The sequence below is a fragment of the Shewanella sp. 4t3-1-2LB genome, assembly GCF_017368415.1.
Taxonomy (GTDB): domain Bacteria; phylum Pseudomonadota; class Gammaproteobacteria; order Enterobacterales; family Shewanellaceae; genus Shewanella; species Shewanella fodinae.
Genome location: NZ_JAFNJD010000018.1, coordinates 1 through 57,671, shown reverse-complemented (window position 1 = coordinate 57,671; position 57,671 = coordinate 1). Strand labels below are relative to the sequence as shown.

The window sequence follows — 57,671 nt, the reverse complement described above, 5'->3', positions numbered from 1 at the left end:
GTCACCGAGATGGCAGTATCCGCTGGATCCACGAGAAAGCTAAAGCGGCTTATGATGAGCAAGGCGAAGTTAAATGGTTCGATGGCAGTGTCAACGACATCACTGACAGCAAATTGGCGCAGGAGCGACTGCGCCAATCACAGGAGCAGTTGGAGACCATTGCTGAATCGGTGCCCAGCACGGTATATCAGTTACTGTGGCGTGAAGGTCAACCCAGCCGCTTTACCTTCTTATCATCTGCAGCGGTAGTAACGCTTGGATTGCCTCGGCAGGAAGTGATGGACAACTTTAATATCGCTGCCGAGCGCATTCCAGACGAGGAACGCCGAGAGTTACTGGAATTGCTAAGTGGCAGTCGCGGTTTGCAATGGAGCGCCACCTTCCGTTATCAGTATCCGTCAGGTGATGTGCGCTGGTTAGAAGCCGGGGCCAGAGGCCTGGCGCAACCTGAGGGTATTCTGTGGAATGGTTATCTGATGGATATCAGTGATCGTAAACAGATGGAACGCGAGATGGCGCAGCGCGAAGCGCACTTCCGGGCACTGTTTGATAATGCGGCTATCGGCATCGTGAATCTCGATGAACATGGCATGATTGTCGATTGCAATGACTGCTTCTGCCACTACATGACTAGCACCCCAGAAGTGCTCAAACGTAAACTTATCGGAGATTTGCTGCTACCGGAACAGCGGCAGGAGGCGATTGCGGCCTTTGAGTCGTTGGTCAATGGGCAGCAGCAGAGCATTGCGGGTGAATGGCGATTGTTGGATGCCAACGGCGACACAATGTGGGCAGCAGTCAATGCCACACTGCTGCAAAAACAACTGGATAGTGGCAATTCGGTGGTGTTGGCAGTGGCTAATATCACTGACTTGAAGCAACTGTCAGAAGAGCTACTCACTGCCAAAGACGCCGCAGATGCTGCCAGCCGGGCCAAGAGCGATTTTCTGGCAAATATGTCGCATGAGATCCGCACCCCAATGAACGCCATTATTGGCATGTCGCAACTGTGCCTACAGACCACGCTGGACAGTAAGCAGCGTGACTATGTTGAGAAAATTGAGCGGGCGTCGCGGTCGCTCCTGGGGATCATTAACGACATTCTCGATTTCTCCAAGATAGAAGCCGGGAAACTGCAAATGGAATCGCTGCCGTTCCAGTTGGATACCATTCTCGAAGATCTGGCCGATATGTTTGCGGTGCGGGCGTTAGATAAACAGTTGGAACTGTTGTTCTCGGTAGCGCCTAATGTGCCCACACAGTTAGAAGGGGACCCGTTACGGCTGAACCAGATCCTGATTAATCTCATCGGCAACGCCATCAAATTCACCGAGCAGGGTGAAGTGGAGCTGTCAATCAATCAGTTGCAGCAACAAGATGATGAAGTGGTGCTGCGTTTTGCCGTGCGGGATACCGGGATAGGCTTGACCCGCGAACAGCAGCAGAAACTGTTCCACTCCTTCAGTCAGGCCGACAGTTCCACTACCCGTAAATATGGCGGAACTGGCCTCGGACTGGCGATAAGTCGGCAGTTGGTGGAATTGATGGGCGGCGAAATTGGGGTAGAAAGCCTGCATGGCAACGGTAGCACCTTCTTTTTTACCGTAAGACTGAAAGTCTCTGACAGCAGCGGTATTAAGGTGGCGCAGGAGCTGGAAGGGATGCAACTGCTGGTGGTGGATGATAACGCTACCGCCCGCGATATTATGCGTACCACGCTGGAAAGCATGGGGTTTCATGTCGATACCGCACGTAGCGGGGCGGAAGCTTTAAAGAAATTTTCCGAGAAACGCTATGGCCTAGCGCTGGTGGATTGGAAAATGCCGGGAATGGATGGCATTGAAACCTCGCAGCAGCTGAGCAAGCTGGATAACAGTACGTTGATCATTATGATTTCGGCTCATGCTAGCAGTGATTTCATCGGCCAATTGTCTAGTTATGGCATCAGTGGTTATGTGGCGAAACCAGTGAGCGCCTCGAGATTGCTGGACAGCATCATGCTGGCATTGGGCAAGGGCGGCAGCTTGCCGGTGAAGCGTCGCCCCAGCACCCTCGACAGCAAGCTGTTACAGCAGTTGCGCGGCAAACGGGTACTGCTGGTTGAAGATAATGAAATGAATCAGGAAGTTGCCAGCGAATTTCTGGCTCAGGTTGGGATAGTCGTGACCTTGGCAGAAAACGGTCAGCAAGCGTTGCAGCAGTTGCAGCAACAACCCTTTGATTTGGTACTGATGGATTGTCAAATGCCCGTTATGGATGGCTATCAGGCAACCCGTGAACTGCGAAAAATTGATGGGTTACAGCAGCTTCCTGTGGTAGCTATGACCGCCAACGCCATGGCTGGCGACCGGGAAAAATGCTTGGCCGCAGGCATGAATGACCATATCTCCAAACCCATCGAAGTGAATTTGCTGTACAACGTACTGTTGCAGTATCTCGGCGATGGTTCGCCGTCAGGTGTTTCCGTGTCGGCTGGCGAAACCATAGTGATTGCTTGGCCGGAACATCCCTTATTGGATGTTGATCGTGGTCTACAGTTGGTCCAGAACTCGGAACGACTCTATCGTCGAATCTTTGAGCGTTTCAGTCAGGGGCAGGCACAGGTCGTTGATAAAATTCGTAAAGCGCTAGCGCATGATGACCAAGAAACGGCCGTGCGTTTGGCTCATACTCTTAAAGGCGTTGCCGGTAATCTGGTCTGCGAACCGCTGGTTTCGCTGGCTCGTACCCTAGAAGCGCAACTGCAGCAGCAACAGGATTGTGAGGAAACACTACAGCAGACAGAGGTGCTGGTGGATGAACTAGTCGAGGCCGTAGAGCGTTGGCAGCAGCTTGTTACCATTCCCGACTCCGATGTCGCAGAGCTACTCGCACCTGAGGTGTTGAAACAGGAATTGCAACAACTGCTATTGCTGCTGGAAGATGCCGATGCCGCCGCCGTTCCACAGCTGCAAAAACTTCGGGGGCGAGTGGATACACAACTTTGGCAGCAGTTACAGCAGGTCAACACCATGGTGGCCAATTATCGCTTTGACGAGGCGCAGACGCTGGTGCAGTCGTTGTTACAGCAGATGTAAGTCTATATTTTGAATCTGAGTTTTGCTGTTGAGCCCGACAAGCGCATAAGGGAGATATTGAAATGGAACAGGCAAGCATTTTAGTGGTGGACGACACGCCGGAAAACATCGATATTCTGGTGGGAATACTCGGCAGCGAATACAAGCTCAGAGTTGCCATCGATGGCCCTAAAGCGCTGACTGTGGCCAAACGTAATCCTCCAGATCTTATTTTGCTGGATGTGATGATGCCAGGTATGAACGGCTATGAAGTGTGCAGCGAGTTGAAAAAAGATCCACTCACGGCCCATATCCCGGTGATTTTTGTGACGGCATTGTCGGAAGCTGCCGATGAGACCCAGGGGTTTAAGCTTGGTGCCGTGGATTACATCACTAAGCCAGTCAGTGCGCCGATTGTGCAGGCGCGAGTGAAAAATCATCTGGCACTCTATGATCAAAAACGTTTACTGGAACAACAAGTGCGGGAACGTACCCATGAATTGCGTGAAACCCGGCTGGAGATTATTCGCCGTTTAGGACGTGCCGCAGAGTATAAAGATAACGAAACTGGCTTGCATGTTATCCGCATGAGCAATTATGCCCGGTTATTGGCCGTGCAGTTGGGGTTGCCGGAACGTTTTTGTGAACTGGTTTACAATGCTGCGCCCATGCATGACATTGGTAAAATCGGCATCCCTGATGCGGTGCTACGTAAACCGGGAAAGTTGGATGCAGAGGAGTGGGCGCTGATGCAGAGGCACGCTGAATTTGGCGCGGAAATTATTGGTGAACACCCAGATCCCTTACTGCAACTGTCGCGCAGTATTGCGCTGACGCATCACGAAAAATGGGACGGCAGTGGTTATCCTAAGGGACTGGCGGGCGAGGCTATCCCTATCGAAGGCCGGATTGTGGCCGTGGCGGATGTATTTGATGCACTGACATCGGTTCGACCTTACAAACAAGCGTGGAGCACTGCCGACGCGATGGCCTATATTGAAGAGCAGGCAGGTAAACATTTCGATCCTGAGCTGGTGCGCCAGTTTCTGCAGATTTTGCCGCAGGTCAATGACGTCCGTGAGCAATATCCAGAAACGGCTTTGCATAGCGAAGGTTGAGGCAGAGTGGTTCTTGCAAAGTGTGCATCTTGCAAACAACAAGGGCGTCATGTGACGCCCTTTACGTTGGTTACTCTTCCAGCGAGTAAGGTCTTGCTACCAGTGTTAGCTGGCTTTGCGGATCTTCGGCAATTCTGAACACGGCGTCATCGGCAGTATCATTTGGCAGCACGGCTGTCAGTAACAACTGGTCGTCAATCTGTACCGCTTCCAAAATAGTGCCCTGTGGCCGGAAACCCTCTTCTAGCGCTAGCTCCAGTGTGGATTCTGGAGTGACAGAAACGATTGCTTGTCCTTTCAGAATATACAGCGCCCGTTTGTTACCGCCACGGTATTTCATGCGCGCCACTGTTTCCTGTCCCATGTAGCAGCCTTTGGTAAAACTGATACCATTGAGCGCCTGCAAGTTGCACATTTGTGGTACAAATTGCGCCCGATGCACGGCTGATAATCCCGGATAGCCGGCCAGTATCTCCAACGCTTGCCAGGCACTGTGATGATACAGTGCCTGCGCTTGCACCAGCTCGGCTGCAATGGCTGTCGGTAACACTAACAGAAAACGCCCGTTATCATTCAGCACCACTCCCTGTTGCAATGGACATAATGGGTGGTCAGTGCTAAAGGCTGGGAAATGGCCTTTAATCCAAGATTCGGCGCCGTTTCCGGTAACACCGAGTACCGTCCACGCATCCGATACATCATCAAGTTCGGCTTTGCTAAATACCGCATATTTACGGAATTCTGGCAGGTCGCTGACAACGGTATCTTTAGGCATCAGCAGCATTAAGCTATCGGCTACTGCGAATAGACGGAAGGCAGCAAGCATCTTACCTTTAGGGTCGCAATGCGCGCCCCAGCACCAGTCGTTGGCTGTGAGGGCATTAACATCGGCGGTAATTTGTCCGTGAATAAAACTACGATTCTGTTCACCGGTCACCTGGATCAGGCCGAGATGAGACAGGGGAGAGATCAGCAGTTCCGGTAACTGGGTATCGGGTGCCCAGAAAAGTTGAGGAGCGGTGAGACTCATAGGATCATCCTGATATTAACAACAGCAAAAGTGCTTCGATTGTAACGGATCTGGCGTAAATAAACAGGGCGCCGAATGGTCGCCCCGTCAAAACATTCACTGATACCAAAACTCAGTACAGCAAGCGAGTGCGGATAGTCCCTTCGATGTTTTTCAGTTCTTCCAAGGCTTCTGCGGCCTGATCCGTGTGGACTTCCATCACCACATAACCGATGTCTGCCGTGGTTTGCAGGTATTGACCGCCGATGTTGATGCCTTTTTCGGAAAACGCCTGGTTGATCTTCAGCAATATGCCGGGACGGTTACGGTGGATATGCAACAGGCGTGAAGTGCCGTGTTGTTGTGGCAGCGATACTTCGGGGAAGTTTACGGCGGTTACTGTCGAACCGTTGTCGGAATATTTGGCGAGTTTCCCGGCCACTTCGATGCCAATATTTTCCTGGGCTTCTTCGGTGCTACCGCCAACGTGTGGTGTTAGGATGACATTGTCAAATCCACGCAGCGGACTCTGGAATTCGTCATCGTTAGACTTGGGCTCAATTGGGAACACATCAATTGCTGCCCCCGCTAAATGTTTGGATTCGAGCGCAGCCGCTAATGCGTCAATATCCACCACCGTGCCGCGGGAGGCGTTGATCAGGAAGCTGCCAGGCCGCATGGCTTCAATCTGTGCTGCACCAAACATCAGCTTGGTTTGTGGGGTTTCCGGTACGTGCAGACTGACCACATCCGCCTGCGCCAGCAGTTCGTTCATAAAGCGCAACTGGTGGGCATTGCCCAGCGGCAGTTTGTCTTCAATATCGTAGAACACCACGCGCATCCCTAAGGTTTCTGCCAGAATGCCAAGCTGAGTGCCGATATGACCATAGCCGATGACGCCGAGGGTTTTGCCGCGAACTTCATAGCTGCCTTTCGCACTCTTGATCCAACCGCCTTTGTGCGCAGAGGCGTTCCGTTGTGGAATGCCGCGCATCAGCATGATAATTTCGCCAATCACCAATTCGGCAACACTGCGGGTATTGGAAAACGGAGCGTTGAACACCGGGATACCCAGCAACTCAGCGGCTTTAAGATCCACCTGGTTAGTGCCGATGCAGAAGCAACCGATACCCACCAGTTTTTCAGCCTGCTCCAGCACTTCCTTGGTGAGGTGGGTGCGAGAGCGGATACCGACAAAATGTGCATCCTTGATGGCTTCAGCCAATTCATCACCAGACAACGAGCCTTTGTGGTACTCAATATTGTTATAACCGGAATTTTTCAGCACATCTAGGGCTGACTGATGAACGCCTTCCAACAACAGGATCTTGATTTTATCCTTGTCCAGCGAGTGTTTCGCCATGATATCGGTACCCCTCAATTTATGAATCTGCTAGTGAACAAAGTGTAGTGTGTTAAGCTTCCCCAAGCTGTCAGCTCACGTTAGCACCTTTTTTTGCTGCTGTGGAGGTCTGGATGGCTAAAGTGTTTATTTTAGATCATGAACAATCTGCAAATTGGGGCCGATATTGAAGAATCCGCTGATTTGGCTGGCATTTTATGCTGTGGTACTGCTGTGGTCAGTATGGCAGCCGCATGATGGTTTTACCTGGTGGATGGAAGCGACACCCGCATTAATCGCGGTGCCGCTATTGTTATGGTGTCGGCGGGTATTTCCATTAACGCCTTTGCTGTCGCTGTTAATTCTGTTGCACTGTTGCGTGTTGTTTGTCGGCGCCCATTACACCTATGCCCAGGTACCGCTGTTTGACTGGTTGTCAGACTGGTTTGGTTGGGGCCGCAATAACTATGACAAATTAGGGCATTTTGCTCAGGGATTTATCCCGGCCATGATTGCGCGAGAAGTGTTGCTGCGCAAACAGGTGCTGCAACGCGGCGCTTGGTGCAGTTTTCTCTGTTGCTGTTTTGCCCTGGCACTTTCGGCATTTTATGAACTGGTGGAATGGTGGGTTGCGGTGCTGACCAACGATGGTGCTGAAGCATTTCTTGGGACCCAAGGTTATGTCTGGGATACCCAATCTGACATGTTATTCGCCTTGATTGGGGCTATCTGTGCGGTATTGACGTTGTCGGCGACGCATGACCGTCAATTAGCGAAATTGCTGATACCGCAGCGCTGAGGCGGCGATAAACTGGCGTGGGATATTATTATAAGGAAACGACACACTATGAGTATCTGGTTCAGAGAAGTCACGCTTGAGGATTGCGCCCGCCTAGATCTGGGGCAGGGCGGCAAAGGCAGCTTGATGCAGACCTTAGGCATCAAAGTTACTGAGATAGGTGACGATTATCTGGTGGCGACCATGCCCGCCACACCAGCGATTCACAACCCCATCGGTATGGTACACGGTGGTGCTAATGTGGTCCTAGCTGAAACTGTTGCCAGCTACGCGGCTAATTTTGCGGTGGATTTTGAACAGTATTACTGTGTCGGGCAGGAGATCAACGCTAACCATATCCGCGCGGCTCGCAATGGAGAACTCAAAGCGGTGGCTCGCCCCATTCATCTGGGAAAGCGCACTTCGGTATGGGATATCCAAATTTACAATAGTGCGGGTGAACTGACTTGTGTGTCACGTATGACTGCCGCCGTTGTGCGCCGTCCTGACAGTAAACACGCGGGCTGACAGCCTCTATTTGTGTCCAATAAAAGCAGCTACGGCTGCTTTTATTGTTGTTGCGGGCATGTTCACTGAGCGTACTGCTAACCCCGCTTGCTATCCACTGTCTAGTGCAGAAGCAGTTTTATTATCAATTTAATTATTGGATTGTGATAATCACTTTTAATCGTTTTATTGATTTTCTTGCATCACCTACCATGCTCTTAACGTCTGATGCCTTAGCTCGCTGTTGCAGGAGGCCATATGGCCACAATCGTTGATTTGATCGAACTTTGGTTAAACCAGAAAAAATCGTAAGGAGCACAACATGACCCAGCATTATATTACCAGCCAGAACGGTGCCCCCGTTGCAGATGATCAGAATTCCCTGTCTGTCGGTGAGCGTGGCCCATTGTTATTACAAGATTTTCATCTGATTGAAAAATTAGCGCACTTTAACCGTGAGCGGATCCCAGAGCGGGTCGTGCATGCCAAAGGCACCGGTGTTTACGGCACTTTTACTCTGACCAACGATATCAGCCGTTACACCATTGCCGACCATTTCAACGGCGTGGGTAAGCAAACGGAAGTGTTTGTACGTTTTTCTACTGTGGGTGGTGAGATGGGCTCTGCTGATGCCGAGCGTGATCCCCGCGGTTTTGCCGTGCGCTTTTACACCAGCCGCGGTAATCACGATATCGTCGGCAATAACACCCCTACGTTTTTTCTACGGGATGGCATTAAATTCCCCGATTTTATTCATACGCAAAAGCGTAATCCGCACACCAATCTGAAAGATCCGCAGGCAATGTGGGATTTCTGGGCGCTGAATCCAGAAGCGATGCATCAAGTGACGGTGCTGATGTCTGATCGTGGGATTCCGGCAAATTATCGGCAGATGCATGGCTACGGTTCACATACCTATTCTTTCTGGAATGCCCAAGGTGAGCGTTTCTGGGTGAAATTTCACTTTAAGAGTGAGCAGGGCATTGCCAATTTGACCGAAGAACAAGCCGCTAAAATGAAAGGTATCGATCCTGATCATGCTCAGCGCGACATGGTGGCCGCCATTAGCGATGGTCATTTCCCTCGCTGGAAATTGCAGGTGCAGATCATGCCCGAAGCCGATGCCAACCATTACCACATCAATCCCTTTGACCTGACCAAAGTGTGGTCGCATCAGGATTATCCATTGATTGAAGTCGGGGTGATGGAGCTTAACCGCTTGCCGCAGAACTATTTTGCCGAAGTGGAGCAGGCCGCCTTCGCGCCGAGCAATATGGTACCCGGGGTGGGCGCGTCACCGGATAAAATGCTGCAGGCACGCCTGTTTGCTTATGCCGATGCCCAGCGTTATCGCGTTGGCGCCAATTACAACCAACTGCCGGTGAACTGCCCACATGCGACGACGGCTAATCATCATCAGCGCGCAGGAGCGATGGCCGGAACGCAGTGCCCATACCATCACATTCAGACTGGCGCAGATAGCAGTGCTAACTACGGCCCGAACTCCAGTGCCAACAGTTTGCAGGATGCTACTGAGTTCCGTGAACCGCCATTACGCCTAGAGGGGGAAGCGGCGCGTTATAGCCGTTACGATCAGGATGATTACACTCAGGCGGGTAATCTGTATCGCTTGTTCAGTGAAGCGGAAAAAGCGCGGCTGGTCAGCAATATCTGTGGCACCTTGAGCCAAGCAAGCCGCGCTGTGCAATTGCAGATGGTGGCGCATTTCACTAAAGCCGATGCCGACTATGGCGCGCGTGTAATGGCGGCATTAGCTAAGTAACTTAGCTCTGCCTAAGGTGGATTAGAAAGCCCAATGGTAATGTTGGGCTTTTTTGCCTCTGCCGATGCGGGGAAGTCACTGGCTTGTTTTTGGCTGGCGTCAAAGGGACTTATCGCTGCGCGATTGCAACCTACGGTTGCGAAAGCTTGATGGCTTCGCCATACCAAGCTGCGCTTGGCAAAGTCGTGAGCTTTCGCGCTCACACTACGAGACAAGGGGGCTGATCAGCCTCGAATAACATCCATGTTAAACGGCCAGCTCGCCATCCATGGCTCGCGCTCATGAGCACACTCATCATTGATGAGCATTTGCCCTTATAAATCCCCTTGCTGCCCCGATGTCGCGAAACGCTACGGGCTTATGGTTTGCCATTTTCGCAAATCGCGCTGATTCGTCATCCATGACTCACCATCGCTTCTCGTCATCCTTGACTCGATTGCTCAATAGCTGCCCAACGCACCTTCGCCGCGCCAAGGGGAATTGGTGTTGCCTGATGAGCTTGGTGCAAATCGTTGATGACTTTCTAAACCTAATCGTTGTTAACCTCCTCCATGGATAAATGTTTTAGTTTATTTTTCATGCAGCCATTGAAAGATTTCTTTTAGTCCTTATGTGAATTATGAGGAAATAACCTCAGTAAAAATAAGGATAAAATCATGGCACTAAAACCAGGCCCAAAACCGATTGCCCAATCTACTGGTAAACCAGATCAAAGAAGACGCGATAATAAAAAAACTCCAGGAAATACCCCGGATTTAAAACCTAGTAAATCATCTAAGTGATTAAAAGGCATGAGAAAGGCTACCCAATGGTAGCCTTCTCTTCACATTCAGGAATTCAAGTACGACTAATATTCCCTTGCTCTGCACCACCTTGAGACATCCGTGACTCGAGCGCTCAATTACCGTCATACACATACCCCCCCAAGGGTGTTACTACAGAGTAGTTCAGTTGTTGATTTTTATTTCTAATTTCTTGTCTAAATCAATTTCGAGAATGTTATTCATAACGTTCCTTGTTGTTACCTTTCCAGTTATTCCTCAATTGATAGTTAATATGTGACGATAAAAAAATTTGGTCAACTAACATACACATTATTGTGTAATGGCAATTTCAATTTGTGTGAATGGAGTAACTTAACGTTCAAGTGCAGTTGCTCTGGGCGAAGTACTCTGATAATTCCCAGCACATGCGGACTTGTGGCCGTCGCCAGCATGGATGCTGGCGTCGAGCTTACATGGATGTACTTGCAGCGTGCCACATGGATGCGTGTGCATAAGCCTGCGGCAGGCAATTAACCGCTGCAGGGCAGCAAAGCAATGTTGAAGCATTCATAAAAAAGTAGGCAGCATCAGGATCAATAAAAAAGAGGCTCGAAAGCCTCTTTTTTGCAAACCTAATCAGGCCGTAAGGCTCACTTACGCCCACACCAGTGTTGCTATACCCAACAAGAAAAACAGTACGGCACAGATCCGATGAATAAGGGTTACTGGTAACTTACCTGCACCCATGCTGCCAGCTATCACCACTGGCACATTGGCCAGCAATATGCCTAAGGTTGTTCCGGCAATCACCCAAGCTAAGGATTGATACTTAGCTGCCAACACCACGGTGGCAACTTGGGTTTTGTCGCCCATTTCGGCCAGAAAGAACAATACAAAGGTCGCCAGAAACGGGCCATAACGGTAGAAGCGGTTATCTTCATCATCCGCTTTGTCTGGTACGAGTATCCACAGTGCTATGGCAAAAAAGCTGAAGGCTATTAGATAACGGGCAAGTTCTGGTGTCAGCCAGGTAATAGCCCAATGACCAAACCAAGCCGCCAACAAATGGTTGGCCAAGGTCGATAGCAAGATCCCGCTAATAATTGCCGTTTTATTTTTGAATCTGGCCGCCAATAACAGTGCCAGCAGTTGGGTCTTATCGCCGATTTCAGCAATCGCAACAGAGAGAGCAGAAGTGAACAGCGCTTCCAAAATGCAATCCTCAGGGGTGACCTTCAACCGGGCACAACACGCCATTCACCCCGGTAAAATGGTGCGCTGCGCTCAGGTCTTGCCAGGCAAGTCAGACTTGCTGCATTCACCATGGCATGTGGCCAAGTTTGTTGATGAATGCACCCACAAGTTGCGGGTCGGCTACTCCCCCAAGAACTAGAGAGGCGCTCATTATATCCAGATATTTTTCTGCGGCAATCGTCAATTGCAGATTGTTCGTATAATCAACGATATTTTTTCCGATTTTAAAGATAAATCTATTCTTGCCCGCAGCAAATGGCTCTGATAATGTCAAATCTGTGTCGATTTTTCGGAACTGCATCAGCGCAATTTGCTGCCTAATCGCGTATTGTCACTGCTTTCCACTGTGGAAAATCCGGCCACCCCAAAAAATAACAATGACAAACAGGATCTAGTCCGTGAACCTTAAAATAGTTGGATCGATTGCGATCGTGGCTGGTACTGCCATTGGTGCCGGCATGTTGGCCTTGCCATTAGCTACCGCCGCCATGGGCTTGGTGCCCGCGTTGATGCTGATGATCGTCGTCTGGGCGATTTCCGCTTATACCTCGTTGCTGATGCTGGAAGTGAATTTGCGCTCGGGTATCGGTGACAATCTGCACGTCATCACCGGTAAGTCGTTAGGGCGTAAAGGGCAAATCGTTCAGAGTCTGTCGTTTCTGAGTTTGTTGTTTGCGCTAACCGCAGCTTATCTCACCGGCGGTGCGGATTTATTGATGCTAAAAGCCAAAACTTGGTTTGATATAGTATTGGACAATCAAACAGCAGTGTTGTTGTTTACCTTTATTCTGGGTGGCTTCGCGGCGCTGGGCGTGCACTGGATTGATAAGCTGTCGCGAGCACTGTTTTCTACCATGGTGGTCTTGTTAGCGCTGGTATTGGTGTTTTTGTTGCCAGAGGTGAGCTACAGCGCACTGGCGCAGCGGGCGGCAACCAATTCGCTAACAGCGGTTTGGCTCAGTGCTATCCCGGTGGTGGTGACATCTTTTGGCTTCCATGTCTGCATTGCCACCCTCGTGCGCTATCTGGATGGTGATGTACCTTCGCTGCGCAAAGTACTGCTCATTGGTTCTACTATCCCATTGTTTTGTTATGTATTGTGGCTGTTGGTGACGCTTGGTACTGTCGGTGGCGAGGCTATCGCCGGGTTTAATGGTTCGCTGTCTAAACTTATTAGCACGTTACAGGAAATCTCCGCTCAACCGTTGATCAGTAAGTTTATTGGCTTGTTTGCCGATCTGGCGCTGATCACCTCGTTCCTCGGTGTCACCATGAGTCTGTTTGACTTTAACGCCGAACTAATCCGTGCTCAGAATTCCTGGGGTGGGCGTACACAAACCTGGTTGCTGACGTTTTTGCCACCACTGGCTTGTGCGCTGTTTGTACCGGAAGGTTTTATCGCCTTGCTGGGTTTTGCTGCGATCCCCTTGGTGGTGATAACTGTATTTTTGCCAGCCATTATCGCCATGAAACAGCGTTCTAAGGCGTCTGCGGGTTATCAGGTTAGTGGTGGCAATGCTGCCCTATGGCTGCTGATGCTGATGGGGAGCGTGATCATTGTGGCGCAGTTGTATGCCGCAACTTAAAGCGCTTTGTAAGCGAGTTTGTCCATAGCCACTGTCTTGTAAGCGAGTTTTTCAGACAGCTTCTGCGCTGTTATATCTGTGTTAAAGTCGGGTCTAGCCCGACTTTTTTATTGTCTGCTAATTGTCAGGGCAGCGATTAAATCTATCCAAAGGAACTGAAACTAATGCGAAAACTAATTCTCGCTGGCACCATGATAGCCAGTTTTGCTGCGCTTGCTGATGAGGGAATGTGGCAGCCCGATCAGTTGCCAGCTATGGCGCAGCAATTGAAAGCGAAAGGGCTGGAGATTGACCCAAAATCCATCTCCAAGTTGACTGAATTTCCCATGAATGCGGTGATTAGCCTCGGTGGTTGCACGGCATCTTTTGTATCACCCAAGGGACTGGTTGTGACTAACCATCACTGTGCCTACGGCTCGGTGCAATATAATTCCACGCCAGAAAACAACTTGTTGCAGAACGGTTTTCTGGCTCATTCGCTGAAAGAGGAACTGCCAGCAGCACCAGGTTCCCGTGTGTATGTTACGGAAGCCGTTACCAATGTGACGGATAAAGTAAATCAGCATACTGCCAAGTTAACTGGTGCTGACTTTTACACTGCGGTTGAGATGGCCGAAAAGAGTCTGGTGGCCGATTGTGAGCAAGCGGCAGGTTATCGCTGCCAAGTGTACAGTTTTCATGGTGGGCTGGAATACTATCTAGTGAAACAGCTGGAAATTCGCGATGTGCGTCTGGTGTACAACCCGGCGCTTAGCGTCGGTAAATACGGTGGGGATGTCGATAACTGGATGTGGCCACGTCACACCGGCGATTTTTCTTTCTACCGCGCCTACGTTGGCAAAGATGGCAAGCCGGCAGATTACAGCCAAGATAATGTGCCGTATCAGCCAAAAAGCTTCTTGAAAGTTTCGGCCAAAGGTGTGGCTGAAGGTGACTTTGTGATGGTGGCAGGTTACCCAGGACGTACCAACCGTTATCGCACTGCTGAAGAAGTGCAAAACCAGTTCGAGCACTACTACCCAGCAGCTAAAGAACTGCGAGAAACGCTGATCAACATCATCCGTGATACCGCGCCTGAAGACAGTGAGGCGCGGATCAAATACGAAAGCATGCTGGCAGGATTGGCAAATTACGCTAAAAACTTTACCTCCATGATAGAGTTTTATGGCAAGTCGTCGATGCTGAGTGACAAAAAGGCGCAGGAGCAGCAACTGAACCAATGGTTAGCGGCAGATAAGCAGCGTGAACAACAGTATGGCAAGGTACTTCATCAGCTCGATACACTGGTGCAGCAAGGGCAGCAACACCAGCAGCGAGATCTGATCCTCGGTTATCTTGGTTACACCACCATGATGCCAACTGCCGAACGTCTGTTGCGTTTAGCCCATGAGAAACAACTGCCCGATATGCAACGGGAACCGGGATTTCAGCAGCGTGATATGAATCGTTTCACCTCTGGGTTGGAGCGCATTGATCGGCGCTATGCTGCTTCAGTGGACAAGGCGATGACACTGGAGTTGTTGAAACGCTATGCCGCCTTACCTAAGACCGAACGTTTACCGGCGCTGGACCAATTCTTTGGTATTAAAGACAAACTCAATCTGCAACAATTGCAGCAGCAACTGGATAAAATGTACGCGGCAACAACATTGGCAGATAAAAGTGTCAGACTGGGCTGGATGGATAAGTCCGTCGCGGAGTTTGAACAGTCTAAAGATCCGATGATCCGTTTTGCGGTTGCCATGTATGACACCAATAAACAACTGCGCGATGCTGAGAAACAACTGGATGGTGAGCTGATGAAAGTACGGCCGCAATATATGGCCGCTATCATCGCCTATTACCACAGTTTAGGTAAACCTGTGTATGCCGATGCTAACTCCAGCTTGCGTGTCACTTATGGTAATGTCAAAGGCTACTCCCCCAAAGATGGCCTGTACGCTGTGCCATTTACGCGTTTGCAGGGGATCGCCCAGAAAGATACCGGCGTTGAACCGTTCGATGCCCCTAAGGCTGAGTTGAAGCTCATCAAAGATAAAGCCTACGGCGACTATTACGTGAAAGCGCTAGATTCGGTGCCAGTTAACTTCCTGTCGACTGTAGATACCACTGGCGGAAACTCTGGTTCACCAACGCTGAATGGCCGTGCGGAACTGGTGGGACTACTGTTTGACGGGGTATATGAGAGCATTATCGGTGACTGGAACTATGACGATGACATCAATCGTTCAATCCATGTCGACAGTCGTTATATGTTGTGGGTGATGAAGTATCTTGACCATGCCGACAATCTGTTGGATGAAATGGTGATTACTCACTGATCTCAAGTTAATACTGAAGTTTAGCTCTGATGAGATGAAGCCCCGACAGCAATATGCCTCGGGGCTTCATTTTTGGTTAATGAGTTGCCGCTTGTAGTGGCTCTACCAACACTTTGCCTTGCCAGCGGCGACTGCGCCAGCGCCAATACATTGCTAGACCGCGAACCCATTCATCACACGCCAGTGCCAACCAAATGCCTACCAAGCCATAGCCAAAGTAGATCCCTAATAACCAGGCCAGCGGCACCGCAATACCCCACATGGAAAATAGTGCCATCATCAACGGAAAACGGGCATCTCCGGTTGCTCGAAGCGCGTTGATCACAATCAAGTTAAACGTTCGACCGGGCTCCATGAAGACACTGATAAAAAACAGCGGTGCGATCAGTGACAGTACTCCTTCATCACCTGTAAATAACCCGACGATACTGCGGCCGCTCAATGCAAAGCCTGTAGCAATAATAATGGTGGCCAACAGTCCTATCTTGAGGGTTTTCAGTAGCCGGGTATAAGCCAGTTCAAACAGCCTGCCACCGGCCAGATGGCCGATGATGATTTCATTGCCCATGCCGATGGACAGGCCAAATAGCATAATAAAGGTACAGATCTGAAAATAGTAAGCGTGAGTCGCCAGTGCCTGATCACCCATCAGCCCAACAAATGAAGTTACCACCATGAATTGCAGCAACCAGGAAAGATTCTCTCCGGCGGCGGGCAAACCGATTTTCAATACCTTCGCAAGCATCTCGCGCTGTGGGCGCAGCAGCTCTGTGGGCAATAAACGAATACCGGTATTGCGTTGCAGTAACCAGACTAATAACACCAGACCAAACAGGCGTCCGGCAACGGTACTGATAGCAACCCCGGCAACCCCCATCTGCGGCAGTCCAAACCAGCCGTAAAGCAGCAACAGATTGCTGCCAAAGGTTATCAGGTTCACTACTGCAGTGGCATACATCGCTTCGCGGGTATATCCGTGGGCGCGCAAGGTGGCCGCCAGACAGAGTGCGGCGGCCTCCGGTAACAGACACAGACCAACAATCATCAGATATAGCTGACCATCCGCCAGTAGGTCCTGCGGTAGATTCATCAACGTCAGAATCGGTGTGGCACTGCTGATAACTCCCACTGCGGCCAACAGTCCCACTACTAGATTGAAGCTGATTGCTGTGTGGATGACCGTGCGGGCTTTGGCGTTGTCACCAGCCCCAAGATACTGAGTGATCACCACACTGGTACCAATACTGACAAAGCTGAATAGGGTAATTGCCAGACTGAACACTTGGTTGCCTACAGCCAGTGCCGCCACTTCCCGGTAAGAGATGTGGCTGACCATGAAGGTGTTGATGGCACCAGTGAGAAAGTGCAATGACAGATCAATAAACAATGGCCAGCTCAGCATAAACAGTGAGCCAGGCCCTTGACGATGTGGGTTGCGCATTAAAAATTCCAACACAGAATAACCGGGAACCCGGCAGTAAAATTGGCTCATACCGCTCCTGACAGCCTGTGGGCACAGGTGTCGATGGCGTGCGGTACGACGCGACTATTGTAACGCTTCGGCGAAGAAATCCACCTGGCTGCGCTAAAAAAGACTAGAGCGTTAGCGGTAAGTTACGTTTTTGTATGGCTTGCTGTGGATAAATGCGGTTTATTTCACAATTTTTGCCGTTGAATGTTAAGATCCAGCAGATTTTTAGTGGGATAAACATCTGTTTTACAATTGGAGAATGATATGAAATCACTGCTCGGGATGGCCGCGTTGTTAGCCATTGCCCCCTGTACCCACGCGGCGTCCGACTTTGTGAAAGGCGATGCAACCTTTGCCGGCGAAGCTGAGTTAGGTGCCACAGTGACCACAGGTAACACTGAAACTACCTCAGTTAAGGGACGACTGGCCATGAAGCAGGAACTTGGCAAATGGGAAAATCAGTATCTTATTGAAGGGTTGTACAAGGAAGACACCGATGAAGTGACTGCCAAACGCTATCTTGGCAGTATTCAGGGCAACTATCGCTTTGATGGCCGCAGTTATATGTTTGCCACCGGCGGATATGAAGTTGACCCGTTCACAGGCTATGACTACAAATTCAATACTGCGGCCGGTTATGGTTACCGCCTCTATCAGGGGAACAGCAGTTTCCTAGATGGCGAAATTGGTCCTGGTTATCAGTATCAGCGCCTAGACAGCGAACAGCAGCAGGAGCTGGGCTATACCTCTGAAGCCAACTGGGTCGCACATGGTGTGTTGAACTATGAATTGGAAATCAGTGAAACTTCCAAGTTCAAGCAGATGTTTGTTGCTGACTATGGTGATAAACTGGACGCCCGTTCCGAAACTTCCGTCACGGCGAATATCATCGGTGCACTGGCGATGAAGTTTGCAGTGATTGTTCGTTATAACAGTGATCCACTGGATGACAAGAAAAGCACTGACACAGAAACCAACATGACGTTGCTGTACTCTTTCTGAGTTCTGGGCGCTGATTCTGTGATCAACCAAAAAGGCACCTTAGGGTGCCTTTGTGATCTCTGTCCCAGCATGGAATTATGACGTAAAAAAACAGTTGATCGCGTCGCTGGATGACTGATTATCTGCTTTGCCGAGTCACCAGAAGTTTACTGATCATCCATCACGATTGCTCCGGGGCTATGGTAGTTTCTAATAAAAAATCCCTTCCCATAATGAGAGATAAAAATGAAGTTGAAGCATATGTACCGAGGACCTGCAGTCGTTCTGGCGTGCTTGCTGGCCATGGTTTCTCCCGCCGTAATGGCAGGTACTGAAGCTGAGGCACAGTTGTCACTGACCCACTCCGGCGTAGGCTATTTCGCAATCGCGATGTTTGTCCTGGCCTATCTGATGGTCATGATGGAGGAAAAATTACACATCAGAAAATCCAAGCCAGTGATTGTGGCAGCCGGATTAATCTGGGGTGTTATTGGCTTTATTTATACTCAGCACGGTATGCCGCATATCGCGGAAACTGCATTCAAAGACGATTTGCTGGAGTATGCCGAGTTATTCCTGTTCCTGCTGGCGGCTATGACCTATATCAACGCAATGGAAGAGCGAAGATTGTTTGATGCCTTGCGTGCTTGGATGGTAGGCAAAGGCTTTACACTGCGACAGGTGTTTTGGATTACCGGTTTTCTGGCATTCTTTATTTCACCTATCGCCGATAACCTGACCACAGCGTTGCTGATGTGTGCTGTCGTTATGAAAATGGCGGGCGATGATAAACGCTTTATTACGGTTGCCTGTATCAATATCGTGGTCGGTGCCAACGCTGGTGGTGCCTTCAGCCCCTTTGGTGACATCACCACGCTGATGGTGTGGCAAAAAGGTGTGGTTCAGTTCGCACAGTTCTTTGATCTGTTTATTCCGGCGCTGGTGAATTTCGTGGTGCCTGCGGCTATCATGAGTTTCTTTATCTCCAACCACGGCAGCTCTGCCATGGTTGAGAAAGTCCATATGAAACCCGGTGCACGCCGCATTGTGGCGCTGTTCCTGTTCACCATCTGTTTAGCGGTGTGCGCTCACTCATTTATGGGAATGCCTCCTGTGCTGGGGATGATGACCGGGCTGGGGCTGCTGCAGTGCTTTGGTTTCTATCTGCGTCGTAACTTTAACAAAGCGGTAGCGCGTATTCGCCAAGAAGCTGAAAATGAGCACGACGAGAAGCGTCTGGCGAATGTCGGCGAACTGGTGCCATTTGATGTGTTCTCCCGTATTGCCCGTGCTGAATGGGACACGCTGCTGTTTTTCTATGGCGTGATCATGTGTGTCGGTGGCCTAGGTTTTATCGGTTATCTGGCCAGCGTTTCAGAGGCCATGTATGGTCATTGGAACCCAACCTATGCCAACGTTGCTATTGGGGTGTTGTCTTCTGTGGTAGACAACATTCCGGTGATGTTCGCGGTATTGACGATGAACCCTGATATGTCTACAGGCCAGTGGTTGCTGGTGACCATGACCGCCGGTGTTGGTGGTAGCTTGTTGTCTATTGGTAGTGCCGCCGGAGTAGCGTTGATGGGGCAAGCGCGGGGTATTTACACCTTTGGTTCCCATTTGCGTTGGACTCCAGTGATTGCACTTGGTTACATCGCCAGTATCTTGGTGCACCTGTTGCTGAATCATAGTTTGTTTTAGTTAAGTAGTTGTTTCAATAAGTTGTCGGCATTTTATCTGTTGCCGACAGCCTGAGAAGAGGATCACGCTTCTCGGATAAAAATCACGGCGCCGTGCTGAATCGCTCAGTTTCGGCGCCGTTTGTTTTTATAATCACATCATTGACGATGACAGGTGAACTATGCAACTCGGGAACTATTGGTATACCGCACAGCAAGGAGAACTGCGCGCTCTGGACGGAGATGAATGCCAGCGTTTGCGGGTGGTTGAACGACGCTTATTGAATGTATTGCTGCAACATCGAGAACAAGTGGTATCTCGCTATCAGCTGTTGCAGAGCCTGGGGTCAACCAATGAGCGGTTACTGGCGCGGGGGATCACTCGGTTGCAGCAAAAACTAGACGATCCTCATGGACAGTTGCTAGAGCGAGTAGCCACTGAGGGATATATGCTGCATGAGCGTGTGCAGCGCCGCCTGAGTGTGGGGCGATTTGGTGGCCTGCGGATCTCATGGCGGCATTATTGTGCCATTATCGCGACAACGCTGCTGGTGATGATGCTACTGTGGCACCATTTACCGGTGGAACTCCCCGATTTGTGGCCTTATCAACCTACTGCGTTGAGCTTAGACCCGGTGAATTACAAGACGACATATTGCCATTGTTTGATGGTAGTGATGCGCATTGTGTGCCGTTGCTAATGTTATTCTGAGACCCGCCGGTGTATGCCATAGGGCTCACAACTTCAGTTAAATCCAGAACTCACAAACATAAATTGCCAAGCTTTGGTGTGGATCACTATTTCGTAAGTTGCTCTAAGAAAGACATGATTTCCGGTTACCAGGATCACAGTACCAGTAGTTTTCGCTGCCTATACTGAGCGCTAATGGCAGAAAGCGGTATTGACGGCTGCTGCCAGAACCTTGTGTTGATAACGGAAATGATTCAGAAATTTATGCTTAACTCATTATCTCAGCCTCAACCACCCAAGTATTTGCTGGGTGAGCAAATCAATCCCGCACCTCGGATGGTGGCGGTGATTATGCTATTGCTGCTGATGCTCGGCGTTAGTGTTTATTTCATCAAAAAATTTCCGGTCAGCGATGCGATATTGCCACTGGCACAGCAGACCGTTACTTTGCAATCTGGGCAATCGGTACAGTTGCTGCTGTTTGCTAACTCTCGGGTTAATAATCACTTGTTGCAAGCGACTGCCGACACGGTATCTGCTGCCTTGATGCAATGCAGTAAATCCCCGTGGCAACAGGTATATCTGTCAATTTCCCATGAAAAACAGATATTGAATATCAGCCTTAAAGGCGAGCGTAATGGCCATTTGGCATTGCGTAATATCAAAGCTGACGATAGCGATCGGCAGATGGGTTTCATCAATCAACAATGGCTCCAGGGGGTTCATCTCTGTGACTAAGGCCTGGCCTTGGCTGCTGCTGGCGTTGTTGGCATTAGTGGCAGTAGTCAATATCTATTATGGCGGTCAGCGTCAACCGCGTCAGCTATTGCTTAATTGCAGTTCTGAACTATACGACCACCATGATCAACAGCAGTCTCAGTATTTTCTGTTGTTAGATTTGCAAGCCTCAGGTCATGATGCGCTGGTGAATTACCGTTATTTTCATACCGATGGTGCTCCTGCTGGCAGCGTCATGATGCACGGTCAGATCACCCGCGGTGCAGCAGGTGTCAACTATCAGATCGCCATCAGCGATAAGCAGGAGCAACTGGGCGATGGTCAGATACCGGAGCATATGCAGTACCTGTCATATATCAGCGATCTAAACCTCAATAACCATGCTGTCCATCCCATGACGTTGGAAGTGCTGGATGCTGACGACAAGCAACAGTACGCGGTGGTGCGGGTGCAGCCTGGCAATGGTGTATACGGTTGTCGCTTACAGCAATAGGCCTTTAACTACTCTGGTAAACCCGTTATTCTCTCCCATCATTATTAAACTATTTTGATGATTCATAAGTATTTTGTGGGAGACGTCAGCCAGCGTGTCAAAACTTCGTATCAAGCAGGAAGAACAGCTTTCCATTAAATTCAGTCATCTTTTGGGGGTTGGCGAGCGGCGTAAGCTTGATCTGTACTTTTCGTTACCCAAAGAGATGGGGATCGGCCCGCAAAGTCTGAATGAAGAAGAGTATTACTTCAGTGCTGTCATGGGACGCCGTTCTTATTATTCTGAAGGGTTGCATCTGCCGCTGGTGCAGTCGCGGTTCATCAGCCAGAAGAAACGTACTCTGGAAGAATATCGCCTGTATATGAATCTGTTTGCCTACCAGTTTGTGGTAGCAATGGAAAATGACGCCAAGGAGCTGGCACGGCAGAGTGACCCGCAACAGTTTTATCAGGATCTCAATGAGCTGACAGTACACTGTGCCACGTTATTACGTCGTTTTCGCCGCAATGCGCCTGCCGATGCTAAGTGGAAGCATTACTTTGAGAACGCCGATAACTACCTTTCTTGGTTTTGTGAGCAACAACTGCTGAAACTGCTAGCAGGGGCATCACAGGTTGAGCAATACCAGCATGTGTATGACAAAGTCTTGTCGCTGTGTCATATGGAGCATCATCATCGGGAACATCACCAATACAACTCTTCCCAAACAATGACTGAGCCTAACCGCATTGCCAACAAGATGTTGCTGCTCCGGCGGTTAATCCAACAAGGGGTTGTGCTTAAAGAAGAACTGAAACCCCTTGGCGTGGGCCTTAAAAAACTGACCACCGGGCTGGCAACGGCATTGGTGATGCTGGTGGTGTCGTCACTGATCATCAAAGCGCAGGGGGTTTTTAATGGCGTCACCATGGCGATGGTGCTGGTATTGGCGCTGATTTACGGTGCCCGCGAAATCTTTAAGGACGATGTGCGCAACGCCATGTGGCGTTATGTGCAACGCGGGCGTCCGCGCTGGAGTCGAATGCTGCGCGATACTACTACGCAGAATCTTATCGCTAAACAACTGGTGTGGCTCGAGTTTATGCGGCAAAAGGATCTGCCTGAAGCGGTACAAGAGATCCTGCGGCGGCGTCACAGTCAGAACAAGGTTGAAGCCGAAATCCTGCATTATGGTATCAGCACTAAGGTAGAAGATACTGACTTTCTCTCGGGATATAACACTATCCAAGAACAGGTGGTATTCAGTCTAGTGCCGTTTGCGCGCTATCTGGAGCGGGGAAAGGATAAAATTTATTCGGAAGAAAACGGGGTTATTAGCTCTGAGGCGGTAGAGCGACGTTACCAAGTGAATTTGGTGGTTGTCTGCCATAAAGAGAAACAGCCGCCACAATATGCCCGTTTCAAAATTACCATGAACTGGTCGCAGATTGTTGATTTAAGCCTCAGTGATATCCCGGACACATTGCCACTGATTGATGAGTTGGTGGATGAGACTACTTTGCCAGCAGCGACCACCCGTTTGGATCGCAATACAACGCCGGTATTGGATGATACCCGCGCCAGCCCAGAGGCAACGCCGAAAACACTATAGCTGGTTCATTATGGGCTATCGCCGCGGGTTGGCGTCCATGTGTAATGTTAATGTCATGGGATTGGCGGGTGACTGTCGCCCTGTTGTCAGGGATCCGGTTGTGTGATGTTTTATGATGACCAGCGTCGTTTTTCAGCGAAGAGGTCACAACATGAGTACAGTCATGAAATTAAACAAGCGCAAACTACAACAATTGCGAACGATGAGGTGCTGGAGTCAGGAGCAACTGGCAGCCGCCTGTGGCATCAGTGTCAGAACTATTCAACGGATTGAAAAAACCGGTCAGGCATCATTGGAAACCACGCGAGCCTTGGCGGCCGTTTATCAGATCAGCCCTGATGACTTGCAAGTCGCCCAGCCAATCGAAGTGCTGACTTTCAGCCTTATCTGCAAGTATGCTTGGTTGGTGGCGTTTGTTGCGGCCAGCATATTTTTCGGACTCTGGGTTGTCGATATTCTGATCCCGACCTTGAAAGGGGCGGATTTTAACCAACAATATGAACTGCACCATAACTTCCGTTATCTGGATTTCGGAGGTGTTTGTTTTGCTGGTGGTTTCCTGTTGTTGGGACTGCAGGTGTATTTGGACAACTTATCAAGAAAACAGCTGACACGGCGTCACCATCACCTTGAAGAGTAAACATTGCTGAAGGCGTTCCTGCTTCAAGGTTAGGACGCCGGGTTAAGAGGATTGTTGGCGGGTAAATGCCTGGCAGATATTACGTTCACCACTTTGTTTGGCCCGTTTTAGCGCCACTTCGGCATTGTTGAGGAACTGCTGGATTGTCTGCCCGGTAGCATAGGCCGCAATACCAATACAGATGCCATCAGCCAACCCGTGCTGTCCAAGATTTTCCAAGGTTTTCGCGGCAAAGTCATGGCAGTTGATAGCATCGCTATCCGTCACCAGTATTGCAATTTTGCCTAGCTGCCAATTTGCCATCTGATAGCCTCGAGGTAAATCGTTGAGCACCTGAGTTTCTACCTGCTGCTGGCGACTCTCTAGCGATTCTATTTCACTCATATGGCTCAGCAGCGCTTCAGGACTGATATCCAGCAACATCAGACAGCTATGTTGCTGCTCTTCGGGTGACATGGCATTGAAGAAATTTTCCAGATCTTCCAGTTCCGTCATCACCTTGGTGCGGTGTGGAATCCTTGGCCCAGGTAATTCCCGTACATTCGCGGCGCGCTCCAGAGTACACACCAGATAACTGAGCTCACCTTCACTGTCCTGGTAACTCTTCAGCGTAGCCTGGATACAACCGGGACGTTTGTCCTGGCACAGGATCTGCCCTTGCCACACGCCATGAGTTGACACCAGTTGCATGATGCGTGGCCATTGATTATCAAGATCATTCTGCAGTAATTCACTGAGGGTGTGATCCAGGCTGCCATCCAGTCGCAGCAACTGATCAAAGGTTTCGTTAACACGCACCAGTTTACCATTGGGGGTCAGTAGGGCGGTGGCGACGGCCGAATCACTGAGCAGTTGATTAAGAAAAGCGTCTTGACGTACTTGTTTGAGCTCACTGATATCTTCAAAAGAGATCAGCGCATAGCCATCACGACCTTCACCTACCACCCGAATATTAAAACGCAGCACTATGTTATCCAGTGCCTGTAGTTGTACTTCGCCATGCCAGACTTTGTTTTGCTGCAGCTGTTGCCGCACTGATTCGTACCACTGCTGATCCTGCTCCAGCAATTTCTGCAAACTGCGGTTTTCGACCTCATGCTGACGTTGTTTGAGAATGTCCGCCGCCCGATCATTCGCGCAGATAATCCGGCCACTTTCATTGACTAACAGGCAGCCGAAATCAGCACGGAACAGCCCATCGGCCAGTAAAATGCTGCTAAGACGTGCCCGTTGTTCCAGCCGGAACAAGTGTGCAAAGATCATTGCCAGCGCAGCCAATAGTGTCACTATCACTGCCGTCACCAGCAAAATATTACGCCACTGGGCAAAACGGACACTGATGTCTTCGTTGCGAATATAAGACAGCAGCATATACTCACTGTCTTTTTGACTGGCCGAGGCTAGTGGAATTTTCAGATAGACAAAGGTCGCTTGCTCACCGTGGAACTCACCAAAATTGTTGGTGGCCAAATCGCGCCATAACTGGGGATAGCTTTGACGCAGACTGCTGCCTAAGGTATCAGGGATCCCAGCCAACGGATCGAGATTGGTTGCGCCAGCATAAAGTTGCCCTTGCTCATCCAGCAGCAACAGTGGTGAGTCGTTGCTGGAGAATGCGGGTTTGATAGATTGCAGCATCTGGCTGACAGAGTTGTAGGTCACCAAGTAACCGCGGATGCTCTGGTCGGCGTTTTCCAGCGCTGTCATCTGTAGCTGATAGGGTTCCAGTCGGTCTTCAACCGGGGCAAATTCAACATTTGAGGTGTAAATGTCGGTGCCACCTATATTGCGGATGCTGTCTAGAAGCGTTTTTGATAGCGGCGTGTTACCGAAATTACCACTGCTGGCCAGCCGAAATTTTCCGCTGGCATCGTAAACGGCAATGTCCATCAATTCTGGAATATTGTTTTTGAGACTTTGCCAGCTTTGCTGCAGTCGTTGTTCTTCCTGATGACCGGGGGTGTCAAGATAGTGCCTGAGCGGTTCCGCCCGGGAGAACATCTGGGTGCGAAACTGTTGGAAGGAGATTTTGTCAGCCAGCAGTGTGCCAATGGTCTGCAGTTCACTATAACGCTGGACCGCCCATTCTTCCTGCAGTCGCCGCTCACCCAGCGTAATAAGCACGTTAGTGATCAGAAAAATCGTGATTACTAGCATGCTCAGTTGGCTGGCGATTGCCAGTAACCGTTGACGGGACCAGTGAACACCGCGAAGGTGGTGCAATAACCGCGTGTCCGCTGAAGCGGGATTCTTTTTCAACATCAAACTGCTTGGACGGCGACCAGTGATGACAGTTATGTTAACACGAAAAAGGCGAACAGCCAGCGCTGCTTATATTCTCAACCGAGCGCACCTAACTTGCGGTATTTAAATTGGCAACCCGCCGCTTGCACCAATGCCTGACAAGCGTGAATATCCACCCCGTCCAATCCATCAATCGCTGACACCTGAACCTCAGCAATATAATGTGGCGCGTCTTGTATGAAAGCATTCACTGCTTGCCAGCTGCCTTTCAGTTTTGGTCGGCAATGCTGTTGATACAAGGTCTCATTCTGGGCATTGAGCGATACCGATAGCGCATCCACACATTCGCTCAGTTCCGGCAGAATATTGCGACGATGGAACAGATTACCCAAACCATCGGTATTAACCCGTACTCTGCCGCCACGCTGCTTAATCTCTTTGGCTACCGCCAAAAAGGTTGGCAAATTAAGTGTCGGTTCACCGTAACCACAGAAAACATATTCACTGAATTGGCTGACATCACCCAGCAGCGGGATAATTTCGGTTGCTTGTGGCTGGTGATCTAACGCTAATTGGTACTGATGTAACTGCTTGCTGCCGTTGTTTTTCGGGCAGAAGCTGCAAGCTAGGGTGCAGCGGCCAGTGATATTCAGATAGCGGCTTTGGCGAATGTCGTAAACCAAGGTACTGGGTGCGGCAGTGTTCATAGTTTTAGGCAACAAAAATGCATGAAAGCAGCATAGCGTTTTTGCTCCTGAGTAAATGTCACCCGGATCAGAAAATCAGTACTCTGAATTCTCTCCAGCATTTGCCGACCATACGGCAAACTCATTGCCGCTGGGCTCCAGAAAATGAAAGCGACAGCCGCCAGGAAAACTGAATAGCGGTTTGATGATGCGACCACCATGTTGTTCAATTTTCGCCTGGGTGGCCAGAATATCCCGGCTATAGAACACCAACAGCATACTGCCATTACTGGTGGTAGCCGCTATCGGCGCGCGATAGATACCGCCATCAATACCCGCACCATCAAAGGCGCTATAGTCTGGCCCATAATCGACGAAACGCCAGCCAAAGACTGCGGCAAAGAATGCTTTGGTAGCCTCTGGCGCAACTGCAGGAAATTCCAGATAGTTAAGTTTTTCTTGCGCAGGCATCAGTTACCTCCAGATAGGAATAAAAATGCCGGTCAAAGGACCGGCATTATCACTAGGATTTGTCTTCAGTCACTGTGGGACTGACATTGGCCGCAGGTTTCCACCACCACATAAAAAAGCGCCGGAACACGCGTTTAAAGTCCTCTAAGATAATATAGAGCATGGGCACCAGGATCAGTGTCACCACAGTGGAAAACAGAATACCAAAGGCTAAGGATACCGCCATAGGGATGACAATTTTGGCCTGTAGACTCTTTTCCATAATAATGGGAACTAGTCCGACAAAGGTGGTCAGTGAGGTCAGGATAATTGCCCGGAAACGCTCACAACCTGAATTAATCGCGGCTTTAAGCGTTGAGTGGCCTTCTTCTCTGGCGCGGTTAACAAAGTCCACCAGAATAAGTGAATCGTTCACCACCACCCCAGCCAGCGCCACGATACCACATAGACTCAAGACGCTCATTGACAGCCCCAGTAGCAGGTGACCAAACAGCGCACCAATCATACCAAATGGGATCACTGACATGATGATCAATGGCTGACTGTAAGAGCGCAGTGGTACTGCCATCAGTGCATAAATGGTAAAGATGGCGAAGATAAAGCCTTTAACTAGGCCAACCACGGCATCTTGTTCATCCTGACTGGCACCATCGAGAGTCGTGGCGATATCTGGGTACTTTTTCTGTAATTCAGGAATAAATTTTTCCTGGATCTCACTGACCACCTTGGCAGGTTCGGCTTTCTGCTTATTGGCATTGGCTGTAATCGTAATGGCACGACGCCCATTAACACGGGTAATAGAGTTATAGGAGTCGCCGATTTCAATGGCCGCAACGCTACTGAAAGGCACTGATTTACCATCGGCTGTGCGGATCAGCATATTTTCCAGATAACCTATGGTGCGGCGCTGATCCTGTGGATAGCGCACCATCACTTTCACTTCTTCCTTGTTGCGCAAAATACGTTGCGCCTCATAACCGTAGAAACCATAACGCACCTGGCGGGCTAAGTCTGACAAGGTCAGCCCCAGAGCTTCTGCCTCAGGGCGGATTTTCAGGCGGATTTCATGACTACCAGAAGAGAAGTTGTCAGTAATATCATAAACACCATCGTAGGTTGCCAGTTTCTGTTTCAGATCAGCTGCCGCTGCTGACAGTTCTTCTAGGTTGGCTGAAATCAGCCGGAAGGAGATATCGCCGCCGGCACCGTTAGTGCTGGCATTGATATTGAGGTTCTTCACCGCCACCATTTCCGGTAACTGGGCGCGCCAAGCATCTGCAATTGCCACACCGTCTACCGCCCGGTCTTCAGCCTTAGTGAGCTCAGCAAAGATAAAGGCAGATGTGCGGCTATCCATGTTGATAAAACTGTGCTTGACCACAGGATAGCCGAGCTCTTTTTCCATTTTGTCATTCATGGCATACAGCGCATCTTCCACCTGCTGAGTGACTTTCAGGGTGTTGGTTTCCGAGCTGCCTTCATCCATCTCTAGCTGCACCTGGATAAAGTCCGATGGAATATCTGGGAAAAATACCCAACGCACATGTCCGGTTTTCACCAATGCAATGGAAATCAGCAAAACGCCAATAAATACTGCGACGACACTGTAGCGATGCGGGATCATTCGCTCCATGAAGTTACGGTAGCTATGATTGATAAAGTACTGCACCCGGGCGTTGAAGGCTTGACGGAAGCGTCCTATCCAGCCCGGTTTGCTGTGGCTTTGTTTCATGTGCGCCAGATGCGCTGGCAGAATAAACTTGGATTCAATCAGCGAGAAGCTAAGACACAAGGTGACAATCAACCCGATAGAGATCCAGATAATGCCCATCGGCCCTGGCACCATCAACATTGGGATAAATGCCGCGATGGTGGTCAGTACCCCGAAAGTTGCCGGCATGGCGACTTTTTTGGCACCACGGATAACATTGTCAACGGAGAAACCTTTCTCTTCCACTTCTGTATGGGCGCTTTCACCAATAACAATGGCATCGTCGACCACTATCCCTAGCACTAGAATAAAGGCGAACAGCGTCAACATATTAATTGACAGATTAAACGGTTCCAATGGCATCAGCGCCAGCGAACCGAGGAAACAGACCGGCAGCCCCATCATCACCCAGAAGGCCAGTTTGATATCCAAGAACAACGCCAAAATGATAAATACCAACAGCGCACCATAGGCCATGTTGGATAACATCATACTGAGACGGCCTTTGAGGTAATGGGTCAGATCGCCCCAGTAATCCAACTGCGCGCCTGGCGGTAGTGTTGCCTTGCGTTTGGCAATATAGGCTTTGACTTGATCGGCAATGTCCAACGCGTTTTGGTCGTCAATGCTGGTCACTTCAATAATGGCTGCGGGTTTTTGATCAAAACGGGTATAGTCCATCCGTTCTTCAAAACCATCTTTAATATCTGCCACCATCGGCAGCATGATACGGCTACCATCAGGTTGGGTTTTTACCACGATTTTAGCAAAATCATCGGCGGTATAAGCTTGGCCCTTGGTACGCAGCAGAATATCACCATCTTCTGCGCGGATAGCACCGCCAGGTAAGTCCAGTGAGGAGTTCTGTACGGCTTGCGCCACTTCCGTGAATGTCAGCCCGTATTCGCGCATCTTGTCTTCAGAGACTTCGATGCCGATTTCGTAATCGAGTACGCCGGAGACTTTGGCCTGAGTTACCGCAGGCAAACTGGTGAGTTCGTCGCGAATGGTCTTGGCCAGCTCTTTCATCTCATGGGGTGCTAAATCGCCATACACCGACACCCAGATAACGTTGTTTTCCGGCCGAATGCGGTAGATGTTGGGCTTTTCAATAGCCGCAGGGAAGGTGGCGATAGCGTCCACCCGCAGCTTGGCCTCATCGAGAACATCTTTAGGATCATAACCATCTTGCACTTCGATGGTGACGTTGCCTACGCCGTCACCAGCAACTGAAGTGATTTTCTTGATCCCAGGGACATCTCGTAAGGCTTCTTCAATCTTGATGGTGATCCCTTCTTCGATCTCCTGCGGGGCGGCACCTGGGTAGGCCACCGAGATCCGCAGATAGTTGAGATCAAATGTCGGAAATATCTCTTTATTGATGGTAAATGCCGACACCACCCCACCAATAATTAAGATCCACATCAGCAGGTTTGCCGCAACATTATTACGCGCAAACCAGGCAATAATTCCGGTTTCCTTTTCCATCAGCGATCTCCGGCATTAGCCAGACGCTGGTCGTCTTGTGCGTCCTGTGGTGTATGAGATGAGCCTTTATCCTGACCCGCAACTTTTACCAACTGGCCGGTACTCATATGGTTAAGAGATGTCAGTGACACCCGCTCACCGTCTTTGAGGCTGTCTTTGATGTATACCGAATCCAGATCGGTGCGCACCACATTTACCTTGCGCATCTCCACCTTGCTATCTGTACCAATCACCGCGACTTGATTATTACGTACCAGATGACTAGGCAGTTTAACGACGTCATCCACTGAACGCCCTTGAATAGAGGCATCCACGAAGCTGCCAAACTTCAGCGGCAACTGACCAGGCTCGCGGTATTGTCGCAAATATGGATCTTTTACTTCGGCAACTAGATACACCATGCGGTTATCAGGGTCGATGACACCTTCACTGCGTACTACAGTGGCGCGCCAGTTAATGGTTTTACCGCCGAGCTGGGTGCTCAGAGTCACTTCAGTATAGGGATGGTCGATGGATTCCAGATAAGCCAAATCTTTGTTGGCTAACGGTAAACGCACTTCGGCAATGGCAGTGTCATACAGTTCGCCCAACTGATTACCCACGCTGACGTATTGGCCTAAGTCGACGCTACGGCTGCGAACCAGACCATCAAAAGGCGCACGGATAACAGTGCGTTCCAGATTACGCTTGGCACGATCCAGCGCTGCTTCGGCGTATTTGACATTTGCCTGTGCTTCTTTTAATTGCGGCACACGTAGACCAAGCTCCGGCGGGACACCTTTAAAGCCAGAAAAATCCACTTTGGCGACTTTGCCGCGGGCGAGCTCTTCATCTAATGCGGCTTTATTTTGTGCCAAGGTAGCTTCTGCTTGACGCAAGTCGGCTTGATAATCAAATGGTTCGATAACGGCTAGTTCATCGCCGGCTTTGACCATTCCGCCAGCAACAAAACTTGGGGCGATGGTGACAATACGGCCTTTCACTTCGCTTACCAGTTGGGTTTTGTATTTAGGGTTGACGGTGCCATAGGAGGACAGCGCCAGCGATATAGTTTGCGGCTTCACTGTTAGTACATCGACTACTGGCACCGGAACCTCTTCTGGTTTCTGCGGCGGCGTTTTCTTGGTGGCGAACAACACACCGACCACGACAATAGCAACTAGAATGATTGCAACGGGAGGAAGTACTCGTCTCAAAAAGATATTCATACGCTTTTTTCTGTCCATACTGGCAGCGAAATCTGCGGCCTAAATTACCAGAGACACCACTACCGATAAATGAGTTTTTGTAAAATAAATGTGTCAAAAACTAACGGCGTGGTGGCGGGGCAATCGCCATCCTGGAAAAAAGGAACCCAGAGGTTCCTTTTTTACCGATATATCATCTATTCCTAATTTTTAGCTTTGTTTTTGCTCATTTTTTTCGTACTAGCCTTGCTCGGTTTCTTTTTCACCGGCACCCGCGCTTCTTTATGTTTCGGCCGCAGTGCTTCAATCACCCGGCGTTTCAGCTTTTGCTCGGTATAGCGTTCGATTTTGCTGAGGATCAGCATATCGTGTGCTTCCACTAGCGAAATGGCGGTGCCTTTCTTACCGGCGCGGCCGGTACGGCCGATACGATGCACATAGATGTCAGCGGTCCGTGGCATGTCATAGTTGATCACATGGGTGATGTCATCCACATCAATGCCACGGGCGGCCACATCGGTGGCAAGCAGCACATTAACTTCACCCTTGGTAAAACGGCCCAGCGCCTGAAAGCGCTTTTTCTGCTCCATATCTCCCCGCATAAATGCGTTAGGAATACCGGCTTGCAGCAGTTGTCCTTCCAGACTCGCGACTACTTCGCGGGTTTTAGCAAAGACAATGGCACGGGTGACCTCTTCCTGTTTAAGAATATGGCACAAAAGGGCAAATTTATGTGCTGTGTCATCCGCTAAATGTACCCACTGATGGATTTTAGCTTTTTCACTGCGAGGCGGCTCTGCTTCGACAACGGCCGGATCGTGTAGCAGTTCCTTGGCAAAATTACGCACGCCATTCCCTTCCAGCGTGGCCGAAAACAGCATGGTTTGCTGGCGTTTCTGCGCTTCAATGACAATCGATGTCACTACCTGAGCAAAGCCCATGTCAAGCATGCGATCAGCTTCATCGATGATCAGTATTTCCACTTCGGTAGCACTGAATAGCCCTTTATCCATGTAGTCCAGCAAACGACCCGGGGTAGCGACCATGAGATCGATATTGCCGCGCAGTGCCTGCTCTTGTGGACCATAGGGCACACCACCAGTAACTATGCCCATAGTCAGATCGACATGAGTGGCTAGATGGCTGGCATAGCGGTGCACCTGACTGGCAAGTTCTCGTGTTGGCGTTAACACCAATACTCGCGCCTGACCTGGGCGACGCCGTGGAAAATCCAGCAAGTGCTGTAATGCTGGCAGCAGGAAGCTGGCAGTTTTGCCAGTGCCGGTCGGCGCATGGGCTAACACATCCCGTTGCTCCATGGCTAACGGAATGGTCAGTTGCTGAATCGTAGTGGGGGTTTTATGCCCCATGGTTTTCAGGGATGCCAGCAGTTCTGGCTCCAGTTCGAACTCTTCAAATTGCATGCAGGAACTCTCAGTGAATATCGCGCGGCAGTATACCTGCTCGTCAGCAATCTTTATAGCGTAGCCGAACACTTTAGCATCAGAGTTTAAGATAAAAATCTTGGGTGAGCTGTCGCATCGCGGTGGAATAACGGCCATCACTATCGCGTACCCAGATTGGCGACATTAACGGTGCTGTGTCACTGCTTTGCTTGCTGACCAGCAACAGGCTGCGGTTGGGCTCGTTGCCGGGGCGGCCACTAACATCCAGTTGTTGTAGCAGATGCAGACCGACCTGTTGTAACTGACGTTGCAGTGAAGGCACGTTGTGCCACGGCAGGATCAGGCTGGCTACCCCCTGCGGCTGCAATAATCTCGCAAGCGCTGCCGCCAATTCGGCATAACTCAGATAATCGGTGTGGCGGGCACTCGCTCTGCCTGGCGTTGAGGCGTGCGGACCGTTTTCAAAATAAGGCGGATTACACAGAATGTGGTCATAGGAGCTTGGCGGGCTGAATTGCTGGATACTGCAGTGATGCAGTTGCAGACGCTCGGACCAAGGACTGGCGGCGAAATTTTTCAAACATACAGTCGCCGCCTGAGCATCTAGCTCCACCGCATCAATCTGCGCCTGGCTGCGCTGGGCGGCCATCAGACTCAACAAACCACTGCCAGCACCAATATCCAGTATTTTCTCTGCCTGTTGTAGTGGTGCCCACGCGCCCAGTAATACGCCATCGGTACTGACGGGCATGCCGCAACCGGTGTCATCGACATGAAATTGTTTGAAACTGAAGCCCACGATTAACATCCTGAAACACAAAAATTCCGCCGGCGCATTGTAATCCTGCCTGGTTTTTTTGTCCTGTTGTTGCTTTGGCGATGGCTGTTTTTGGCAACTTATGCTGAGAGCTACAACGCAAACCGAACTAACGGCTGCTGTTTTTTTACTGGAGTGCTCTTGCCCCTGTCGGTTGCCTTTGGTAATAGTGAAAGCCGAAAACACACATATATGAAACAAAACAGCGTCAGTTGTCGCTAAGTGGTCAGTTTTGCCGACAGTGACTGATTGTCTGAAATGGCCAGTTGCGGGGGATTTTTCCGGTGCATTTCGGCTAAAAATTGCGGACAGATATGCCGTTTATAATCATAAATTCTTTATAAAAACATAATAAATACAGAGGCATCTTGTGCATGATAAACAATTGACAGTCGCTGATACCCTGAGCTTGGGGTTCATGACTTTCGCTTTTTTTCTGGGTGCTGGAAACCTGATTTTCCCGCCATTTGCTGGTTATCAAGCCGGTGATCATAGCTATATTGCCATGTTGGGGTTTCTGATCACGGCGGTGGGGTTGCCATTGGCTGGGCTGATCGCCGTTGCCAAAGCCAAGGGTCGGGTGATGCGCATGCTGCCTGCTACGGCGGCAACACTGTTTGCGGCTGCCATCTATATTATTATCGGTCCTGCGTTTGCTGCACCACGTACTAGTCTGGTGGCCTTTGAAATCGGTGCCCGGCCGTTTCTAACAGATGTGGAGAGCACACTTACTATCGGTGGATTGGTGCTCAACGAAGCACAGCTGTATTTCACCGCAGCATTTTTTGCGGTGGTCATGTTGTTGGCCGCTTTCCCCGGACGGTTAATGGATAGTGTTGGCAAGGTGTTGACGCCAGTGCTGCTATTACTGCTGGTGGCATTGGCGCTGTCGGTGGTGGAATTTATTGGCAACCCTATGCCTGCCGCAACCGGTGATTATGCATTGCATCCGCTAAGTAAGGGGATTGTCGAAGGCTACAACACGATGGACACGCTGGCGTCGCTGATGTTCGGCGTGCTGATTATTGATTTGCTGCGTCAAAAAGATATTCATGACACCAGTTTACAGACCCGTTACCTGATCTGGGCCGCGTTGATTGCGGCGGCGGGTCTGGCGTTTGTTTATGTCTCGCTATTTATTCTGGGGGCTACGGCAGGCGATTTGGCCAAGGGTACTGGAAATGGTGGGCAGATATTAACCAACTATGTCACTCATCAGTTCGGTTATGCCGGCACCATTGCGTTGTCGGTGGTGGTGAGTTTGGCCTGTCTGACTACAGCGGTGGGGCTGGTCAGTGCTTGTTCCGATTTTTTCAGCAGTTTGCTACCGAAGCTGACTTATCGCATGTTGGTGGTGGTATTAAGTGTTATCTGTGCCGTCGTGGCAAATGTTGGGTTGAGTCAGTTGATTTCTATCAGTATCCCGGTGTTGATGATGGTCTATCCCGTTGCCATCGCGCTGGTACTGGTCACCTTCGTTAATAACTGGTTCCGCAATCCGCGACTGGCACACCGGGCGGCACTCAGTGTTGCACTGATTTTTGGGATTTTTGACGGGCTTAAAGTGGCGGCGGCATCGTTGCAATCCTTTGATGTTAAATCGGAAAGCCCGGTTACCATGGCCTTGGTACATTTTGTTGAAGGGGTTTCACCCGTAATGTCGAAAATGCCGCTTTATGATCAGGGCATGGCGTGGCTGGTGCCGACGTTGATTGTGGTGATAGGCTGTTTTTTCTTTGGTAAAAAGCCGGCTATTAACAACTGACATAGTATCTGTGCGATGACGGCGTTATGCTGTCGGTCGTCATCGCACCGAGGGTTTATAACGTCATGGCCCAGCCGTCCTACCATCCCGATCCATTGATTGAGGGCTTTCTTGATGAACTTTGGTCTAGCAGGGGCCTCAGTGACAATACCCTCAGCGCTTACCGCAGCGATTTGCAGCATTTTGAAGCGTATCTGCAGCAACGTCAGGTCGCGTTGCGTGATGCGGGGCGCGAGGTGATTCAGGATTACCTCGGCTGGCGTTTTGATCAAGGGGCTGCCAGTACATCCAGTGCCCGTTTGCTCTCCAGTTTGCGACGTTTTTATGGTTTCCTGCTGACCCGACAGCTGATTACCGAAGATCCCTTAGCGTTAATCTCTTCCCCAAAATTGCCGCGAAAACTGCCGGATACGCTAAGCGAGGCTGATGTGGATGCGCTGCTGGCCGAACCCAACAGTGAGGACACCGTTGAAGGGCGTGATAAGGCGATGCTGGAGTTGTTGTATGCCACCGGTTTGCGTGTCAGTGAACTGGTTTCCTTAACGTTGGAGCAGATAAGTCTGCGGCAGGGGCTGGTGCGCATTACCGGCAAAGGTGGCAAGGAGCGATTGGTGCCGATGGGAGAAGTTGCTATCAGCGAACTGGAGCGGTATCTGCAGCAGAACCGTCTGGCATTGCTGGCTTATGGTCAAAGTGATGTGGTGTTCCCGTCTAACCGTGGCCGCATGATGACCCGCCAGACCTTCTGGTATCGTATTAAGTTGTATGCCCAGCGGGCGGGTATCCATAAAGCTTTATCACCACATACGTTGCGGCATGCCTTTGCTACTCATTTATTGAATCACGGTGCTGATTTAAGAGTGGTACAGTTGCTACTAGGACACAGTTCGCTGTCGACTACGCAGATCTATACTCATGTTGCCAACGCCCGTCTGCAGGCGTTGCATGCAGCACATCACCCGCGAGGCTGAGGAATTTGCTTTCTGATGCACTTGGCGGTAACTTTCAACCACTGAACAGGTCTGAATCGATAACTGGTGTTCTGCAGACCGTAACCCAAGGAATTCTCATGAAGTTAACCCGTACACTTTCCCTGTGTCTGGCGCTGGCTGTTACACCGCTGGTACACGCCGCATCCTCCAGTCAGACCGATCAACTAAAACAAAGATTAAGTAGCGTGCTGGGGATTGAGGTGCAATCGCTCTCAGCGTCTCCCATTGCCGGGTTGCTGCAGGCGGTCACTAGCCACGGCGTGTTGTATGTTAGCGAAGACGGTAGCAAGTTGTTTCATGGCAATATCTATGATCTGAATAATGACATGGAAAATCTCACTGAAGCGGCAATGTCTGGACCGCGCTTGCAAATGCTTAAGCCCTTTGAAAGTAAGATGCTGGTGTATAAAGCCAAAGATCAAAAACATGTGGTGACTGTGTTTACTGATGTCACCTGTGGTTACTGCCGCAAACTGCACAGCCAGATGCAGCAGTATAACGATCTGGGCATCACCATTCGTTATCTGGCATATCCGCGTCAGGGCGTACCGTCGGCCGTTGCTGATGAGATGGAAGCAGTTTGGTGCTCAAAAGATCCTAAAAAAGCCATGGATGAAGCCAAAGCCGGTAAAAACATCATGGTTGCCAAGTGTGATGCCGATATTGCCGGACAGTATCAACTGGGTGAAAAAATGGGCATTACCGGCACCCCCTCGATGATCCTGGAAGACGGCTCTATGGTGCCCGGCTATCTGCCGCCAGAGCAGTTGCTGCAAAGCCTGAAAATGCACTAATCCAGTAGTGAGTGGTCCAAAAAGGCGGGCAAAATGCTCGCCTTTTTGCTATCTTGCCTGCAGCATTTGTTAGCCAGTGAAACCGCCTTGAACCAGAAAATTGTGCGCCGCCCCCGCGTGGATGACAGTCATTTACCCGCCTATTTACCACCACTTTTGAAACAGATATACGCCAGCCGTGGTCTCAGTGCCGAGGATTGTGAGTTGGTGTTAACGCGGCTGTTGCGCCCCGATACCATGCTAGGGTTGAACCAGGCGGCACAGTTGCTGGCTGATGCGCTGATACAGCAACGGCGTATAGTGATTGTTGGCGATTTTGATGCCGATGGTGCCACCTCAACCAGTGTCTGCCTGCTGGCATTAAGGCAGATGGGGGCTCGCCACTGTGACTTTTTGATCCCCAACCGCTTTGATTACGGTTATGGACTTAGTCCAGAGATCGTTGCGGTGGCCGCTGCTCAGGCAACTGAGGTGTTGGTGACTGTTGACAACGGTATTTCCTCTATCGAAGGGGTGGCGGCGGCTAAAGCCGCGGGTATGACGGTGATCATTACTGACCACCACCTACCGGGACAGCAACTGCCCGCCGCTGACGCTATCGTCAATCCCAATCAGCCCGGTTGCAGATTTGCGTCGAAATCCATCGCAGGCGTTGGCGTGGCATTTTATTTGATGACCGCGCTACGGGCTGAATTGCGCGCTCGTGGTTATTTTGAGGCCAATGGCCTCATGATGCCTAACCTTGGACATTTGCTGGATTTGGTGGCATTGGGCACAGTGGCTGATGTTGTCGCCTTAGATACCAATAATCGCATCATGGTGGAAGCGGGGATTAAACGTGTGCGTACCGGGCAGTGCCGTCCGGGGATCACCGCATTACTGGAAGTCGCTCGACGTGAGCCGCAGCGTCTGGTCGCCGCAGATTTTGGCTTTGCGGTTGGCCCTCGATTGAACGCAGCGGGCAGGCTGGATGATATGGCGCTGGGGGTCGAGACACTGTTATGTGATGACTTGTATAAGGCCCGCCGCATGGCAGCCGAGCTAGATGGGCTTAACAGTGAACGTCGCGAGCTGGAAGCCGGGATGCAACAAGAGGCGCTGCAGTTTTTGCGCACAATGGATTTTGGCGGGCAGCAGCTGCCTTGGGGCATCGCTTTATATCAGGCGGACTGGCATCAGGGGGTAATCGGTATTCTAGCCTCACGGATCAAAGATCGTTATCACCGGCCGGTGATTGCCTTTGCTGAAGCTTCTGACAGCGAGATCAAAGGCTCTGCCCGTTCTATCAATGGCTTACACATGCGCGATCTGTTGGAGCTGATCAATAGCCGCCATCCGGGAATGATCAGCAAATTCGGTGGGCATGCTATGGCCGCCGGGTTAACGCTGGCGAAAACCGCTTTTAGCGACTTTGCCGTCGCTTTTGACAGTACGGTACGTGAGTTGTTAGCGGAGGAAGATCTGCAGGGCCAACTCTGGTCCGACGGTGAGCTTGCCGCAGAATATTTCACTTTAGATACTGCACAGTTGCTGCGCGATGCCGGACCTTGGGGGCAGGCATTTCCTGAGCCCACTTTTGACGGTAATTTTCGGATACTGCAGCAGCGACTGGTGGGTGAGAAACACCTGAAACTGGTGTTAGAAAGCGAATGCGGCAGTGTGATGGCCGACGCCATCGCCTTCAATGTTGATTTGAACATCTGGCCTGACGCAACAATTCAGCGGGTGAGGTTATTGTACAAACTCGACGTCAATGAATTTCGCGGTAACAGCAACTTGCAGTTATTAGTGGAACAATTGGAACCGCTGAAAAGTTAAGCTAGATCACAAAAGGTCGCTTATCCAATACGATAATTGCACTCAGACCACAATTTTCATCAATAATTCCTCACAGAACAGAAAAAATGTAAATAATTTGTTTACGTCTTTACAACGCTCGCAAGATCCTGTGTATTGTCAGTGGCGCGGGCTGACCGTGCGATCCATCGGTGGGTCGGTGCGAGGAGATAAGAGTTAAATGAAGTATTTGTTGATGGTATTGCTGCTGTTGTTATCCGGGTGTTCGTCCGTTCCTTTATCAACGTTGACGCATTTTGCCACCTTTGACGAGCAGGACTTTGCCGCGCTGGATCCCAACCAGATCCGCGCACGACTGGTGGTGGATGATTTTGTAAAACTCAAAGACATCACCTTGAACGCGCAGATCAATGCCGCCAACGGTGTGCAACAGTTGGAATTTCCGCTAACGCTAATCTCTAAAGAGATCCTGCCAGTACGTAAGAGCTGGATCTTTACCACTCAGGTGCGGGCCCGTTACCAATACGAATTATCACCCCAAGCGCGGCAGAATTTTGTCAAACTACAGCAAGCACTACTTAAGGGTCACAAATACAACTGTGATGTCAATGTGGTGTTCGACGAACATACACCGCCGCAGCCGTTCAAATATACCGTGAAGTTGATGCTGGATCCGGATAATGGCTACATTACCATGATTGATAACCGCGAGATGGCGGTCAGTAAATCCGGTGTGGCCAGCGGTAACTCCGAGATGTTACGTTGAATCTGTTTGCATCATTGCCGGAACAACTGACAGCGGAACAGTTTGATGAATTGTTATCGCGGCCAGCCGTGCGTGTTGAACGTATTTTATCTTACGGGCAGGTCACCCCAGAAGGGCAGTGGTACGATCAGGTAGAACATGAATGGGTGCTAGTACTGCAAGGTGCGGGTCGCATTCAGTACGCAGATGGTAGTGAAATATTGCTTAACGTTGGCGATAGTGTGGATATTCCAGCCCATTGCCGTCATCGGGTCAGTTGGACGGCACCGCAACAACTCACTATTTGGCTGACGGTGTTTTACCGATAAACGGCGAGTACAGTTGTCATAATTATCCTATCAACAAAAACAGCCACAATTGTGGCTGTTTTGCTATATCGCTGGGGTCAGCGGTGGCAAGTTAGTTTTTTGTCACTACGCCGTTTTGTGTTCCCACTAATACGGTATCAGCGCCACGGGCAGCAAATAGGCCAACGGTTACTACACCAACGATATTATTGATCTGTTTTTCGAGTGTCTTGGGATCCAGGATCTTCAGATTATACACATCCAGAATAACGTTACCGTTATCCGTAATCACCCCTTCCCGATATACTGGATCGCCACCCAGTTTTACCAACTCACGCGCCACATAGGAACGTGCCATTGGGATCACTTCCACTGGTAATGGGAAAGCCCCGAGGATATCCACCTGCTTGCTTTCATCAACAATGCAGACAAACTTTTTGGCGACTGCCGCGACAATTTTCTCGCGGGTCAGCGCGGCACCGCCGCCTTTGATCATCTCGTTATGATGATTTATCTCGTCTGCCCCATCTACGTATACCGACAATGAATCGACAGCATTTAAGTCAAATACCGGGATCCCTGCTGCTTTCAGGCGCGCAGCTGAGGCTTCAGAGCTGGATACCGCGCCTTCAATGTTCGCTTTGATAGTGGCGAGGGCATCAATGAAATGGTTAACGGTAGAACCAGTGCCGACACCCACGATACTATCGGGCTCTACATATTTCAGGGCTGCCCAGCCGACCGCCTTTTTCAATTCATCTTGGGTCATATTTGTAATCCATGTGGAAGGGAAAATCGCTGACGCCATTATAAACTGTCTGCACCCAGATTGCGGCAGCTTTTGCCGACAAGTGGTGGATTTTTACTGCGCGGCTGTTGGCGCTTGGGTAACATATGCCAAGGTTTTACCAACACAATAACAACACGGAGTTTTTAATGGCTGGAGCAAGTCTGCTGATGTTGCTGGATGATATTGCCACCCTGCTGGATGATGTGGCGGTAATGAGCAAAGTCGCTGCCAAGAAAACCGCCGGGATGCTGAGTGATGATTTAGCGCTGAACGCACAGCAAGTGACCGGGTTCAGCGCTGACCGTGAATTACCCGTGGTGTGGGCCGTTGCCAAAGGATCATTGCGTAACAAGGCAATTTTGGTGCCTGGTGCGTTGCTGATCAGTGCTGTGGTGCCCTGGCTAATTTTGCCGTTATTGATGTTAGGTGGCTTGTTTCTGAGCTTTGAGGGCTTTGAAAAAGTCTGGCATAAGCTGACACACCCCACTGAAAACCGTGTTGACGAAGAGGCTAAGGCCGCCAAGGCACTTGAACAAGTGCAAGATCCGCAGGCATGGGAGGCGCGAAAAGTAAAAGGCGCAATCCGCACCGACTTTGTGTTGTCTGCGGAGATCATTGTGCTGACACTGGGCATTGTTGCCGACCAAGTGTTTTTTACACAATTAACGACGCTGGTTATTATTGCTGTGGTGATGACGGCCGGCGTATATGGCATCGTCGCCGCCATAGTTAAGCTGGATGACCTTGGACTTTATCTCAGCCATCGTAAAGGGCGCTCAATCGTGATGTCGTGGTTACGACGTTTGGGGCTGATCTTAGTGAGCGCAGCACCCAAGTTGATGAAGTTGCTGACGGTCGTTGGCACTATTGCCATGTTTTTGGTGGGTGGCGGCATTCTTGCTCATGGCATTGCACCACTGGCGGCACTGGAACACCACTTGGCAGCGGCCGCTTCGGAAATGGCGACGTTTGGTTCGCTGTTATCACATCTCTTGCCATTATTGTTGCAAATTTTCTACGGTTTGATAGCTGGGGCGATAGTGTTAGTTGTGATGACGTCGCTGAGCCATTTACGAGCAAAATTTCGCGCCAAATCCAACTAATGCATTACATAGTGAATAAAAAACGCTGCCTCGGCAGCGTTTTTGGTACATCAGCATTTTGTCTGTAACGGGTTATTCAATCACACCACAAGCCATGCGTGCTCCACCACCACCTAATGGTTTAGGTGAGTCGGAGAAATTGTCCCCACCGGCATGGATCATCAATGCATGGCCTTTGACATCAGCTACCTTCAGTCGTGGTGCCAGCACGGGTTCCATGGCGTTGCCGTCTGCAGTGACAAACAACGGCGGTAGGTCACCTTTGTGATTGTCATCAGTCCACGGATAACCATGTTTGCCGGTTTTATCAGGATCAAAATGACCGCCAGCGGCACCGCCAAGCACGGTTTTACCGTCTTTGGTTGAAGCTTCGCAGCTGCCATTGGCATGAATGTGGAAACCATGTACCCCAGGTGTCAGTCCATGCAATTTAGGTGTCAGTACCAGGCCATAGGCGGAGTCACTTAACGCAACAGTACCTATCGGCGTATTACCTTTATCGGAGAGCAAGGATACGCTCACTTCAGTTTCTGCCGCCATGGTAGCTGCGGAACATAGCAGTGATGCCAGACCGAGGGTAACAATTGATTTTTTGATCATATAAACCTCTCCATTGGTTAACGATGTAATCACAGTCAAACAATAAGCAAGAATGTGATCTGCGACACCTTTTTAGCTTATCCTTAAATACCTAGTTCAGCAATCAATCAAAAAAATCAGAGCGATTATCCAGGGTAGATGTTGGTGTAATGATAATAGGTAGTGGCTTGTCCCATGGGGCTAACGGTAGCGTTTCAACTTGTTGACAATCGTGAGCATACCCGACTGCCAAGGCTTTCATGTGTGGATGGGTTAATGTGCGGTCGTAATAGCCACCGCCCATGCCCATGCGATTACCTTTGGCATCAAACGCCACCAAGGGTGTAAGCAGCACATCTAGTTGCGATGGCAGCACGATTTGCCGTACATCCAGCTTGGGCTCTGGAATACCAAAACGGTTAAGCGTCATGGGCGAGTCTGACCGGTAACGCAAAAATAGCAGATTGCCCGGGGTAAACGGGTGCAACACTGGCAGACACGTCTGAATACCCTGTTGCCACAATGCGGGAAATAATGCTGTTGTATCCAGTTCGCCATCGCCGCTGAAATACAGCGATACGGTGTTGATGGGGTGTCCGGTTACTATCAGTTCATCCAGCAACTGCAGCAGCCGTTGTTTAGCCTGTATCGCTGCCTGTTGCTGAACATCGGGGCTGAGATTTCGTCGTTGCCTGCGGATATTACGCCTTAACTGCCGACATGCCTCATCGCGCTCAGACCATAAGTCCTGACGCTGGGCGTGATGACTGGGATGAGGTGCCACGGGCATAGAAGTCATAGGCGCTAAAGTTAGGATGCTCCCCGGCGATGCCGGTGTCGGTGTAAGCCCTTGAACCTAACAGTTCAAGGCGGGCTGCTGATTACCTCCTAAGGCTTCTCGGTACAAGCCGAGCATGCGCAATGTCAGTAAGAAAGTAGCCCTTTTTTCAAAAATATCGGCACAGGGACATTACCGACTATCGTACACCCCAGGGAGCAAATTCGGCTGGGCATTGGCCCTTAATCTTAGTTTAGTCTTCTCTGCGGCTGCGCTCAACCAGCGCTTGCTCGAGAGTATGTTGTAACAAACGAATGCGTTCATCCATTTGCTGCATATAATCCTGATTCTTACGTTGCTCAACGTAAAGGTCGTGACCAATATTGAGCGCTGCCATCAACACCATATCCTCACGGCTGAGGGTCGGGGTGCGGACTTTAATCTGTTCCAGTTGTTGCTCTAATTGACGGGCAACACTCTGCAACGCCTGTTCTTGTCCTTTCGGACAGGCAATCGAGTACGTGCGCCCCATCAGGGATATATCTACAGCACAGTTACTCATGTTGCGCGACTTTCCTTTTACCAGGCTCTTGAGGCGGACTATATAAGTCTCGTCGGTAAAGTGCAAGTTGCCCTGACCACAGTTTTCCATGGTTGCCGAGTGATTGCCGATTCCCTGAGCAATCGTTGAAAATCATGGCAATAACCGCAGTTTTCCTTGCTGCCCTTGGTGCAAAGTCACAGTTCTGATAGCATGACAAAGTATTTATCTACGGGACAACTTGGTTATGGCAACTCCCCCATCATTACGAATTGACAATCTCCAGTTGGCGCTGGACAGCGCCGAGATCGGCCAACATCCGGTTGAGGTTCACGGTGCACTGGTAGGTATCATCTGTGGCGGAGCGGTAAAGTCGCAAGAATGGCATCAACCTTTGCTGGAACTAATGAACGACGGGCAGCCATTGCCGCCGGAATTGGCAGGCCTTATTCAGGAGCTGGCGCAAGATACGGTTAATCGGTTGCAGGATGCTGAGTTTGGATTTGCCCTGCTGTTACCGGAAGAGGAAGAATTGCTCGCCGTACGCTTGGAAGCTCTATCATTGTGGACGCAGAGTTTCCTGACCGGCATTGCTATTGCGCAGCCGGGGCTGAATCAGGCGTCGGAAGATGTGCGTGAGGTGATCAAGGATCTGGCTGAAATAACTCAGGTGGATCTCAATGTGGCTGAAGACGATGAATGTGAGCAAGCCTTCCAAGAATTGCTAGAGTTTGTACGTATGTCCGCTATTTTGTGTTATTCCGAATTTGTGCTGCATCAGCAAACGGATGCCGAGCCCCAGGATCAGGGCATACTGCATTAATACTGGCCGCTAACCGTGGCCCAGTGAGGGATGAATGAATCCGCAATCCACTGATATTGATATTGCCATTGTCGGCGGTGCCATGGTGGGCGCATCGTTGGCGCTGGCGCTGGATAATCTTGGCCGTCAGCTAAAACGGCCGTTAAAACTGGCGCTGATTGAAGCCCATACTCCTGGCACAGGACAATCCGGGTTCGATGCCCGCGCCATTGCTGTGGCGCATGGCTCGCGTCATCTACTGCAACAGTTGGGGATCTGGCCGACACTGGCACATCTTGCTACTCCAATTCATGACATCCACGTGTCGGATCGAGGCCATTTCGGCATGACCGAGATCAACAGCCGTAGTTTTAACCTCGACGCCTTAGGGACAGTGGTAGAACTGGAACGGGTGGGGCAAACGCTGTTTGCTGCGCTGGCAAAAACCGACATCGCGCTATTTTGTCCTGCGGAACTCATTCGCATTGATAGTGAACCCCAGGGGCACACTCTGACGTTGGGCGATGGGCAACAGCTGCGCTGTCAGTTGCTGGTGGCGGCGGATGGTGCACATTCCAAAGTGCGGCAACTGCAACAACAGCCACAGCAGATCAGCGCTTTTGGGCAGAGCGCCATTATCGCTAACGTTGCCAGCAAGCGTCCACATCAGGGCATGGCCTGGGAACGTTTTACAGAACATGGCCCGATTGCCTTATTGCCGATGGCTGATAGTAACGGTCAGCCGCGGCTGTCGCTGGTGTGGGCTATGCCCGAACACACCGTGGCTGAGCGCTTAGCATTATCAGACAATGATTTTCTTGACGCATTACAACAGGCGTTTGGTCATCGCGCCGGACAGTTTACAGCGGTTGGCAGCCGCCACAGCTATCCATTGGCATTAAGTTATATGCCGCGACCAGCGTTTCACCGCACTGTGTATGTCGGTAATGCCGCGCAGACGTTGCATCCGATAGCTGGTCAGGGTTTTAACTTAGGACTCAGAGATATCAGCGGCTTGTTGGCAGTGCTGACGCCCGTGCTACAACAAGGCGGTGATGTGGGCGCAGTGACGGTGATCCATGATTATCTGGCCTGTCGTGAAAACGATCGGCGACAAACCATCAATAATATTGAATTTCTAGTGCGTGGTTTCTCCAATCAATACTGGCCGCTGGTGGCGGGGCGTAATCTTGGTTTGCGGCTGTTATCTTGGTTGCCACCATTAAAGGTACCCGTGGCACATCGGGCGATGGGGTGGCACGGCCGCGAAGCCTGTATAGCACTAGCAAGGAGTCGATGATGTTTAAATCGCAAAGCTATGATGTTGCCGTTGTTGGCGGTGGCATGGTGGGGCTAGCGACCGCTTGCGGGCTAGCCGAAGCCGGATTATCTGTATTGGTGATTGATGCCGCTGCGGCAGCACCTGTCAGTGGCGAGCCTAAACTGCGTGTCAGTGCCATCAATGAGGCCAGCCGGACATTGCTGGAACATCTCGGCGCTTGGAGTAACTTGCCTCAGGCGCGCTTGGCGCCTTATAGCAAAATGGATGTGTGGGATAAAGACGGCATGGGCCGTATTCAGTTTGATGCCGAACAACTGAGTGCTGATAGCCTAGGTGCCATTATCGAGAACGATGCTATCCATTATGCGCTGGCGCAGCGTGCTGCCGAACTAGATACGTTGACACTGCTGGAAAACACTCACCTGCAGCGACTGGCATTTGGTGAGCGTGAAGCCTGGTTGACGCTAGAAAATGGCGACAGCTTATCGGCCACCTTAGTGGTTGCCGCCGATGGCGCCAATTCTTGGGTGCGGCAGCAATGTCAGATCCCACTGACCTTCTGGGATTATGATCACCATGCCATTGTGGCCACTATTCGCACCCAGTTACCACATGGCAATTGTGCTCGGCAGGTGTTTTCTGCTGCAGGCCCGCTGGCATTTCTACCGTTATACGATACACACCTGAGCTCGATTGTCTGGTCACTGCCACCAGAACAGGTCAGTGAATTATTGGCGTTAACACCGCAACAGTTTAGCCAGCGGCTAACGGCTGCTTTTGATGGCAAATTGGGCTTATGTGAACTTGCTAGCGAACGGCAGAGCTTCCCGCTGCGGATGCGTTATGCCCGACATTTTGCTCAGCATCGGTTATTACTGGCTGGCGATGCGGCGCATACTATTCATCCGCTGGCTGGGCAGGGAGTCAATTTGGGCTTTTTGGATGCGGCGGCGATTATCGATACCGTTACCAAGTTACATGATGCAGGTAAAGACATTGGCGCTTATGAAAACCTGCGGCCACTGGAGCGTTGGCGTAAAGCTGATGCCGTGCAAATAATTACCGCAATGGAAGGTTTGAAACAGCTGTTCAGTGGCAGTCACCCGCTGAAAAAAGCACTGCGCGATTTAGGTCTCAACTTGGTGAATAATACTGCTCCCGTGAAAACTGTGTTCATGCAACAGGCCATGGGACAAAAATTCAACTTACCCCCACTTTGTCGAGCCGATAACGGCCGTTGAAACCAGTTCAGTAACTCCTTAAAAACAGCCTGGAAACTGCGAGTTTCCGGGCTTTTGTTTTTTATCGGTGGTTATCTAGGTGAATTTTATTCAAGTTAATAATAAGAAAAACTAATCCGAAACTTTCGGATTAGAAATTTCCCATGTATACATATTTCGCACGCAAGGTATACTTTTCCGGCACTTCAAACTGATGTCAGGTGTGATAAATACCTGAAGGCCCCGACAGAAAGGGATAACAATGGCTAATAAAACTGTACTCTTTAACAAGCATCTTGAAATCAATGCCAAGATGGTTGATTTTCACGGTTGGGACATGCCTCTGCACTATGGTTCCCAGATTGAGGAACACCACGCGGTGCGTAATGACGCTGGCATGTTCGACGTTTCCCACATGACAGTAGTCGATGTGACTGGTAATGGTGCCCGTGACTTTTTGCGTTATTTGCTGGCTAACGATGTAGCCAAACTGCAACAGCCCGGCAAAGCGCTGTACAGCGGTATGCTGAACGAACAAGCCGGGGTGATTGATGACCTGATCACTTACTACTTGAGTGACACTTATTATCGGGTGGTGGTGAACTCGGCCACGCGTGAAAAAGACCTGGCATGGATCAATGCCCAGGCCAAAGCCTTTGCTGTTGCCATTACTGAGCAGCCACAGTTAGCGATGATTGCCGTGCAGGGGCCGAATGCCAAAGCCAAAGCTGCAACAGTATTCAGTGATGCCCAAAAAGCGGCTGTTGACGGCATGAAGCCTTTCTTTGGCGTACAAACAGAAAGCCTGTTTATTGCCACCACCGGTTACACCGGTGAAGCTGGCTACGAAATTATGGTGCCAGAAAACGAAGCCGCAGCACTGTGGCAGGCACTGAAAGATGCCGGCGTAGCACCTTGTGGTTTAGGCGCGCGCGATACTCTGCGTCTGGAAGCGGGGATGAATCTTTATGGTCAGGACATGGACGAAACCATCAATCCACTGGCCGCCAATATGGGCTGGACCATTGCTTGGGAACCCGCTGACCGCGACTTTATTGGCCGCGAAGCACTGACTGCCATTAAAGCGCAGGGCAGTGATAAATTGGTGGGGCTGGTGATGGAAGAAAAAGGCGTGCTGCGCCATGAAATGCCAGTATTTTTCACCGATGCCAACGGTAACGAGCTGCAGGGCGTGATCACCAGTGGTTCCTTCTCGCCCACATTAGGCTATTCTATTGCCATGGCTCGGGTTCCTGCATCAATCGGGGATTCAGCCGAGGTGGAAATGCGTAAAAAACGCGTAGCGGTTAAAGTGATTGCGCCAAGCTTTGTGCGCAACGGCAAACAAGCATTCTGAAACACGGGAAAGGATTAACAAGAATGAGCGATATTCCTAACGAATTACTGTACACATCGTCGCACGAGTGGGTACGCGAAGAAGCTGATGGCAGCTACACCATCGGGATCACAGAACACGCACAGGAACTGCTGGGCGACATGGTATTTGTAGAGCTGCCAGAAGTGGGCGATACCATTGATGCCGGTGATGATTGCGCCGTGGCTGAATCTGTAAAAGCTGCATCTGATATCTACGCGCCGCTGTCAGGTGAAGTGATTGCGGTTAACGAAGCACTGGAAGACAGTCCCGAACTGGTCAACAGCGATGCCTATGGTGATGGCTGGTTCTTCCGTATCAAGCCTTCAGATGTGTCCGAACTGGACAACCTGTTGGACGCAGAAGCCTATCAGGCTGTCATCGACGAAGAATAATCGTGGGTGTCAACGAAGCCCTTGTTAAGGGCTTCGTGCGTTTAAAAAAGAGACCGATACAGCGCCGCCCTACGGCTGCATATCGGCGAATACAGAATTAAGGTTAATCATGACCAAGCAAACCCTCACTCAGCTAGAGCAGCACGATCTCTTTATCCGCCGCCACATTGGCTCCGATGAGACCCAGCAACAACAGATGCTGGATTATGTCGGTGCCGAGTCTCTGGAAGATTTGACCGCGCAGATAGTCCCGGGATCGATTCGTCTGAACCGGGAACTGGCACTTGATGATCCCTGCGGTGAAGCCGCCGGTACTGAGTCAATCAAGCAGATTGCCGCCAAGAATAAAGTCTTCAAAAGTTACATTGGTATGGGCTACTACGGCACCGATGTTCCTGCCGTTATTCAGCGTAACGTGCTGGAAAATCCTGGCTGGTATACCGCGTACACGCCTTATCAGCCTGAAATCGCCCAAGGCCGTCTGGAAGCCATTCTTAATTTCCAACAACTGTCGATGGATTTGACCGGTTTGGATCTGGCCTCCGCCTCACTGCTGGACGAAGCTACCGCGGCCGCTGAAGCCATGGCCATGGCCAAGCGTGTCTCTAAAGCTAAAAAAGCCAATATCTTCTATGTGGCGGATGATGTATTCCCGCAGACACTCGATGTAGTGAAAACTCGCGCCGAATGTTTTGGTTTTGAGGTGCTGGTCGGCCCGGCTGATGAAGCCGTTAACCATGAAATTTTTGGCGCGCTGTTTCAGTACAGCAACAAGCAGGGCGCTATTCGTGATTACACCGCACTGTTTGCCCAACTGCACGAACAGAAAGCCGTTGTTGCCGTCGCTGCCGACATCATGTCGCTGGTGCTGTTGAAGTCTCCTGGCAGCATGGGCGCAGATATCGCTTTTGGTAACACCCAGCGCTTTGGTGTACCTATGGGTTACGGTGGCCCGCACGCCGCGTATTTTGTCACTAAAGATGAACATAAACGCTCTATGCCTGGCCGCATCATCGGCGTATCCAAAGATACTCGCGGTAATGTGGCATTGCGTATGGCAATGCAGACCCGTGAACAGCATATCCGCCGTGAAAAAGCTAACTCCAATATCTGTACGGCGCAGATCCTGCTGGCCAACATGGCGTCTTTCTACGCCGTATATCATGGTCCCGATGGTCTGAAAACTATCGCTAACCGCATTCATCGGCTGACCGATATTTTGGCTGCTGGACTGCAAGCCAAAGGTGTAACACTGCTAAATAGTACTTGGTTCGATACCTTAACATTCAAGGTGGCGGACAAAGACGCGGTTATCGCCCGCGCGCTGGCGGCACAGAGCAACCTGCGTATTGATGCGGATGGTGCCCTGGGTGTGAGCTTGGATGAAACCACCACTCGCGCCGATGTTGCTACGCTGTTTGATATCATCCTCGGTACTGGTCATGGGCTGGATATCACCGCGCTGGATGCCGCGATTGTGGCGGCGGGCAGCAACTCGATTCCTGCCGCATTGCTGCGTGATGACGCCATTCTCACCCATCCGGTGTTTAACCGCTATCACAGCGAAACCGAGATGATGCGTTACATCAAGCGCCTAGAAAACAAAGATCTGGCGCTGAATCATTCGATGATTTCCCTCGGTTCTTGCACCATGAAGCTCAACGCCGCGGTAGAAATGCAACCGATCAGCTGGCCAGAATTTGCTAATCTGCATCCATTCTGCCCACAAGATCAGGCGGAAGGCTATCATGAGTTGGTGCAGAATCTAAGTGACTGGCTGGTAGAAATCACCGGTTACGATGCCATATGCATGCAGCCAAACTCCGGCGCCCAGGGTGAATATGCAGGGCTGCTGGCCATTCGCAAATATCACCAGTCCCGTGGCGAAGCGCACCGTAATGTGTGCCTGATCCCGCAGTCGGCTCACGGTACTAACCCCGCATCCGCCCACATGGCGGGTATGCAGGTGGTGGTGGTGGAATGTGACAAGCAGGGTAACGTCGACATGGACGACCTGCGTGCCAAGGCGAGTGACATGGCCGCCAATCTGTCTTGTATCATGATCACATACCCGTCAACGCACGGGGTGTATGAAGAAACCATCCGCGACATCTGCCAAGTGATCCATCAGCACGGTGGGCAGGTGTATCTCGACGGTGCCAATATGAACGCGCAGGTGGGCATTACTTCACCCGGATTTATCGGCGCTGACGTGTCACACCTCAATCTGCATAAAACCTTTGCTATCCCGCACGGCGGTGGCGGCCCAGGCATGGGCCCAATCGGCGTTAAAGCGCATCTAGCCCCGTTTGTTGCTGGGCACAGCGTGGTAAAACTGGGTAAAGCCTGTGATAGCAACAGTGCTGTTTCTGCGGCGCAATATGGCAGTGCTGGCATCCTGCCCATTAGCTGGATGTACATCAAACTGCTGGGTGCCAAAGGCTTAAGATTATCGACGCAGAATGCCATGCTCAACGCTAACTATCTGGCGAAGAAGCTGTCTGAGCACTATCCGGTGTTGTACCGTGGCCGTAATGACCGCGTGGCACACGAATGTATCATCGATTTGCGTCCACTCAAGGAAGCATCCGGTGTCACTGAAATGGATATTGCCAAGCGTCTGAACGACTACGGTTTCCATGCGCCAACCATGAGCTTCCCGGTCGCGGGTACGCTGATGATTGAGCCAACGGAATCGGAATCAAAAGCAGAACTGGATCGCTTTATCGACGCCATGGTGGCTATCCGTAGTGAAATCGCTAAAGTCGAAGCCGGTGACTGGCCTGCGGACAACAATCCGCTGCACAACGCACCGCACACCATGGCCGACATCATGGACCCAGCCTTTAACGAACGGCCTTACAGCCGCGAATTAGCTGTATTCCCATGCGACGCCGTGCGTGCCAACAAGTTCTGGCCGACGGTTAATCGTATTGATGATGTCTATGGCGACCGCAATTTGATGTGTTCTTGTATTCCGGTTTCAGAGTACAAATAAATGGCTACTTAATCACATCAATTGAAGTTGGATACCGCTGCAATGTAGTTGGAAACAGCAATTGAAGTTGGATACACAGTGACTAAAAAGGCGAACCATTGGTTCGCTTTTTCTCATAAATTGGTTTTGCCCATTGCGAGTCAGCATCATGAATTTAGGCAAGGTGTGAAACACACTGATTGACCAAATTTTAGTAATACTACAGAGTGTCTATAGATATCAGGCCATACCACTCATATATTAAAAACATATTTTACTTGTCTTTTAATTCATTATTCAAAGACGTTAATTCATTATAATTTATTCCCAACGATCTATAACACAATGAGTAAAAATGTCTCATGAAAGTTTTTTTTGCTGTATCAGATTTGATGAACGTAAAGGCTCCAAAAAATCCTACTATCAACAAAATTTTGTCTAGCAGATAGGCTAATGGTTCCAGTATATTCCAGTTTTTAGTTGCGTATGTAACTATGTAAGGTGTGATCAAAGTAAGAAACCAACAAAATAACAAACTGCCTAAAATAGAGAAAAATAGGTTCAGCCGATTAGTTAATTTTCGCTGAATAATTCCTAGTTGTTTGTATGTGTTTATGTTTTCCGATTGATTGTACTGCAGACAACTTAAAGCTATTGCTTGTTTAACGATAAATAAGTCAAATAAATCGTTTATTTCAGTAACACAATTTCCAATATCATCTTTATTGATCTTATCTTTTGTGAGCAGTTTTTGTGCTAGTCGATCAATAGAGTTATTTGCTTTCAGCTCCAAATAAAAATCCTTACTTAGAGCATGATTAAATACATATAGATCTCTAAAGGAATGTGAGTTTAGGTAACTAGCGATATTAGACTTTTCTCTTTCTTCAGAGACTATTGCAGCAGCAATTTGGGTAATTAGATTGTTTGAGTAATGAAACCCTTTGAATGGTTTCATTCTTTGCAGCTTGGTTAATTCTATTTCAGCATCTTCAGAAGCAAAAACTTTTGAGCATAGCTCATCTTCTAAATCATTAGGTTTTGGAACAAAGGAGTGAACCCTTCCCTCTAAAAAACGATATAAAGCTAATTCTCTATCTGATGATTGATTGAGAAGTGAGCATTCAAGTTGTTCTAAATAAACCACAATTTTTCCCTCATCCCGTAGAGTGAATCAATATCCCAGTGATTTATAGCTAGCAAGTCACTAGTAAGTTGTGCCAATCGGTGGGGATATACAACTGTGACTGGATTTTTTCCAGGGAAAAAAGATCTGTGAGATAAATGAGAAAAAAACAAGACCTGCTTGCTTAACTCAAATAAATCTTTGTATGTTGATCGAGAATCTAGCCTTATCTGCAAAGGAGTACTACCTTTACCTCCCATTGACATCAAGGCTTGATTGGCGTTTAGTTTAATGAAACAACCTCTATCTAATTGATCTTTAACATTTTTAAATAGCTTGAATGGATGATTATAGCTTACTGATAATATTGCAAATTCAATCTCATAATCTGTGAACTCTTCAAGACATTGATTAATAGCGGAAAGTTCGTATCTTCTACTTGCGTCTTTAAACAGGTGAAATGTTATTCTTATTTTGGAGCCTTTGGCTATATTTCTAATTTCAATTACTTCAGCTAGCAAATGTGAAATATATTCCTGAAGAGTGTCACGATAGTCACTAATTTTACATAGAGGACTACAACTTCCTACAATATAAGACCCCATATGATCAAATACACTAGCAAAACCGATATTTCTAGTCCCATCTTCATCAATAGTTGAGCCAATACCAATTACAAATTCATTTATAGTTGAACCATCTTTTTCAATAGACCACGGAGTTCCACCTATTTTAGCGTAAACGTTTAACGATAGATTTCTCATCGTGTATTCATTGTTACTTCTTGCATTTTCTACAAGAATAGTTTGCGAAGGTATTTGCTTACTTATTAATTTAGCCTTCAGTCTATTATACGCCGACTTTGATTTTTGTTGAATTTTATCTTTTCGATAAAGAAATATTATTGAAAGATCAAATTGTTGATTTTGAAATTTTGATATAATGGAAGAATGTTCTCTTCTATCTTCATCAACGTAGATATTCTCGAAATTGACATCGGCAAGATGAAAAATATTCACTAGGTTTTGATGTAGTGTCCCTAGCATTCTTTCACATTGTTTAGCGTCTAATTTGGGTATAAATGCACATATTGATATGGACTTTCTATAAAATTGGTCATAGCTAAGGGGTTTTAATTGACTAATTGCTGTATGTGTATAACCTTTGGTCGTATTTTTATTGTAGTAGTATTGAATCGGCTTTTGGATATAGCTTATATCAAAATTGGTATTTGGAAGAGATAAGAAATTGATTTTGGATAGTTCTATTCCACCAACTCCTATCATTGAAATGTTTTTTGCTAAAAAATCAAAATTCTTTATAATAAATTCATGTTCATTGGTTTTGCTTGAAATTCTTTCTATTTCGTTGTCATATTTTTTTTGTAGGTTTGTTCTTTCAAGGTACTTCTTCAAGTTTGATCTGGAAGCAATAAGCTTATCATTTTTAATTTCAAAATCCCGTGTATCAATTCCAAGTTTTTTGATTTCGCTGAGTTCTTTAATAAAGCGCGGTTTATATTCCTTAGCCAAAGTAAATATGAAGATTGGTTTTACAGAGGTAGTTACATGGTGAACTGAAAAGTTACAATATGGCGAAAGCTCCAGAGCGTCCAATTGAAAAGGTTGTTCAGAGCTAATACGAAATGAATAGAGCGATGAGTACTTATTCTTGAATACCTTTCTTTTGTGGAACTCGAAAAATTGCTTTAACGAGATTGCTATTAGCTTAGACATAACACCGGGACAAGATTGGCTGTTGATCAAGACTGTATCAAAACCCATAGGTCTTTCATCAGTCTTATTTTCGGGCAATGCATACAAATACTTACCGTCTCTGTGGTAAAAGTACTTTTTTCCTTTTTCGCCAACGCATTCGTCGAACAATTCTTTAGAATATTCTGCTCGATAAACAGCAACTTCATCCCTAACTAATTCAATTTCTGCAAAATTAGGCTGGAGTTGGTTACTTGAAATTCCGTAGCTCAATGTATCGTCCTGTTTTACCCCTTTTATCCTTGATTATATTGTGTTCAATATGAAAAATTCAATATTATTAATGGAAAGCTGTCTAATCAGACAAATAATATGATTGACTGGATCCTAAGTCGTACTAATTTATATGTAGGCTTTTAACATGATGTGTAACCACGTTAATGTTGTTGAAGCGTTTTTTTTGGTGGAGCGAGGAGAGCATGAATGGACTATCTTTGGTATTAAAATAGGCTTTTCGTGGCAATTTCACGGCAAAACCCCGAAAGCTAGCTAATGGAGCACAATCCGAAAATGTTGGGACAGGCATCATTTGTGGTGGTAATCCCTACACATGGGGCTAGAAACTGATATTCATATTGAAAAGTTTGCCTATAGTTCACAGTGGTGCTTTATCACGTTACCTCGCATAGAATGACCTAGCACAAATCAGCGAAAGCCGATGTTGATTTGTTTGGTCTGCCGTTGCTATTTATCTCTGCCCAATCCCAGTCTACAAAATATTCTTCGGTACAATTCTGCGTAACTTCACTCCGATGCGTTTGGATAAGCTCTCCTCGCTATCGGGGTTAAAGTCTTTGGTGACTTGCCAGGCGTTGTCAGCTTCCATCTCTTTTAGCATGGCGGCTTTTACCTCTTGGGTGATCGCTGGCGAGTCGATCACTGTGATACTTTCAGTATTCAGATTGGCGCTACGGGGATCAAAATTGTAGGTGCCAATTACGGTGATGTGGTTATCAATGGTCATGGTTTTGGCATGTAGGCCAAAAATCGGTACGGTGGCTGAGCGTTTGTACATATGCTCCGACATCACTCGTTGCCTGATTTTGGCATCGGGTCTGAATTCATAAACTTCTACGCCAGTATCTAGCAACGCGGCTCGGTTTCTTTGATAACCGCTAAACGCTTCTAGGTTGTCGTTGGAGGCCAGACTGTTGGTGAGAATTTTAATGTTGATACCTTGCTTAACCAATTTACGCAGGAATGCTCGGTCGCTTTTGGTGGTAATCAAATAGGGCGTTTGAATCACGATGCTGTCGCTGGCGGTTTCAGCCAGCGCCACCAATTTATCGTGGGTGATGCTGCCACCGCCGAGGAAATGGCTACGATCATTCTTGCCCGGCAGGTCGGCCACATATTCCACGTTATCGACAAATAAAAACTTACCTTCATCTGCAAGCTGTTTGAAGGTGGCGGGTACGTCTTCAATCTCTGCCCTAATCTCTGGGCTGAAATTGGCAGGGTTGCAGGCGTAGGAATGTAGCCGTGAAAATTCGGGGTTGACTGGGGATGACAGTTTATCGAACAGTTCGGTGATAGGAACACTGAGCTTGCTTTGCCAATACTGCTCAAAAGAGCTTTCCACTGATTTAACGGCTTTACCGGCCAGAAACACGTCGCGGTCTCTGAAGTTATATTCGTGGTCGAAACCAAAATATTCATCGGCAATATTGCGGCCGCCGGTAATGGCAATTTGCTGATCAACCAGAAATACCTTGTTGTGCATCCGTTGGTTGATGCCGTGAAAATCGGTCAGCAGTGCGGTAACCTTTTGTACGATATTCTTACCCACGTTCACGTTTGGATTGTAAATTTTAATCTCAATATTCTTATGGGCGTCTAACATTAACAGCTCGTCGCCGCGGGCTTCCAACATGATGTCATCCACCAACACCCGCACTTTAATGCCGCGCTCAGCCGCTCGCACTAAATAGTCGGTCGCAATCAAACCCACATTATCAATGGAAAAGATAAAGTATTGTACGTCGATAGTTTTCTCTGCCCGCTCTGCCAGCCAAGCCCGAGACATCATTGCCTCTGTGCCTTGCTCCAATACATAAACACCGGTCTTGTGCTGCATCTCATTGGCGTAGGGCGCAGTAAATTCAGAGAGTGTTTGTGTGGTGCTCGTTGGTGGCACTGCGCAATAGTCTTGATCTGATAACGGCACGCTATCCGGGGTTGAAACGCAGCCAGCAATGAGCAGCAAGATAGAAGCTAAAGCGATATGGACGCAGGTTTTGTTCGACATAAGTACGGATAACAAGCAAATATATTTATGTTGGAATTGAGTAACATACTCGTTTGAGAGAATGATGTCACCGTTACGGTTAACGTGATGTGTATTAGTTCAGATGTTAATTTCTGTTGTCTGAATCGCCACTACTTCACTAGACGACTTTTAGCCTCATTAAAATACTGACGTTCATACTCTAACGGTGATAGTCCATCATTGGAACTATGCTGTCGTTTCGGGTTGTAAAACATCTCAATATAATTAAACACATCCATCTTTGCGTCGTCCCTTGTTGCATAGATTTTTCGCTTGATCCGTTCACGTTTCAGCAGTTGAAAGAAACTCTCGGCTACTGCGTTATCATGGCAATTGCCTCGACGACTCATGCTACCTTCCAAACCATGAGCACTCAGAAATTCATTCCAATCATGGCTCGTGTATTGGCTTCCCTGATCTGAGTGAACCAGTACTTTGCCATCAAG

47 protein-coding genes, 1 other RNA gene and 1 riboswitch (1 of these 49 running past the window's edge) are annotated in these 57,671 nt (G+C 49.3%); of the genes, 28 read left to right on the top strand and 20 right to left on the bottom strand.

The annotated features are described in order from the left end of the window. Both J3L11_RS08615 and J3L11_RS08610 read left to right on the top strand, forming a co-directional pair. A protein-coding gene (locus tag J3L11_RS08615) for a response regulator (protein WP_207570749.1) crosses the window boundary here: on the top strand, positions 1-3,077 show its 3' portion. It extends 2,170 nt beyond the left edge of the window; only the last 3,077 of its 5,247 coding nucleotides appear in the window; its start codon lies beyond the left edge, outside the window; the stop codon is at positions 3,075-3,077. Between the two features lie 62 nt (positions 3,078-3,139). After that, a complete protein-coding gene (locus J3L11_RS08610; RefSeq protein WP_207570748.1) occupies positions 3,140-4,174 on the top strand; it encodes a two-component system response regulator in 1,035 nt (344 codons plus the stop codon). A 70-nt stretch (positions 4,175-4,244) separates the two neighbouring features. Here J3L11_RS08610 and ygfZ read toward each other — a convergent pair whose 3' ends face one another. Beyond that, positions 4,245-5,204, bottom strand: coding sequence for a tRNA-modifying protein YgfZ (gene ygfZ, locus J3L11_RS08605; protein ID WP_207570747.1), 960 nt, complete (start codon positions 5,202-5,204; stop codon positions 4,245-4,247). Between the two features lie 112 nt (positions 5,205-5,316). Continuing rightward, the gene (serA, locus tag J3L11_RS08600) at positions 5,317-6,546 is read right to left on the bottom strand and encodes a phosphoglycerate dehydrogenase (RefSeq protein WP_133040620.1); all 1,230 of its coding nucleotides are present in this window, start codon (positions 6,544-6,546) and stop codon (positions 5,317-5,319) included. A gap of 166 nt (positions 6,547-6,712) precedes the next feature. Here serA and J3L11_RS08595 point away from each other — a divergent pair, with 166 nt between their 5' ends. The 4 genes from J3L11_RS08595 to J3L11_RS19530 all read left to right on the top strand — a co-directional run bounded on the left by J3L11_RS08595 (position 6,713) and on the right by J3L11_RS19530 (position 10,375). Further along, on the top strand, positions 6,713-7,324 hold the full coding sequence (locus J3L11_RS08595; RefSeq protein WP_165900188.1) for a DUF2238 domain-containing protein: 612 nt from the start codon (positions 6,713-6,715) through the stop codon (positions 7,322-7,324). 48 nt (positions 7,325-7,372) lie between these two features. After that, positions 7,373-7,831 carry a hotdog fold thioesterase gene (locus J3L11_RS08590; protein WP_133040619.1) on the top strand — a complete coding sequence of 153 codons (459 nt, stop codon included), beginning with the start codon at positions 7,373-7,375 and terminating at the stop codon, positions 7,829-7,831. Positions 7,832-8,132: 301 nt separating this feature from the next. Continuing rightward, positions 8,133-9,593: a catalase KatB gene (katB, locus tag J3L11_RS08585; protein WP_207570746.1), complete on the top strand. Its 1,461-nt coding sequence runs from the start codon at positions 8,133-8,135 to the stop codon at positions 9,591-9,593. Positions 9,594-10,249: 656 nt separating this feature from the next. Next, positions 10,250-10,375 carry a hypothetical protein gene (locus tag J3L11_RS19530; RefSeq protein ID WP_278250726.1) on the top strand — a complete coding sequence of 42 codons (126 nt, stop codon included), beginning with the start codon at positions 10,250-10,252 and terminating at the stop codon, positions 10,373-10,375. Between the two features lie 636 nt (positions 10,376-11,011). Here J3L11_RS19530 and J3L11_RS08580 read toward each other — a convergent pair. Then, the gene (locus J3L11_RS08580; RefSeq protein ID WP_207570745.1) at positions 11,012-11,569 is read right to left on the bottom strand and encodes a TMEM165/GDT1 family protein; all 558 of its coding nucleotides are present in this window, start codon (positions 11,567-11,569) and stop codon (positions 11,012-11,014) included. An 85-nt stretch (positions 11,570-11,654) separates the two neighbouring features. Further along, positions 11,655-11,752: riboswitch (yybP-ykoY riboswitch) on the bottom strand. A gap of 257 nt (positions 11,753-12,009) precedes the next feature. Between J3L11_RS08580 and J3L11_RS08570 the strand changes: the two genes are divergently transcribed. Together J3L11_RS08570 and J3L11_RS08565 are read left to right on the top strand one after the other, a co-directional pair. Continuing rightward, complete coding sequence (locus J3L11_RS08570) at positions 12,010-13,197, top strand: aromatic amino acid transport family protein (RefSeq protein ID WP_133040214.1); 1,188 nt, start codon at positions 12,010-12,012, stop codon at positions 13,195-13,197. A 164-nt stretch (positions 13,198-13,361) separates the two neighbouring features. Beyond that, positions 13,362-15,518 (top strand): S46 family peptidase, encoded by a 2,157-nt coding sequence (locus tag J3L11_RS08565; RefSeq protein ID WP_207570744.1) that lies wholly within the window; start codon positions 13,362-13,364, stop codon positions 15,516-15,518. 76 nt (positions 15,519-15,594) lie between these two features. Here the strand turns inward: J3L11_RS08565 and J3L11_RS08560 are convergent, their stop codons facing one another. Further along, on the bottom strand, positions 15,595-17,010 hold the full coding sequence (locus J3L11_RS08560) for an MATE family efflux transporter (RefSeq protein ID WP_242695158.1): 1,416 nt from the start codon (positions 17,008-17,010) through the stop codon (positions 15,595-15,597). Positions 17,011-17,253: 243 nt separating this feature from the next. Here J3L11_RS08560 and J3L11_RS08555 point away from each other — a divergent pair, with 243 nt between their 5' ends. The 7 genes from J3L11_RS08555 (at position 17,254) to J3L11_RS08525 (ending at position 23,802) form a co-directional block, all read left to right on the top strand. Next, the gene (locus J3L11_RS08555; protein WP_207570743.1) at positions 17,254-17,991 is read left to right on the top strand and encodes a DUF481 domain-containing protein; all 738 of its coding nucleotides are present in this window, start codon (positions 17,254-17,256) and stop codon (positions 17,989-17,991) included. 225 nt (positions 17,992-18,216) lie between these two features. Next, the gene (nhaD, locus tag J3L11_RS08550) at positions 18,217-19,671 is read left to right on the top strand and encodes a sodium:proton antiporter NhaD (RefSeq protein WP_189617783.1); all 1,455 of its coding nucleotides are present in this window, start codon (positions 18,217-18,219) and stop codon (positions 19,669-19,671) included. Between the two features lie 160 nt (positions 19,672-19,831). Beyond that, positions 19,832-20,350: a helix-turn-helix domain-containing protein gene (locus J3L11_RS08545; protein ID WP_207570742.1), complete on the top strand. Its 519-nt coding sequence runs from the start codon at positions 19,832-19,834 to the stop codon at positions 20,348-20,350. Positions 20,351-20,589: 239 nt separating this feature from the next. After that, positions 20,590-21,078, top strand: coding sequence for a hypothetical protein (locus tag J3L11_RS08540; protein ID WP_189617785.1), 489 nt, complete (start codon positions 20,590-20,592; stop codon positions 21,076-21,078). Beyond that, positions 21,071-21,571: a hypothetical protein gene (locus J3L11_RS08535; protein WP_133040208.1), complete on the top strand. Its 501-nt coding sequence runs from the start codon at positions 21,071-21,073 to the stop codon at positions 21,569-21,571. Before J3L11_RS08540 ends, J3L11_RS08535 begins: the two co-directional genes overlap by 8 nt. A 94-nt stretch (positions 21,572-21,665) precedes the next feature. Then, positions 21,666-23,162 (top strand): hypothetical protein, encoded by a 1,497-nt coding sequence (locus J3L11_RS08530; protein ID WP_347566506.1) that lies wholly within the window; start codon positions 21,666-21,668, stop codon positions 23,160-23,162. A gap of 163 nt (positions 23,163-23,325) precedes the next feature. Beyond that, entirely contained in the window at positions 23,326-23,802 is a 477-nt protein-coding gene (locus J3L11_RS08525) for a helix-turn-helix transcriptional regulator (protein WP_242695157.1), read from the top strand. Positions 23,803-23,844: 42 nt separating this feature from the next. Here the strand turns inward: J3L11_RS08525 and J3L11_RS08520 are convergent, their stop codons facing one another. The 7 genes from J3L11_RS08520 to J3L11_RS08490 all read right to left on the bottom strand — a co-directional run bounded on the left by J3L11_RS08520 (position 23,845) and on the right by J3L11_RS08490 (position 33,794). After that, positions 23,845-26,064, bottom strand: coding sequence for a PAS domain-containing protein (locus J3L11_RS08520; protein WP_207570740.1), 2,220 nt, complete (start codon positions 26,062-26,064; stop codon positions 23,845-23,847). Positions 26,065-26,141: 77 nt separating this feature from the next. Further along, positions 26,142-26,753: a TatD family nuclease-associated radical SAM protein gene (locus J3L11_RS08515; protein WP_207570739.1), complete on the bottom strand. Its 612-nt coding sequence runs from the start codon at positions 26,751-26,753 to the stop codon at positions 26,142-26,144. A 75-nt stretch (positions 26,754-26,828) separates the two neighbouring features. Beyond that, entirely contained in the window at positions 26,829-27,203 is a 375-nt protein-coding gene (locus J3L11_RS08510; protein WP_207570738.1) for a VOC family protein, read from the bottom strand. A gap of 52 nt (positions 27,204-27,255) precedes the next feature. Next, positions 27,256-30,402 carry an efflux RND transporter permease subunit gene (locus J3L11_RS08505; RefSeq protein ID WP_207570737.1) on the bottom strand — a complete coding sequence of 1,049 codons (3,147 nt, stop codon included), beginning with the start codon at positions 30,400-30,402 and terminating at the stop codon, positions 27,256-27,258. Beyond that, the gene (locus J3L11_RS08500; RefSeq protein ID WP_242695156.1) at positions 30,402-31,610 is read right to left on the bottom strand and encodes an efflux RND transporter periplasmic adaptor subunit; all 1,209 of its coding nucleotides are present in this window, start codon (positions 31,608-31,610) and stop codon (positions 30,402-30,404) included. Before J3L11_RS08500 ends, J3L11_RS08505 begins: the two co-directional genes overlap by 1 nt. Positions 31,611-31,792: 182 nt before the next feature. After that, positions 31,793-33,013 (bottom strand): ATP-dependent RNA helicase SrmB, encoded by a 1,221-nt coding sequence (gene srmB / locus J3L11_RS08495; RefSeq protein WP_207570736.1) that lies wholly within the window; start codon positions 33,011-33,013, stop codon positions 31,793-31,795. 79 nt (positions 33,014-33,092) lie between these two features. Further along, the gene (locus J3L11_RS08490; protein WP_207570735.1) at positions 33,093-33,794 is read right to left on the bottom strand and encodes a methyltransferase; all 702 of its coding nucleotides are present in this window, start codon (positions 33,792-33,794) and stop codon (positions 33,093-33,095) included. A 388-nt stretch (positions 33,795-34,182) separates the two neighbouring features. On the opposite strand from J3L11_RS08490, the gene brnQ reads away from it, so the two are divergent. The 6 genes from brnQ (at position 34,183) to J3L11_RS08460 (ending at position 40,234) form a co-directional block, all read left to right on the top strand. Beyond that, the gene (gene brnQ, locus J3L11_RS08485; protein WP_207570734.1) at positions 34,183-35,577 is read left to right on the top strand and encodes a branched-chain amino acid transport system II carrier protein; all 1,395 of its coding nucleotides are present in this window, start codon (positions 34,183-34,185) and stop codon (positions 35,575-35,577) included. A gap of 65 nt (positions 35,578-35,642) precedes the next feature. After that, entirely contained in the window at positions 35,643-36,548 is a 906-nt protein-coding gene (gene xerD, locus J3L11_RS08480; protein WP_133040198.1) for a site-specific tyrosine recombinase XerD, read from the top strand. A gap of 98 nt (positions 36,549-36,646) precedes the next feature. After that, a complete protein-coding gene (gene dsbC, locus J3L11_RS08475) occupies positions 36,647-37,363 on the top strand; it encodes a bifunctional protein-disulfide isomerase/oxidoreductase DsbC (protein WP_133040197.1) in 717 nt (238 codons plus the stop codon). Between the two features lie 87 nt (positions 37,364-37,450). Beyond that, complete coding sequence (gene recJ / locus J3L11_RS08470) at positions 37,451-39,181, top strand: single-stranded-DNA-specific exonuclease RecJ (RefSeq protein ID WP_207570757.1); 1,731 nt, start codon at positions 37,451-37,453, stop codon at positions 39,179-39,181. A gap of 199 nt (positions 39,182-39,380) precedes the next feature. After that, a complete protein-coding gene (locus J3L11_RS08465) occupies positions 39,381-39,926 on the top strand; it encodes a hypothetical protein (RefSeq protein WP_207570733.1) in 546 nt (181 codons plus the stop codon). Next, a complete protein-coding gene (locus tag J3L11_RS08460; RefSeq protein ID WP_189617797.1) occupies positions 39,923-40,234 on the top strand; it encodes a cupin domain-containing protein in 312 nt (103 codons plus the stop codon). The genes J3L11_RS08465 and J3L11_RS08460 overlap by 4 nt, the downstream gene beginning before the upstream one ends. 91 nt (positions 40,235-40,325) lie before the next feature. Here the strand turns inward: J3L11_RS08460 and rpiA are convergent, their stop codons facing one another. Continuing rightward, complete coding sequence (rpiA, locus tag J3L11_RS08455) at positions 40,326-40,982, bottom strand: ribose-5-phosphate isomerase RpiA (protein ID WP_189617798.1); 657 nt, start codon at positions 40,980-40,982, stop codon at positions 40,326-40,328. Positions 40,983-41,149: 167 nt separating this feature from the next. Between rpiA and J3L11_RS08450 the strand changes: the two genes are divergently transcribed. After that, positions 41,150-42,106: a DUF808 domain-containing protein gene (locus J3L11_RS08450; RefSeq protein ID WP_133040193.1), complete on the top strand. Its 957-nt coding sequence runs from the start codon at positions 41,150-41,152 to the stop codon at positions 42,104-42,106. Between the two features lie 72 nt (positions 42,107-42,178). On the opposite strand, the gene sodC is transcribed toward J3L11_RS08450, so the two are convergent. The 4 genes from sodC to zapA all read right to left on the bottom strand — a co-directional run bounded on the left by sodC (position 42,179) and on the right by zapA (position 44,025). Continuing rightward, positions 42,179-42,706: a superoxide dismutase family protein gene (gene sodC / locus J3L11_RS08445; protein ID WP_207570732.1), complete on the bottom strand. Its 528-nt coding sequence runs from the start codon at positions 42,704-42,706 to the stop codon at positions 42,179-42,181. A 103-nt stretch (positions 42,707-42,809) separates the two neighbouring features. After that, positions 42,810-43,484, bottom strand: coding sequence for a 5-formyltetrahydrofolate cyclo-ligase (locus J3L11_RS08440; RefSeq protein WP_207570731.1), 675 nt, complete (start codon positions 43,482-43,484; stop codon positions 42,810-42,812). Between the two features lie 16 nt (positions 43,485-43,500). Further along, a non-coding RNA gene (gene ssrS / locus J3L11_RS08435) (6S RNA) lies at positions 43,501-43,684 on the bottom strand. Between the two features lie 32 nt (positions 43,685-43,716). Continuing rightward, the gene (gene zapA / locus J3L11_RS08430) at positions 43,717-44,025 is read right to left on the bottom strand and encodes a cell division protein ZapA (RefSeq protein ID WP_133040190.1); all 309 of its coding nucleotides are present in this window, start codon (positions 44,023-44,025) and stop codon (positions 43,717-43,719) included. Positions 44,026-44,251: 226 nt separating this feature from the next. On the opposite strand from zapA, the gene J3L11_RS08425 reads away from it, so the two are divergent. The 6 genes from J3L11_RS08425 to gcvP all read left to right on the top strand — a co-directional run bounded on the left by J3L11_RS08425 (position 44,252) and on the right by gcvP (position 52,076). Beyond that, entirely contained in the window at positions 44,252-44,827 is a 576-nt protein-coding gene (locus tag J3L11_RS08425; protein WP_207570730.1) for a UPF0149 family protein, read from the top strand. Between the two features lie 34 nt (positions 44,828-44,861). Next, positions 44,862-46,106 carry a 2-octaprenyl-6-methoxyphenyl hydroxylase gene (gene ubiH / locus J3L11_RS08420; protein WP_207570729.1) on the top strand — a complete coding sequence of 415 codons (1,245 nt, stop codon included), beginning with the start codon at positions 44,862-44,864 and terminating at the stop codon, positions 46,104-46,106. Then, the gene (locus J3L11_RS08415) at positions 46,106-47,329 is read left to right on the top strand and encodes an FAD-dependent monooxygenase (RefSeq protein WP_207570756.1); all 1,224 of its coding nucleotides are present in this window, start codon (positions 46,106-46,108) and stop codon (positions 47,327-47,329) included. The genes ubiH and J3L11_RS08415 overlap by 1 nt, the downstream gene beginning before the upstream one ends. Positions 47,330-47,570: 241 nt before the next feature. Then, a complete protein-coding gene (gene gcvT, locus J3L11_RS08410; RefSeq protein WP_207570728.1) occupies positions 47,571-48,665 on the top strand; it encodes a glycine cleavage system aminomethyltransferase GcvT in 1,095 nt (364 codons plus the stop codon). Between the two features lie 23 nt (positions 48,666-48,688). Then, positions 48,689-49,078 carry a glycine cleavage system protein GcvH gene (gene gcvH, locus J3L11_RS08405; protein ID WP_189617804.1) on the top strand — a complete coding sequence of 130 codons (390 nt, stop codon included), beginning with the start codon at positions 48,689-48,691 and terminating at the stop codon, positions 49,076-49,078. 109 nt (positions 49,079-49,187) lie between these two features. After that, positions 49,188-52,076, top strand: a complete 2,889-nt coding sequence (gene gcvP, locus J3L11_RS08400) for an aminomethyl-transferring glycine dehydrogenase (RefSeq protein ID WP_207570727.1) — start codon at positions 49,188-49,190, stop codon at positions 52,074-52,076. Positions 52,077-52,329: 253 nt separating this feature from the next. On the opposite strand, the gene J3L11_RS08395 is transcribed toward gcvP, so the two are convergent. The 4 genes from J3L11_RS08395 to J3L11_RS08380 form a co-directional block, all read right to left on the bottom strand. Continuing rightward, complete coding sequence (locus tag J3L11_RS08395; protein WP_207570726.1) at positions 52,330-53,202, bottom strand: hypothetical protein; 873 nt, start codon at positions 53,200-53,202, stop codon at positions 52,330-52,332. Then, positions 53,190-55,169 (bottom strand): Piwi domain-containing protein, encoded by a 1,980-nt coding sequence (locus J3L11_RS08390; RefSeq protein ID WP_207570725.1) that lies wholly within the window; start codon positions 55,167-55,169, stop codon positions 53,190-53,192. The genes J3L11_RS08395 and J3L11_RS08390 overlap by 13 nt, the downstream gene beginning before the upstream one ends. Positions 55,170-55,665: 496 nt before the next feature. After that, a complete protein-coding gene (locus J3L11_RS08385; protein WP_207570724.1) occupies positions 55,666-57,204 on the bottom strand; it encodes a phospholipase D family protein in 1,539 nt (512 codons plus the stop codon). 131 nt (positions 57,205-57,335) lie between these two features. Next, positions 57,336-57,671 (bottom strand): IS3 family transposase (locus J3L11_RS08380; protein WP_207570723.1); only part of this gene is annotated, 336 nt, incomplete at its 5' end.

Bases quoted from the DNA above. Each gene is read 5' to 3' on its own strand.
- J3L11_RS08385 (WP_207570724.1), bottom strand. From the start codon at position 57,204: ATGTCGAACAAAACCTGCGTCCATATCGCTTTAGCTTCTATCTTGCTG.
- nhaD (WP_189617783.1), top strand. From the start codon at position 18,217: ATGAAGTTGAAGCATATGTACCGAGGACCTGCAGTCGTTCTGGCGTGC.
- J3L11_RS08525 (WP_242695157.1), top strand. From the start codon at position 23,326: ATGAAATTAAACAAGCGCAAACTACAACAATTGCGAACGATGAGGTGC.
- J3L11_RS19530 (WP_278250726.1), top strand. From the start codon at position 10,250: ATGGCACTAAAACCAGGCCCAAAACCGATTGCCCAATCTACTGGTAAA.
- J3L11_RS08440 (WP_207570731.1), bottom strand. From the start codon at position 43,484: ATGACTTCTATGCCCGTGGCACCTCATCCCAGTCATCACGCCCAGCGT.
- J3L11_RS08505 (WP_207570737.1), bottom strand. From the start codon at position 30,402: ATGGAAAAGGAAACCGGAATTATTGCCTGGTTTGCGCGTAATAATGTT.
- J3L11_RS08590 (WP_133040619.1), top strand. From the start codon at position 7,373: ATGAGTATCTGGTTCAGAGAAGTCACGCTTGAGGATTGCGCCCGCCTA.
- J3L11_RS08450 (WP_133040193.1), top strand. From the start codon at position 41,150: ATGGCTGGAGCAAGTCTGCTGATGTTGCTGGATGATATTGCCACCCTG.
- J3L11_RS08560 (WP_242695158.1), bottom strand. From the start codon at position 17,010: ATGAGCCAATTTTACTGCCGGGTTCCCGGTTATTCTGTGTTGGAATTT.
- ygfZ (WP_207570747.1), bottom strand. From the start codon at position 5,204: ATGAGTCTCACCGCTCCTCAACTTTTCTGGGCACCCGATACCCAGTTA.
- J3L11_RS08610 (WP_207570748.1), top strand. From the start codon at position 3,140: ATGGAACAGGCAAGCATTTTAGTGGTGGACGACACGCCGGAAAACATC.
- J3L11_RS08565 (WP_207570744.1), top strand. From the start codon at position 13,362: ATGCGAAAACTAATTCTCGCTGGCACCATGATAGCCAGTTTTGCTGCG.
- zapA (WP_133040190.1), bottom strand. From the start codon at position 44,025: ATGAGTAACTGTGCTGTAGATATATCCCTGATGGGGCGCACGTACTCG.
- gcvH (WP_189617804.1), top strand. From the start codon at position 48,689: ATGAGCGATATTCCTAACGAATTACTGTACACATCGTCGCACGAGTGG.
- J3L11_RS08515 (WP_207570739.1), bottom strand. From the start codon at position 26,753: ATGAACACTGCCGCACCCAGTACCTTGGTTTACGACATTCGCCAAAGC.
- gcvP (WP_207570727.1), top strand. From the start codon at position 49,188: ATGACCAAGCAAACCCTCACTCAGCTAGAGCAGCACGATCTCTTTATC.
- katB (WP_207570746.1), top strand. From the start codon at position 8,133: ATGACCCAGCATTATATTACCAGCCAGAACGGTGCCCCCGTTGCAGAT.
- J3L11_RS08465 (WP_207570733.1), top strand. From the start codon at position 39,381: ATGAAGTATTTGTTGATGGTATTGCTGCTGTTGTTATCCGGGTGTTCG.
- J3L11_RS08415 (WP_207570756.1), top strand. From the start codon at position 46,106: ATGTTTAAATCGCAAAGCTATGATGTTGCCGTTGTTGGCGGTGGCATG.
- serA (WP_133040620.1), bottom strand. From the start codon at position 6,546: ATGGCGAAACACTCGCTGGACAAGGATAAAATCAAGATCCTGTTGTTG.
- J3L11_RS08545 (WP_207570742.1), top strand. From the start codon at position 19,832: ATGCAACTCGGGAACTATTGGTATACCGCACAGCAAGGAGAACTGCGC.
- J3L11_RS08555 (WP_207570743.1), top strand. From the start codon at position 17,254: ATGAAATCACTGCTCGGGATGGCCGCGTTGTTAGCCATTGCCCCCTGT.
- J3L11_RS08540 (WP_189617785.1), top strand. From the start codon at position 20,590: ATGATTCAGAAATTTATGCTTAACTCATTATCTCAGCCTCAACCACCC.
- srmB (WP_207570736.1), bottom strand. From the start codon at position 33,013: ATGCAATTTGAAGAGTTCGAACTGGAGCCAGAACTGCTGGCATCCCTG.
- gcvT (WP_207570728.1), top strand. From the start codon at position 47,571: ATGGCTAATAAAACTGTACTCTTTAACAAGCATCTTGAAATCAATGCC.
- J3L11_RS08500 (WP_242695156.1), bottom strand. From the start codon at position 31,610: ATGAATATCTTTTTGAGACGAGTACTTCCTCCCGTTGCAATCATTCTA.
- sodC (WP_207570732.1), bottom strand. From the start codon at position 42,706: ATGATCAAAAAATCAATTGTTACCCTCGGTCTGGCATCACTGCTATGT.
- ubiH (WP_207570729.1), top strand. From the start codon at position 44,862: ATGAATCCGCAATCCACTGATATTGATATTGCCATTGTCGGCGGTGCC.
- rpiA (WP_189617798.1), bottom strand. From the start codon at position 40,982: ATGACCCAAGATGAATTGAAAAAGGCGGTCGGCTGGGCAGCCCTGAAA.
- J3L11_RS08510 (WP_207570738.1), bottom strand. From the start codon at position 27,203: ATGCCTGCGCAAGAAAAACTTAACTATCTGGAATTTCCTGCAGTTGCG.
- xerD (WP_133040198.1), top strand. From the start codon at position 35,643: ATGGCCCAGCCGTCCTACCATCCCGATCCATTGATTGAGGGCTTTCTT.
- J3L11_RS08425 (WP_207570730.1), top strand. From the start codon at position 44,252: ATGGCAACTCCCCCATCATTACGAATTGACAATCTCCAGTTGGCGCTG.
- dsbC (WP_133040197.1), top strand. From the start codon at position 36,647: ATGAAGTTAACCCGTACACTTTCCCTGTGTCTGGCGCTGGCTGTTACA.
- J3L11_RS08520 (WP_207570740.1), bottom strand. From the start codon at position 26,064: ATGTTGAAAAAGAATCCCGCTTCAGCGGACACGCGGTTATTGCACCAC.